Below are 57,671 nucleotides of genomic sequence, written 5' to 3' on the forward strand. Positions count from 1 at the left end.
GACCGCACGCGCACCGATAGCCCGTACTTCATGGCCCGCCATGCCGGCGAGGTGGGACTGGCGCTCTACATGGGGCTGTTCTACCTCTACACGGCCGTGGCAGCCGCGGTCTGCGCCTATCAGTGGGGCGGTTCCGCCCGCCGGGCACAGCGCTGGACGCTCAGGATCGGCCTGACGATGATGGCCGTCGCGATGGCGCTGGCCGTGCTGTACGCCTTCCTGCGCACCGCCTACTGTGCGTTCATCACGGTCCGCACGGTCTCCATGAGCTTCGTCGACCTCCAGGAGAACGTGACGGACTCCGTGCTGTACCTGGTGTTCCTGCTGTGGGCCCTGGGCGCGATCGCCCCGGCCACCCAGGCCGTCATCGACCGCAGGAGGGCGAAGCGAACGCTGAACGCGCTCTACCCGCTGTGGCGCGAACTTGCCCTGGCCGTCCCCTCGGTCATTCTCCGCGCACCCAGCGACCTGCTGCCGGGCCACCGCTTCGCGGCGCCCCTGAACCGGGCCCGTGACCTCATGAGGCTCTCCCCGCCGCCCTACCAGCTGCTGGAGCGCTACATCACGGAGATCAGCGACGTGCAGCGCACCTTGAGCCACTACGCGTCACCGGGCCTGTACACGCGGGCCAAGGCGCTCGCCGACGGTCAGGGGCACACCGAGGACGAGGCTCGCGCCGTCGCTGACGCCTACTGGATCAAGAGCGCGCTGGCGGCCATGGCGGCCGGTACGGCGGCCCACAGCGCCCCGGTCGACGTGCCTCCCGCCGACGACGACTTCGACATCCAGGTGGAGCGGTTCGTACGGACCCGGGCGGCTTACGGACGGACCGTCCCCGAAACCGCCCGGACCCTGCTCCAGACCGACGTGACCGTTTAGCCGACCTACCGACCGTCAGAGAAAGCGTGAACAGCACCGACATGACCGACAACAAAGCCCGCCCCACCGTGTCCGCGGGTCTGCTGTGCTTCAACGAACACGGGCACGCCCTGTTCGTGAACCCGACCTACAAGCCGTTCTGGAACCTGCCCGGCGGGCACGTCGAGCAGGGCGAGACCCCGGCGACCGCCGCGGTACGGGAGGGCCGGGAGGAACTCGGCATCGACGTGGAGCTCGGGCCGCTGCTCGCCACCGCCTGGATCACCGTCCCCGGCCGCGGCGAGCAGGTGCTGTTCGTCTTCGACGGCGGCGAGCTCAGCCCCGCACAGCAGGCGGCGATCACCGTCCAGGAGAGCGAACTCAGCGAGCACGCCTTCTTCCCCACGGACGACATCGATCCGGCGGTCGCCCCGCCGCACCTGCTCGGCCTCCTGCGGAGTGCTCTGCGCGCCCGCGCCGAGGGCGGCGTGGCGTACCTGGAGGTCAGTGTCTGACCGGTCGCCGGATCCTGGACGGGGTGGTGCCACGGGGCCGTGTCACCACCCCTCGTCCGTAGCGGGCCCGTTGGATCAGTCCAGATCCGTGTCGGTGCCCGCTCCCGGCAGTTTGCCGTCCTCGATGTCGTCCAGCAGATCGTTGAGGAACGACACCAGCCGGGTGTTCAGGGCGCCCCCGCCACCGCGGGTCGCCATGCTGCCGACCTCGCCGCACCGGAAAGAGGCGATCAGCTCCAGGTTCGCGGCGAGCTCGCGCACGGCTTCGTCGTCGGGCCGGAAGAACTGCGGCGGAGCGTGATAGGCCGCGGCGAGGCCGTCCAGGATCTGCGGTGACGCGTCCGTGCGGGCGCCGGTGCGCAGATCGTGCACGCTGCTGTCCGAGGCCACCACGCTGCCGGCCTGTGCGTTGATGATCTCGGCGATCTCCGCATCGGTGGGCGGTGTCTGCCCGCCCTGATACGTGTGCTCGACCATGAAGCTGATCTTCTCGGACAGGGTGCGCGGGTCGCGGCGGCGTTCGTCCGAAGGCTGCTGGGGGAGGGGAGCGTCGTTGCCGAAGGACCGTTCCTGTGCCGCCAGCAGCTCCTGGACGCTCACCCCGTACGCGGCGGCCAGGGCCTCGGCGAAGGCCGACTGGAGGCGGCGTACGCCCCGTTCGGCGTTGGCGACGGGCCCGGCGCTCTTCGTCCCCAGGATGTCCTTGGTCTGGTACTGGGAGTAGCCGGCATCGCACCGCAGGTCGGCGAGATCGGGCAGCCCCTCACGGGGGAACAGCTCGTCCAGATCCGCCCCGAGGGCGGTGGCCAGCGCCGGCAGCCGGTCCCCGTCCGGGCAGGACTGTTCGGTCTCCCAACTGGCCACGGTCGGGTCGGCTATGCCGAGGGCCTTCGCGACCTGACTCTGGGTCAGATCGGCAGCACGGCGCACCGCGCGGACGCGGCGGCCGTCGAAGTGACGAGAAGGCATTCAGCTGCTCTCCGGCTGCTGGTTGTCGTAGTGGGAAAACCTTAACCACTTGATCCGTTCATTGAATCAAGATAACTTCGATTCGACGAACTGAGCGAGGGGGCGACCTCTCGGCCGGGACTCGCCGGCGTGGTGCCGTCCGCCCTGAACGGGGCCGCATCCACGGCACAGCACACATAAGCTACCCACCTGGTGACGTACGGGGGTCGTCACCAGGTGGGTGTCCTGCCCCACGCCCGGCACCGAGGCCGCCCCAGCATCGCCGGGCCCGGGTTCCGCGGGGCGGCGCAACCGATAGTGCTCATGCCGTCCGGGCGTCGAAAGAGGCGAACATGTCCACCAGCGGCTGCGGGGCGCGGTCGTTGAAGATGACGTCCAGGCCTTCCGCGGACTGCTGAGCCGTCTCCTCGCTACGGGGGAAGAGGATCTCCTCGTAGGCGGCGAGTGCCGTCTCGGCGTCGTCCGGATGCGCGGCCAGGCAGCGCCCCAGATCCGCGCCGTCGATCATGGCGAGGTTGGCTCCTTCGCCGGCGAACGGTGACATCAGGTGCGCCGCGTCGCCGAGCAGGGTCACTCCCGGTACCCGCTTCCAGCGGTGGCCGATGGGCAGGGCGTGGATCAGCCGGGGAATCAGTGAGCCGTCCGCGTCGGCGACCAGCCGCCGCAACTCGGGCGCCCAGTCGGCGAAGTGTTCCAGCACGGCTGCTTTGGCGGCGACCGTGTCGGTGAAGTCGATGGTGGACAGCCAGTCCTCGGCTGCCCGCAGCGCGGTGTAGATGTGCAGGCTGCCGTCGGTCTCCCGGTGGCCGAGGAAGCCCTTGTCGTCGCCGAGCGCGAAGAACATGCCGCCGCCGATCAGTTGCGCGGCCTCGGGGTGGCGGGCGTCGGCGTCCAGGAGGTCCAGCTCGACGAAGGAGATCCCGGTGTACGCGGGGGTCGCGTCGGAGAGCAGGTGACGGGTGCGGGACCAGGCGCCGTCGGCGCCGATGAGAAGACCGGTGGTGAACAGGGTTCCGTCGGCGAGGGTGACCTCGTGCCGCCCGTCGCCCAGGGAGCGGGTCGAGGCGACCTTGGCGCCCCAGCGGACGGTGTCCGCCGGCAGGGAGCCGAGCAGCAGGTCGCGGAGGTCGCCGCGGTCGATCTCGGGCCGGCTGTTGGTGCCGTCGTCGGCCTCGTCACGGAGCAGGCCGGCGTTCTTGTCGAAGACGCGGGTGGCCTCGCCGCCCCGGTGGACCTTGGCGAGGAACGCGTCGTGCAGTCGCGCGGCGTGCAGTGCGGCCTGCCCGGTCTCCTCGTGGAGGTCGAGCATGCCGCCCTGGGCGCGGGTCCGGGAGGAGGCCTCGAGGTCGAAGACGGCCGTTTCGATGCCGTGGATGTGCAGGACGCGGGCGAGGGTGAGGCCGCCGAGACCGGCGCCGATGACGGCGATGGGGTGGTGGGGAGGGGTGCTCATGATCGGGCTCGATTCTCTTCGGGGGAGGGGTGAGGTCGAAGGAGCGGGCGGGTCAGGGCGCGGACCGCTCAGTGCTGAGGGTGCCGTTGATGACCGAGTGGAAGATCCAGGTGAGGCGCTGTTCCGGGGTTCCCGAGACGAGGTCGTCGGCAAGTGCGGCAATGCGCGGGTGCGTGCCGGGGGAGGCTCCGCGCAGTGCGGTGACGAGGGCGTTGTGTTCGTCCGCGCTGTCGACGGCATGGGCGCGGGTGGAGTGCTCGGCGGCGGTGGCGGTGGCTGTCTGGAGCAGCACGTCCACTCCCCAGGCGGCCTGCGGGCCGGGCACCCGCCCTTCGTGCAACAGGGTGAGGACGGCCTCGACCAGGGCCAGGTAGTTCGTTCCTGACGGCCGGGCGACCAGGGCGGAGTGGGCCAGCGCGGAGTTCTCGAGGAGCACGCGGGTGTAGGCGGTCAGCACCTGCGTCAGTCGGTCGCGCCAGTCGCCACCGCCTTCACCGGCGGCGGGCGAGAGGTCGACGGAGCCGAGCAGTTCGTCCAGGATCGCCGCGTGCAGCTCGGCCGTGTTGGCCACGTACACGTAGAGCGAGGCGGGGCCGGTGTCGAGCTCCTGGGCAAGCCGTCGCATCGTGACGCGCTGCAGCCCTTCGGCTTCCATCAGGCGGACCGCGGTCCCGACGATGCCTTCGTAGGTGAGGGCGGGCTTGGCGGGCCGCTCGCGGCGGCTGCGGGGTGCGGGGGTTCGCGGGGTCACCCCACCAAGATAACGAACATGTTCGTTACGAACAAGTTCGTTCTACGTCGGCCGGGTCCCGCACGGATGTCAGGGGCGGCGGTTGTGGGTGCCCGGGGTGTAGCCGAAGGAGCGGCGGAAGACGTCGATGAAGGCGCTGGCGGATGACCAGCCGCACCGGTGGGCGACGGTGGTCACCGGCACGTCGTCGGCCAGCATGCGCAGGGCGTGATAGAGGCGTAGCTGGGTGCGCCACTGCGGGAACGTCATGCCCAGTTCGCGTCGGAACAGGCGGCTGAGGGTGCGCTCGCCGGCTCCCGCTCCGGGCGCCAGGGCGGCCAGGGTGCGGGGGTCCGCGGGGTCGTGGTGCAGCAGGTCGCAGATGGTCGCCAGGCGCGGGTCGGTGGGGGTGGGCAGGTGGACGGGTTCCTGCGGCGAGGAGCGCAGTTGGTCAAGGAGGACCGCACGCAGGCGTGACCGCTCGGGACTGTCGTCGTCCGGGTCCCGGGTGTAGGCGAGGATCAGTTCGCGCAGCAGCGGGCCGACCGCGAGGACGGTGGGGGCGTCGAGGCCGAGGGGGTTGGTCCCGGCGGGCAGGCCCAGCAGATGCAGGGCGAGGTGGCCGTGGGCGCGGTGGGCGTGGACGCATCCGGCGGGAACCCAGATGGCCCGGGTGCCGGGGGCGAACCAGGTACCGGCGTCGGTGGTGACGGCCAGGACTCCGGAGCCCGCATAGATGATCTGGTGGTCGTCGTGACGGTGCGCGTCGATGCGCTGTCCAGGAGCCAGCGTCCGGGTACGGGTGGGCGCCTCGGGCGTGTGGCGGATATCCGTCATAGGTTGGCACTTTATCGGAAGCGCGCCAGGGCATGCCCTGGCGACGATGGCGACGTGTCAACGAAACGAACCGCCCTCACCGGGCCCATCACGCTGTTGTCCCTGGGGCATGCCTGCGTGGACGTCTACCAGGGCGCGGTGGCCGCCCTGGTGCCGTTCTTCGTCTCCGAGCGGTCCTACACCTACGCCGCCGCCTCCGGCATCGTGCTGGCGGTCTCCCTGCTCTCCTCGGTCGTGCAGCCGCTGTTCGGAGCCCTCACCGACAAATGGGCCATGCCGTGGTTGCTGCCGGTCAGCACGTTGGTGGGCGGCTCCGGAGTCGCTCTCGCGGGCGTCAGCGGCTCCTACGCCCTCACTCTCGCGGTGGTCGCGGTGTCCGGGATCGGCATCGCCGCCTACCACCCGGAATCCGCCCGCATGGCCCGGACCGCCAGCCGCGGAAGCCACACCGCGATGGGCTGGTTCTCCCTCGGCGGCAACCTCGGCTTCGCCACCGCGCCCCTGCTGGTCGCCGCCGTCATCGCCACCGGTGGCCTGCGGGCCTCCCCGCTGCTGGTCGTGCCGGCCCTCGCCGGTGCGGCGCTGTGCGCGGCCGCGCTGCGGGCCGTCACAGCCCTCCCCGCAGTGCCGGCGGCCACCCGCGCGAGCGGAGCCGACGGCGGGGACGGCGGGGACGACCCGGACGACTGTGACGGCCGGGACGACTGGGCATCCTTCATGAAGTTGACGGGGGCGATCGTGTGCCGCTCGATCGTCTTCGTCGGTCTCAGCGCGTTCATCTCCCTGTTCGTGCGCCAGCGCACCGGCGGGGGTGAGGTCTCCGGTACGGCCGCGCTGTTCGTGCTCTACCTCGGCGGGGCGGTGGGCACCGTCACCGGCGGGAAGCTCGCCACCCGCTATGGCCGTCTCCCGGTCGTCCGGTGGTCCTACGCTCTGGCCGTGCCGGCCGTGGCCGGCGTGGTCCTCGTACCCGGTCCGCTGCTCTACGGGTGCGTCGCCCTCACCTCGGCCGGCCTGTACGTACCCTTCTCCCTGCATGTCACCCTCGCCCAGGACTATCTGCCCCGGCGGGTGGGGACCGCCAGCGGCGTCACCCTGGGCCTGGCCGTCAGCATTGGGGGTGTCGCCAGCCCGCTCATCGGCGCCGTCGCCGACGCCACCTCCCTGCGGACCGCCCTCGCACCGCTGATCGCCCTGCCTGCCCTCGGCTGGTTCCTCCTGCGCACCCTGAACGAGCCCGAGATGCTCGATGCGGGTCCCATCGGCCAGCTGTCGCCACACATCCACCCGCCACACGTCCACCCGCCGCGCACGACGCGCGTGTGAAAACCGAATGGGAACCCGCCGGGTCGGCGCCCGCCGGCGTCAGCGGTTGGGGGCAGGCGTACGACGGTCAGGAAGAAGTCGTCGATCTGGCGGATGGCGGTGATGAACTGGTCGAGGTCGACCGGCTTGGTCACGTAGGCGTTGGCGTGCAGTTTGTAACTGCGCAGGATGTCCTCCTCGGCCGAGGACGTGGTCAGTACCACGACCGGAATATGACTCAGGTCGGGGTCCGCCTTGATGCGCTCCAGCACCTGGCGTCCGTCGTATTTGGGCAGGTTGAGGTCGAGCAGGATCAGATCGGGACGCGGCGCTTGGGTGTGCGGCTCGCGGCGGTAGAGGAAGTCAAGGGCTTCCAGCCCGTCGCGGACCACGTGCAACGTGTTGCCGATCTTGTTGTCCTCGAAGGCCTCCCGCGTCATGAGCTCATCGCCCGGGTCGTCTTCGACCAGGAGGACTTCGATGGGTTCAGGGCTGGGATGCATGATCGGCCTCCGGTCGGGGTTGGTGTGTGATCGTATCGGGGTGCTCGCCGGGGGCGGGCAGGGTGAAGGCGATACGGGTGCCGGTGGTGTGGGCGCTGTCGATCCAGATCCGGCCGCCGCTGTTCTCGACGATCTTCTTGCACAGGGACAGCCCTATGCCGGTTCCCTCGTACTCGCCGCGCCCGTGCAGACGTTGGAAGATCACGAAGACCTTGTCGGCGAATTCCGCGGGGATGCCGATGCCGTTGTCGGTGACCGTGAACCGGCGCATGGCCGGCTCGTCCGGATCCGTAGCCGCGGCGATGTGGACGGCGGGGGCCCGGTCCGGGTGGCGGAACTTGACGGCGTTGCCGATGAGGTTCTGCCACAGCATGGTCAGCAAGGTCGCGTCGCCGGTGACGGCGGGCAGCGCATCGGGCCTGTGGACAATGGCATCACTGTCCTCCAGCGCGGCGGCCACGTTGCGCAGGGCCCGGTCGACCGCTTCGTCCTGGTCCACTTCGGTCAGCGTCTCCTGCGTGCGCCCGACCCGCGAGAAGGTGAGCAGGTCGTTGATCAGGACCTGCATGCGTTTGGCGCCGTCGACCGCGAAGGCGATGTACTGGGTCCCGCGCGCGTCCAGATGCGCGCCGTAACGCTTCTCCAGCAGTTGGCAGAAGGACGCCACCTTGCGTAGCGGCTCCTGCAGATCGTGGGACGCGACGTAGGCGAACTGCTCCAGCTCGGCGTTGGACCGCCGCAGTTCGGCCGCCTGTTCGCCGAGCGTCGCCCGCTGTTGTCGCAGCTGGGTCTCCTGCCGACGAGAGGCGTCCAGCTCCTGGACCACCCGCACGCGCATGGCCTCGACCGCGTGGGCCATGGCCTGCAGATCGGCCGGCCCCTGATGGGGAATGCGGTGCGAGAGATCCCCGCCCGCGACACGCGTCGCTGCGACGCGCACAGCGGTCAGCGGACGTCCGACGGCGAGGTGCAGCAGCACCGCCAACGCGATGCCGGTCACGAGGAACAGCGCCAGAGTCGAGAGGAACACCGCATCGCGCTGGTCGCGGGTGCGCAGCAGCGTGGCGCGGCCCCGGTCCTGTTCATGGCCCAGGTAGGCGTCCTGGGCGGCCAGCAGCGTCCGCACACGGTCGAAGGATTCCTTGCCTGCCTCCCCTGGGGCCGTCGTGCCCAGGGGGGCGTTCAGGGCCGGTTCGGCGAATTGGACCCGCCACTGACGCGCCGCGCTCTCGACGGCGCTCAAGTCGGACATGGCCTGGGAGTCGGAGTTCAGGAGGCGGGTGAGCCGGTCGGCTGCCTGTACCTGCGCCGCGCGGCCCTGGGCATCCGGTTCCAGCAGACGCTTGTCACCGGTGAGCAGGTAGCCGCGCACCCCGGTCTCCTGGTCGAGCAGCGCGGTCTGCAGTTGTGCGGCCGCGGTGCGGGCGGGAGCGATCTGGTTGACGAGGTGGTCGGCGGCGGCACTCGTCCGTGACAGGAGCGCGGAGCCGATGATGCCGGCGAGCACCGTCAGGGCGGCCATGATGCCCAGGGCGATGAGGATCCACCCCTGCACACTCAACCGACGGGGCCGGTGCGGGCGTCCAGGCCGCTCGGGCAGCAGGGGCGGTCCGGACGCCGAAGAAGCCCGCTCTGCCGTCGCGTTGAGGGAGGCCCGTTGCGATGTCACGTGATGCCGCTCCATTTCAGGTGGAGGACGGCGACGTCGTCGGCCAGTCCTCCGCTGTCGGCAGCCAGTTCCTCGGCTGCGGATATCAGGGTGTCGAGGAACGCGGGGGCCGGGAGGTGCAGGTGCTTGCGGGCCAGCGCGAGCAGACCGGCCTCGCCCAGCCGCTGTGACCCCTGCCCGATGCGCCCTTCGATCAGACCGTCGGTGAACGCCACCACCGCACCGTCACGAGGGGCCGCCAGGTTCGTCACCGGCCAGCTGCCGCCGGACATGATGCCCAGCGCCGGACCACCGTCGACCTCCTCCAGCCGGATGTCCGCGAGCGAATGCACCAGCACGCCAGGATGACCGGCCCGCACGATTCTCAGCGAGCCGTCCTCGGGCGAGCGCCTCAGCGAGGTGACGGTGGCGAAGATCTCCGGGCCCGACCGCTCGGCGACCAGGATCTGCTCCAGCATTCCCAGCAGGGCGCCGTCCTGCAGCCCCGCCAGCACAAAAGCCCGCCAGGCCACGCGCAGACACACACCCAGGGCGGCCTCATCGGGCCCATGACCCGACACATCCCCCACCACAGCGTGAACGGTGCCGTCCGGAGTCTGCACCACGTCATAGAAGTCACCGCCCAGCAAGGACTGGGCCCGGCCCGGACGGTAGCGCGCACTGACCTGCACCCGATCGTCGCGCAACAGGGGAATCGGCAGCAGGCCGCGCTCCAGGCGGGCGTTCTCCTGGGCGCGCAGCTCACTGGCCTGCACCTCGGTCGCGGCAAGCTCGGTGTGCTTGCGCTGAATCGCGTAGCGGATCGCGCGCGTCAGCAGGTCGCCGTCCACCTGGCCCTTGACCAGGTAGTCCTGTGCTCCCGCCGCAACCGCCGCCAGACCGGTGCGCTCCTGTGCCAAGCCCGTCAGCACCACCACCGCCGCCCAGGGAGCCACCTGCAGAATCTGGCGCACGGCGTCCAGGCCGTCGGCGTCCGGGAGGTGCAGGTCCAGCAGGACGCACTGCGCCTCCGGGTTCGCGAGCTCCGCCCGACCCTGGGCGAGGGTGCGCACCCATGTCACCTCCGGGGTGATGTCACTGTCGGAGATCAGGTCCTGGACCAGAAAGGCGTCCCCGGGGTCGTCCTCGATCAACAGGATCCTCGGCTGCTCCTCGGCTCCCAGCGGCCGCGACGAGGGCGCGCCGACACGGGGGGATGTCTTCTCCCACACGGTGGTGACCTCGGGTTGCGGTGATCTCGCCACCGTGCCGAACGGCCCGTACGGAGGCAGGGAACGCGTACTCCCCACAGTTATCGTCTCCTTCGCACCACGAGCAACCAGCTCGCGGGCCGCGTGGTGCGTCCCGGCCGGACATTAGAACAAACAGTTGCTTTACGGCAACATTTGCGACGTCCTCCCGCGGACGCCGTCCTGCGGACCCTCCTGGCGGACGCCGGCGCCTCATCCGACGCTCCTGTGATCAACCGCCGCCCACGCGCCTGCCCTTCCTCGGCGACCCCATGCCTGCGGATGCCGACGACCGGCCAAGTCCGCGGGCGCCGGTGTGAGTGGGGTTCGGGCGGGTAGCCGTCTGTTCAGGAAGCACTGGACGCTTTCTGGCGATTGGCCCACCTTTGGGTTTTCGTGACGGCGAAGGGAAGGACGCGCACGATGAGCGACAACATCTGGGGTTACGGGGCGACTTCCGGCTACCAGGCGGAAGCCGACGTGACGGGGTACAAGGTCGAGGCGACCGATGGGCACATCGGCAAGGTCGACAAGCACTCCGACGAGGTCGGCGCCGCGTACCTGGTGGTCGACACCGGTGTGTGGATCTTCGGAAAGTCCGTACTGCTCCCGGCCGGCACCATCACGACGGTCGACCACGAGAACAGGACCGTGTTCGTCGCGCGCAGCAAGGACGAGATCAAGGACGCACCGGAGTTCGACAAGGACAAGCATCCCGGCGACGCCGGTTACCACCAGCAGGTCGGCGGTTACTACGGCTCGCCCCTCGACTGACGCACCGCGCACGCCCGTCGGCGGCCCACCGGATCTCCCCTTTCCGGTGGGCCGCCGCCGCGCGTGCCGATGCCCCTCGCATCATGGGGGCGGAACAGCGTTCTGCCATGTCAGGCGTGTGCATTGTGGCGCGTGGGGCAGTCGAGAAGCACGGTGGTCAAGAGCCCCGGCGTAGCACGATCGCCACGCGTCGTCACGGAGCGTCATGGCTCCCGTGGCGGTTCCGGATCAGTGCGCGGAGAGTTGACCACGAGTTGGTTTCGCTCTCGTGGTCGCCCTGAGCGGAGGATGTTCATGACCGTCGAAACGCCACTGCTGGCGCCGGGTCCCCCGCGCGGATGGTGACACTGCCGGGCGTGTACGTCCCCCAGTACGACACGCAGTTCCTGATGGCGGCGCTGGACCAGGAGGAGATGCGTCCCGGCAGCGACGTCCTGGACCTGGGGACCGGCAGTGGGGCGCTCGCGGTGCGGGCCGCACAGCTGGGTGGCCGGGTCACGGCTGTCGACATCGCCTGGCGTGCGGTGCTGACCGCACGGCTGAACGCCTTTCTCTGCCGGCAGCGCGTCATGGTCCGGCGGGAGGACCTCACGGCGTCCGTGGCCCGCCGCTCCTACGACATCGTGCTCAGCAACCCCCCGTACGTGCCCGCTCCCGGCGGGCTCCCGCCCCGGCACGGACAGGCGCGCGCCTGGGACGCGGGGGGCGACGGCCGGGCCCTCGTGGACCGCATCTGTGACGCGGCACCCGCTGTCGTGCGGCCCCAGGGCGTGCTGCTCCTGGTCCATTCGGATCTGTGCGGCACCGAGGCCACCTTGCGGCGCTTGTCGCGGGTGGGCATGCGCGCGACGGTGAGCGAGCGCGCGCTCGTGCCTTTCGGGCCGGTGGTGCGTTCCCGGTTGCCGTGGCTGCGTGAACGGGGACTGATAGGCGACGGCCAGGACAGGGAAGAGCTGGTGATCATCCGTGCCGAACACGCCTGAACGGCCTCGCCGCATCACGGTCGACCCGGAAGGGCCGCTCCTGGTCGAGGGGCCGGTGGAGGTCGTCGCGGACGACGGCAGCGTCTCCACGTCACATCGTTTCGTCGCGGCGATCTGTACCTGCCGACGGAGCAGGACCTACCCCTGGTGCGACACCAGCCACCGGCGCCGCGCCAAGCCGGACGAGAGAGCCGACCGAGCGAGTGCGGCCGACGCCGCCGCCGACGGGGCCGAGCGATGACCGGCTATCAGGAGTCGCGGAGTGTGCGACCGGCTCTGCCGGCGGGACGAGGTGACCTGTCCGATGCGGTGATCGCGGCGCTGGGCGGAGGGCGACCCCTGCCGGTCGGTCCGGGGACCGTGTCGGCGGATCCGTATGGCGACGATCTCCAACTCGCCCTCTACGTTCTGTACGAACTGCACTACCAGGGGTTCGAGGGCGTGGACGATGAGCGGGAATGGGACCCGCGACTCCTGGAGTTCCGGCGCTCGCTCGAAGAGCGGTTCCTCGGCTCCCTTCGCTCCCAGGTCCGTTCCGTGTCCAGTGCGGAGGAAGCGCTGGCCGCCCTCCTGGTCGAGCCGGTCGTCGCGGACGACGAGGATGCCGGGGTCAGCCACTATCTTCAGCGGGAGGGCTCGCTGGAGAACCTGCGGGAGTACGCGGCCCTGCGATCCCTGTACCACCTCAAGGAGGCCGATCCGCACGCCTGGGTGCTGCCCCGGTTGTACGGCCGTGCCAAGGCCGCGATGGCCGCCGTCGAGTTCGACGAGTTCGGCGCAGGCCGCGCGCGGAACCTCCATGCCCGGCTGTACGCCGATCTCATGGAGGATCTCGCACTGGACATCGGATACGGGCACTACCTCGACGCGGCCCCCGCCGAAGCCCTCGCGACGGTCAACCAGATGTCGCTGTTCGGCCTGCACCGAAGCCTGCGCGGAGCCCTGGTAGGGCACTTCGCCGCCGTCGAGGTGACCTCGTCACCGGGCTCCCGCCGCCTGGCACAGGCGCTGCGCCGAACGGGAGCGGGACCGGCCGCGGAACGGTTCTACGACGAGCACGTCGAAGCCGACGCCGTCCACGAACAGATCGTGCGCCGCGACGTGATCGGCGGTCTGCTGGCCGACGAACCCCGGCTCGAAGCCGACATCGCCTTCGGTGTCGAGAGCACGACCTTCCTGGAGGACCGCCTCGGCGCCCATCTCCTGCACGCCTGGCGCGGCAACCGCAGTGCCCTGCGAACGCCGCTGAACAGCGTCCTGCCCACGCCATGACGTCCCGGTCCCATCAGACGGCACCAGGAACGTGGCGGGCCCCCGCGGCGCCCTCGGCATCGGCCCGTGAGAACTCGAAAACGTCTCATGGGCCGTCGTGTCACATTTCTTCGTCCTCCGGTGTCTTAGGAGCGCAGGCATGAAACAGCCGACGCTGCCGACCAGGAGGCCGGCGCCCGGCTGACGGCCGAGGAGGGCGCTGGCATGGGCAAGCGGACACCTGCCGGGGGACGCACCGTGACGAGATGGCTCGCTGCGGTATCCCCGACCGGGGCGACGCGGCGGTGGTCGAGGCGGCGCACACCCGCGGACCCCTGGTCGACACTGTTCGGCAAGATCGCCGCCTACACCTTCGTCGTGCTGGTCGTCACCGGCATCCTGTTGGCGCTGTTCTACCGGCCGGACATGGCGCGCAGTCGCTATGAAGGTCCCTACCGCCCGCTGAACGGGGTGGTCGTGAGCCACGCCTACGCGTCGACCGTTCGCCTCAGTCTCGAAGTGCGCGGCGGCCTCCTGCTGCGGCAGGTGCACCACTGGGCCACGCTGATATTCGTCGCCGCGATCTGCCTCAAGCTGGTGCGGATGTTCTTCACCGGCGCGTTCCGCAGGCCACGCCTGCCGCTCTGGTCGATCTGGGTCATGCTGCTCGTGCTGGCCATGGCAACCGGGCTGACCGGCACGATCCTGCCGGACGACATGCTGTCCGGCGGCAGCCTCGGGCTCGTCCAGGGGATACTCCAGTCGATCCCGCTGATCGGAACCCGTCTGACCTTCTGGCTGTTCGGCGGTGAGTTCCCGGGCGAGGCGATCATCCCCCGCTTCTACTGGCTGCACGCGGTGGTGCTGCCGGTCGCGATCACCGGCCTGTTCGTGCTGCGGCACCGGCTCGTGCGGCGGCACGGCCACCCCCGGCTGCCGGCGACGGCCACCCGCAGTCCTCGGTGGCTGGGGCCGCTCCCGGTGACCGCAGGACCGGCGCTGTTCTTCGGAACCTGCGGGGTGTTGGTGCTGATCGGCGCGTTCGCGCAGATCAACCCGATCTGGCTGCTCGGACCCTATCGTCCGGGAGAGATCACGGCGGGGGCGGTTCCGGACTGGTACATGGGCTTCCTGGACGGCGCGGTGCGGCTCATGCCGGGCTGGGAGTTCGAGGTGGCGGGCCACACCCTGACCCTCGCGGTGCTGGTGCCTGCGCTGATCGTCCCCGGTGCGTTCTTCACCTTCCTGGCGGCGTACCCGCTGATCGAACGTCGACTGACGGGTGACAGGGAGCTGCACGACGAGCTGGACCGCCCCCGCGACGCGGCGACCCGCACGGCGTTCGGAGCGGGGGCCCTCGCCTTCTACGGACTCCTGTGGGCTGCCGCTGCCAACGACCAGATCGCCGTCCACTTCCACCTGTCCCTCAACGACGTCACCCAGTTCTTCCGAGTGGCCGTTCTGATCGGACCGGTGCTCGCGTTCGTTCTCACCCGCTGGTTCTGCCTCGGACTGCTGGAGCGCGCAGGCGACGAGGCCGCACACGGCCGCGAGACCGGACGGATCGTCAGAACCCCGGAGGGTGGCTACATCGAGATCATGGAACCCGTCCAGGGCCGGCGGAAGCCCGCATCCATCGACCCGCCCGGCTCAAGTGACCTACGTCCGACGGGATCCCGTCCACGGGGCCGCACAGCTCAGTCGACGGTTTCGTTCGAGTAGACGAGCAGCGCCCACAGCACGAGGACGTCCAGCGCGATCGCGACCAGCGCCCATACCGGGTAGTACGGCAGGAAGATGAACTGCAGCGCCATGGTCGTGGCCGCGATGAGTACGCCGGCGCCCTTGGCCCACGACATCCCCATCAGCAGGCACAGCCCGACTACGACGAGAGCCGCGCCGAAGAGAAGGTGGATCCAGCCCCAGGCGGTGACATTGAACCCGTAGGCGTAGTTGACGACGGCCGTGTCGAATCGTCCAGCCGGCTCTTCTCCCATGGTCAACCGCTCGGTCCAACCGTGCCACCGGAGCTTCGTGCACCCTCCGGTTACGCCCCTGACCGTGTGTTTCCCGTGCCGGACTGCGCGAGGAGGCGCTGGTGCCAGCGGGTGCGGGCGCTGCGAGCGTCCTGGCTGACGGCTGCTCGCGGTGCCAATCCGTCGAATCCGTGATAAGCGCCTGGCCGTACATGCAGTACGGCCTGGCCGCCGGCCTGCCAGACGAAAGGCGGAGCGGCGTTCGGGGCGCTGCCGGACCCTGACGGCGTGCGGTGGACACTCATGACCCGGGCTCGGGCCGGACGGCGGGACGCTGCCCGGCATCCCCGGCTCGGCTGCGGATCATCGACATCAGCAGCCCGTGGGTCTCGGCGTCGGCGGCCACCACAAGTCCGCGGCCCGCCCGGCCGATCGGGGCGCCGTCGATCCCGGTGACCACACAACCGGCGGCCCGGCACAGAGCGATGCCGGCGGCGAAGTGCACGCTCCCCGACAGGTCGCCGCCATCGGTGACGTACGCGGCACGCTTGCCGGCCGCGACCCAGGCCAGCGCCAGCGTCGTGGACACGACGCGCGGCCGGAACCGCTCGACGAACCCGGCGTGGGCCAGCAGGTCCACGGCCCGGAAGCCGGGCGCGCCCGGGAACGGCGGATCCAGGTTGACGTCCACCAATTGAGTGGCGGATGTGGGCGTCAGCCGCACATCGGCCCCGTCGTGCCGCACCCTGGCCGTCGCACCGTCGGTGAAGAAGACCTCGCCACTGAACGGATCGGCCACCGCCGCCGCACCGTCGCGCAGCGCCACGTTGACGGCCACCACCATGGTGCCGACGGCGTAGTTCAGCGTCCCGCACAAGGGATCCACCAACCACTGGCGCGCAGCGTCGGCGGCACCCTGCTGCCCGCCCTCCTCGCCCAGCACCGCGTCATCCGGTCGAGCGGACCGGATGACACCGAGAATCGCCTTCTCGGCCTCGATGTCGGCGGCGGTGGCGAAGTCCCCGCCGCCCTTGTCGACGCGGGAGAGCCGCCGGCCGTACAGGTCACGCACCACGTCCGCGCCGGCGCGCGCCGCGGCTATCGCGACTTCGGCGTCGTCAAGGCTCGCGTAGGAGTTGATCATGCCCTGCAGAATACCGGCGGCCCTGTCACCGGCGCGGCGAAGGGGAATCAGTCGGGTCGGGCCGGATCCGCATCCCCTTCCGCCGCCTCGGCGATGCGTTTGATGTTCGCCAGCCGGTGGTCCCAGTCGGCCGCGAGCGCGGACATCCACCGCGCGGTCGCGTTGAGCGCGGCGGGCCGCACCGCGTACCGCACCTCGCGTCCGACCCGGCCGCCGGAGACCAGCCCGGCGGCGTCCAGGACGGCGAGGTGCTTGACCACGGCCTGTCGCGAGACGGGAAGGCGCTCGGCGAGCGTCGTCGCGGTGGCCTCTCCCCGCGCGGCGAGCAGATCGAGCAGCTGCCGCCGTGTCGGGTCGGCCAGCGCGCCGAGGACGCTGTCGACGACCTCGGCGGCGCCGGGAGGTCCTTCTGTCATGCGGAGGGCTCTTCGGCGCGCTTCTTGAGGGCGTCGAGTTCCAGGGGCCAGCCCTGGCTGTGGTCCTTGTGGTTCGCGCTGCGCAGGTCCTCGGACCCGGCGAGCGTCGCGAACCCGCTCTCGACGACGCGCAGCCGCGTCCGGTCGCCTTCCGAGGTCAGGGTGAACTCCACGAGAGTGCTGTTCTCCTCGCGCAGTTCCTCGCCGGGGAACGCGCTGGTCCAGCGGTACGCCAGGTACGTCGGCGGCTGGACCTTCTCCACCCGTACCGGGAAGTCGCCGTGCTCGGAGTTCTTCGCCACCATCGACTCGCCTTCCTTGGCCACGGTGCCGGGCAGGCTCGCCTTGTCGGCCACCCAGAAACCGGGTTGCGCCACCAGCGACCAGACGCGCTCCAGTGGTGCCGAGATCAGGGTTTCGCGCTCGATCCGGTCCTCGCTCATGAGGTGACTCCGTTCATCGCTTCATCGCTGCCATTGACTTGCAACTCCAGGGTTGCACGACATCGCATGAGGCGCAACCCAGCGATTGCACGTCGGCTCGACGTCGTCGCGAACCGGGTGCACCCAGGCACTCAACGGCCGGTCGGCGGGAGCCCGGTCATGGGCCGGGGCCACCGCCGCTCCGGTACGGGTCCAGGGCCGAGCGGCGTTCGTTGTACGGCAGCCGGGAGAGCTTGGTGACCAGCGCCCACATGGTGCGCTCCGCCTCCAGATCGGAGGGCAGCGCCAGCCCGAGCGACTCCGCGAGCGGTTTGCGGCCGACGTTGACCAGAGCGCGTACGGCTGCGGCCCATTCGTCGACGGCGACCACGGTGGAGCGGTACCACAGCGGGATCAGGCAGCCGAGCACGATGGCGGTGACCAGCAGCAGCGGAGTGTCGGCGCGGGCCGAACCGAGCGCCGCCGCCGCGGCGGCGGCGACCACGGCGTGGCCGGCCAGCAGCGCGATGAAGAAGTCGGCGTTGGTGCGGGCGAGGTCGGCCTGTCGGCGGACCTGTTCGGGGGCGGTGCCGGTGAGCTCGTTCCACAGCACCTGGGTGTCGAGCCGGAACCGGTCGTAGCCGTACTCCTCGAAACGGCGGATGGCGTTGCCGAGCCGGGTGGGGGCGATCTGTCCGTCGTCGATCGGATAGCGTGCCAGGCTCTCGCTCAGCAGCGCCCGCTGGACGCCACTGCGGCGGCGGTCCTTGCGCGCGGCTCGCGTGATGCGGGGGTTGGCGCGCAGCAGGGCGAGATCCGCGGTGGCGATGACGGGCAGCACACCGTCGTGCTGTTCCGCGCGGCGTTCCAGCCGCATCAGCTTGAGCCGGTCCCGCAGATCCCCTTTGTCCTGGCGGCGGCGGGCACAGCCGTAGTCGTAGGCGGCGCCCGGCCACAGCAGATAGCCCTCCAGAATGCGGTACAGCTGGTTCTGCAGAGCGCTGAGGACGAGTCCGAGCAGCACAGAGGTGGCGAGCAGCAGGAGCGTCGCGCCGGCCTGGGTGGTGGGCCACAGACGGGCGACGGGGCCGGCGCTGTGCAGGCTGGGCGCGACGGCGAAGAAGAAGACGCTCAGGTTGAGCGCGGTCGGCAGGATCCACCCCACCAGCAGCGTCCATGCCCCGCCGAGAACCCCTTTGGCGATGTCACCCACGGGCGATCGATCGTCTCATTCGTCGTCTTCGTCCTCATCGTCGCCGACGGGTGGGCCGGGCGGCGTGTGCCCGACGGTTTCGGGGACGGTACCGCGATGATCGAGGGATCCGCCGGCCGGGACGAAAACGGCCCCGGCCAGGGCGGCCTCGATCACACCCACCTGGGCCCACGCCTTGATGACGGCGTCGCGCTCGCTGCCCCGGCCGTACCGGGCGAGGGCCGCTGACACCGTCAGGTCGGCGAACGCGGCGAAGTCCGCGTCGGACGAGAGCTCCCCACCGGTGAGCACGTCGTACCAGATCTGCCCGGCGCGCTCCCACGCGTACCCGCCGAGGGCCTCGGCGACCAGGTGGAAGGCGTGGTTGGGGATGCCGGAGTTGATGTGCACGCCGCCGTTGTCGCGGCCGGTCGTCACGAAGCCGTCCATGCTGCCCGGCTGCGGGTCCCTGCCGAGCCGCGGGTCGTCGTACGCGGTGCCGGGCGCCTTCATCGAGCGCAGGGCGACACCGTGGACGGTGGGCCCGAGCAGGCCGGCGCCGATCAGCCAGTCCGCCTGGTCCGCTGTCTGCCCCAGCGCGTACTGCTTGACGAGCGAGCCGAACACGTCGGACACCGACTCGTTGAGCGCACCCGGCTGGCCGAAGTACGACAGATTCGCGCTGTACTGGGTCACGCCATGCGTCAGTTCATGGCCGATCACGTCCAGCGGCAGGGTGAAGTCCAGGAAGACATCGCCGTCGCCGTCGCCGATCACCATCCGTTCGCCGTTCCAGAAGGCGTTGTTGTACCCCTGGCGGTAGTGCACGGTCGCATTCAGCGGCAGGCCCTGATCGTTGATCGAATGCCGCTGGTACGCCTGCAGATACAGCTCGAAGGTGGCGCCGAGACCGTCGTAAGCGCGGTTGGCGGTCATGTCCTTGCCGGGCTTCGCACCTTCGGCGCGGACCTCCCGCCCGGGCAGGTTCCTGCGGTGCCTGGCGTCGTACACCGTCCGCACCGGCCGGTCGGAGTCGGCCGCACCGGCGACGAACGGTGCGCCTCTGACCGTGGCTATGCGGCGGCGGGTGCGTTCGACCGCGTCCGCCTGCAAGGTGCGGCGGGCGAGGTCGCCGAGCGCGCGGTCCTCGGACCGGGCCATCGCATCGAGGATGTGCGGTGGGACGAACGAACAGAAGACGGGGGTGATGTGCGGTGTCCCGCCTGGCGGCGGCCCCTGCTCGCGGGCCAGGTCCGACGGGGCATCGGCACTCGGTTCCGGTCCCTCGGACGACATCCCGCGACCCCCTCGCATCCCCGCTGCCACAGACGGTAGCGCTCCGTAGGGTGCGCGCACAGTCTCCCGGGGAATCCGGGGATCCCCGGCAATCCCCTCCGGGCGCCAACACCCGTGAAAGGATGGGAACTTCGGCAGGGAGCGGCACTGCGGTGATGGGCAACGGCGCCCGACGGAGGCACAGCAATGGCAGACGGTATCGCGGACGGTTCCCGTGACGCGGACGGTTCCGGCGGCGCGGAGCGGACGGAACTGCGCATCAGCGTCACCGGTACCCACAACCGGCACCTCGACCTCGAAGCGCTCCAGGAGTGGCTGGACACGTCGTCCTCCCTCAAGGAGGCCCGTGACCGGGGCGAGTTCACCGTCGTGCGAAGAGCCTCCCGTGATCAGCGTGACTCCATGGCGGGCGAGATCCTGCAGGACATCATCCTGGTCGTGGTCGGCGAGGCCGTGCGCCCGGTCACCGAGAGCGCCTGGCGGTCCGTGCTGACCTGGGTGCGCAACCGCCGCCGGCTCGCGGACCGTCGGGAGGAGCCCCGCGTCACCCTGGACGGAGGCGACCTCGGCCCCGGCCGGGAGATCCGCCTGGACAGCGACCAGAATCCTGATACCTCCGGTGCGACCGACGAGGTGGAGGAGGCGTAGCCGCTGTGCCGCCGTACGATCCGCGCGGCCGGGGGAACGACGCTGGGGCCGGCGGAAAACGGCACCGCGCCGTACTGCTGGGCGTCGACACCTACGAGCACCTGCCTCCGCTGCTTCCCGTCGCGCGCAGTGTGCAGTTGATGCGGCAGGCGCTCACGGCCGGAGCCACCGGGGTACTGGCTCCGGATGATCTCATCGTGCCCGAGGGGCAGTTGGGCCATACCGCGTTCCGGGCCGCGCTCTCGGAGGCCAGGGATCAGGCCGAGGGGCTGCTGCTGGTCTACTTCGCGGGGCACGGCCTGGTCCGCAGCAACGGTACGGACCTGCACCTGATGGTCAGCGGCTCGCGCGTCACCCAGAACCGCGAGCACCCCTTCGTGGACGCCATCTCGTGGCAGCACGACGTCATGGGCTCGCTCATCCACGCCAAGGCCGACTGGGTCGTCGTCATCCTGGACTGCTGCTACGCGGGCAACGCCCTGCGTGACTTCACCCCGGACGGCGAACAGAACTTCGCGGTGCTCACCGCCGCCGAGGCCGGGGTGGAGATTCCCGAAGGCAGTCCGGCGGACGGCACGCCCTTCACCCGTGAACTGCACCGGCTGCTGACCGACGGCATTCCCGGGCAGCCGAAGGTCACCTTCACCGGCCTGGTGGCCGCCGTCCGGGAGGCCATGGAACCGGTCCGCGCGGTGGACGAACACCGCTGGCTCCCGGACGAGCGCCGCCGCGGTGACGATGTGGTGCTCTCCCACGCCTCGCCCGCGAACGTCCCGGTGACGGTGCCCCCGGCCACGCCGCCGCCGATTCGGCAACCGCCGCCGGCCCCGGCGCCTGCCCGGTCCGGCGGTCGGTTACGGCACCGGCTGAAGAACCGCGCGTTCACCCGTACCGCGGCCGTCGTCCTCACCGCTCTCGCCCTGGCCGCCGCGGGTGGTGTCTACGCCCTCACCTCCGGTCAGGCCGCTGTCTGCGCACCTCCGACGGAACTGCGACTGCTCGCCGACCCGGACGCGCTGCCCACCGTCCAGAAGGCCGTCGACGCGTACCTCCAGCGGCCCGGGGGCTGCCGGGCGGTCGGCATCACCGTGTACGCGGGGAAGGGCACGGACGCCGTCACGGCCTTCCGCAACTCCGCGGTCTGGCAGTCCCCGCCCGCCACGTGTCCGGCCACCGGCGATTGCCTGCGCCCGCAGCGTGACCTGGGGGCGCAGCCCGACATCTGGATTCCGGGTGCGAGCAGCAGCTGGGAGCGGGCGAAGGAGACGGGCCAACAGGCTGCCACCCTCGACCGGCTCGGCCCGGTCGCCTACTCCCCGCTGGTGCTCGCCGTCCCCGGGACCGTCTCGCTGCCGGCCGCCGACCAGACCGGCACCCCGCTCAGCGTGATCATCGGACATCTGCGCGCGCCCCAGTCCCAGGCGGCGCTGCTGCGGCCCGACCCCGAGTACACCGACGCCGCACTGCTCGGCACGGTCGCGCTGTACACATCGCTCGGCGGCTCGGGACAGTCCCCGGCGGAGATCGAGCAGGGCATGGTGCAGGCGCTGAGCCCGTCCCCCTCGACCGCCCACGACCTGATGTGCGCCTTGGCGCGGGGGGCGAACAACGCCCTGGAGGACCGGGCCGCCGTGCTGGTCCCCGAGCAGACCATGGCCCGGTTCAACCTCGGACCGGCCGACCCCGGACACCCCACGTGCACCTCCGCCACACTGTCGAAGCGGATCGCCACCTATCCCTCCGACCTGCCCATGGCCGATCTGCCGTTCATCCACGTCACGTGGAAGGGCGCCGACCGGCACGCCGACGAGCGGGCCCAGGCGGTACAGGACCTCTACACCTGGCTGACCGGGCCCGACGCCCAGAAGCTCTTCACCGGCGACGGCTACCGCGGGGTGAGTGAGGGGCATCCCGCCACCCCCGGCCCCGGATCGCTGCTCACCGACCCCGCCAACTCCCGTGCCGTCCATACCGACCTCGTGCCGTCGACGGCGCCGGACGTCTCCAGCACCGCGCTCGACACGACCTTGCAGAGCTACCGCCAGGCGCTGGGCCCCGGCCGTGTCCTGTATCTGCTCGACAGCTCCTCGTCCATGGACGGTTTCTGGACCGGGCCGGGCCGTGCCAAGGACCTGCTCACACGATCGCTGCGCTCGCTGGGGACGAAGGACGAGTACGGGATCTGGTCCGTCGTGGAGGACGGCAGCGCGCACCATCGCGAACTGCTGGCGTTCGGCACCCACGACCGGAAGGCCGCCGAAGCGAAGGTGGCGGGAGCCACGACCGTCCGCCAGGACGCCAGACCGGACCTCGCGCTGCACGAGGCACTGGCCGAACTGCGCGGCCGGGCGAAGAACGGCGACCGGCCCCAGCTGATCGTCTTCATCACGGACGACGAGGACTCGACGGGCATCCCGCCCGCCGCGTTGACGTCGCTGGTCCAGGACGCGGCGGCCGGAGCGCGCAGCCGCGTCGTCACCGTCTCGCTGCACAGCGGCGGTTGCACCGCGGTCGCGCTCAACCAGCGGATCACGGCGGCCACCGGCGGCCGCTGCCTGGACCCTGCTGTCGAACTGGCGACGGAGCTGCCGGCCGAGGTCGCTAAGACCGGGACAGGAGACGCCGAATGAGCCGGACCGGGCGGCGCGTCCTCGCCGCACTCCTTCCGCTGCTCGTCTGCGTGGCCGCCGCCTGTTCGTCCGGAGGACCGCCCGGACCGCCTCCCGACGACGACGCGGTGGGGGCGGGCGGGCCGATCGTCGTCGCCTCAGGTCTGGACGTGACCGGATCCGGCGGTGTGCGCCAGCACCTCATAGAGGAGTGGAACCGGCAGCACGCGGGATCCGCCGACCTGCAGGCCGAACTGGTCGAACTGCCGGGCGCCGCCGACCAGCAGCGCAGCCAGCTGCTCGGCGCGCTGCAGTCCGGCAGCGCCCACTACGACGTGGTGAACCTGGACATCACCTGGATACCGGAATTCGCCGCGGCCGGTCTGATCCGCGCCGTCCCCGCGACCCAGGCCGAAGACCCGGACCTCATCGGGCAGGTCGCCAAGACCGCCGACTGGAAGGGCCGTACCTACGCCAAACCCTTCAACAGCGACGTCGGACTTCTCTTCTACCGGCCCGACTACCTGCGGCAGGCCGGGGTGGACCTGTCCCCGCCGGCCCTGTCGACGTGGCAGTGGTCCACCCTCGGCGCGATCATCGAGGAGCTCGACGGCGCTCCGCCCTCCGGTCCCCGCAAGAGCGGGTACCTCGGCGGCTGGACCACCCAGCTCGCCGCGTACGAGGGGCTGACCGTCAACGTCATCGAGGCGTTCGAGTCGGTGGGTGTCCACCTCACCGACGAGGAGGGTCACTACACGGCGGACCCGCGGCAGCTCAAGGCCGGTCTCGTCGAACTCGGCGCCCGCGCTGAGCACGTGCTTCCCGCGGCCAGGTCCTCGGACGAGAGCGCCAGCCTCACCCAGTTCGGCGCCGGCCAGACGGCCTTCCTGCGCTTCTGGCCGTACGGCTACGGCTCACTGGCCGCGCTGCTGCCGCCCACCGCGTACAGCGTGACGCGCCTGCCCGGCAGTGCGGTCCTGGGCGGCCAGAACCTTGCCGTCACAGCCGACTCGCCGCGCGCGGCACACGCCCGCGCACTGATCGACTTCCTCACCTCCCCGGAAAGCGAACGCTGCCTGCTCGACGCCGGGTTCGCCGCCACCCGCGTCTCCGCCTACGACGGCAGCGCGCGCCCTTGCTGGCCGAAGGTCGCCGAGACGCTGCACCGCGCGGCGACGGCGGGCGAGGACCCGGCGCGCACCCCTTCGCCGCAGGACAGAGCCGCGTACCGGGTGACTCTGCTCCAGGCGCTGCAGGGCGCGGTCCAACGGCCCCGGACCCCGTACTACGGCGCGTTCACCCAGATCCTCCAGTCCTCCGTCCACGCCTGGCTCACCGCGGACCGCCCGGACGTCGATGCGACCGCCGCCCAGCTCGACGCCGCGCTGAGGGCCGCGCTGTCAGGCCACTGACGGCTTCGTGCCGGGGCGGACTGCTCGGTGGCTTACTCGGCGGCCGACTTGGATTCGACGCGGCCGAGCGGGTCGGGGCCGGCGGTCAGTTCGTCGCAGGCCGCCTTCCAGGCGGAGTCCCCGGGGTAGAGCACGGTGCGGAGGTAGGCCCAGGTGAGGAGTTGTACCACGGCCACCCGCTCGGGGTTCTCGTCCGTGGTCTCGGCGACGTCGTATCCGGAGATTCCGCCGAGCCCGTGTTCCGCGCCGAACAGGGTGAGCAGGGTCTTGGGGCCGGGGGAGAGGACGTACGGATCGGTGTGCCAGTCAGGGCCCAGGACCGTCAGGTGGGCAGAGGCGTCGTGGTCGCCGGCGACCACGAGCGTGGGCGTCGTCATCCCGGAGAAGTCCGTGGTCAGGAGGAAGGGGAGATTCTCGGCCATGGCCGCGACGAGGGCATCGCCGCCCCGGCCGGGCGCGGCAAGCAGTACACCGGCCTTGATCCGGGGGTCGGCCAGCTTCGCCTCCGTCCCGTCCTCCGGATCGGTGAGCCGGGCGCCCAGCAGCAGGCTCGCGGTGTGGCCGCCCATCGAGTGCCCGGCCACGGCGACCCTGCTGTGGTCCAGGCGCCCGCGGAGCTGCGGGACGGCGGCCTCGATCGCGTCGAGCCGGTCGAGGACGAGCCGCATGTCCTCGGCGCGCGATCGCCAGAACATCGGTGCGCCGGGGGTGGCGGGATCCAGGGTCAGCGCCCTGGAGCTCAGATGGGTGGGCTGGATCACGACGAAGCCGTGCGCCGCCCAGAAGTTGACGAGGGGGGCGTAGCCGTTCAGTGAGGAGAGGTGGTTCGAGTGGCCCTGGCCGTGGGAGAGGAGGATGACCGGCAGGTCGCTCCCGGTCACGGGTGCGGAGACCCGCACTTCCAGGTCCACGGCACGGCCGGGAGCCGGCAGCAGCACGGGGCTGACCGAGAGGACCGGAGTGGGTGAGCCGAGGGTGTCGGTGGGGTGAGCCGATGCATTCATGATGCGGAGGTCCCTTCGATGGCCTCTGCCGTCGATCGCTTCGGATGGCGGCGGGGGAGGCGGTCGGGAGCGTCCGGTTTCAGCTAGACTGAAAGCGGAGCGACGTTCCGATTAATATACGGAGCGCTGTTCCGCTTTGTCAACGGCGGCCGGAAGGAGAGCGTGATGCCCACGAAAAGCCCCTCAGAGGAGGTGCCCGCCGGCCCGTCCGGGGAGGTGCCGGCCCGAGGCAAGCGGGCCGACGCGCAGCGCAACCGGCAGACGCTGCTCACCGCCGCCGCCGCGGTGTTCGTCACCTCCGGCGTCGATGCGCCGATCCGTGAGATCGCCGCCAGGGCGGGCGTCGGGATGGGGACGATCTACCGCCACTTCCCGACCCGGGCGGATCTCGTCGTCGCCGTCTACCGCCACCAGGTCGAGGCATGCGCCGAGGCCGGCCCGAGCCTGCTGGCCGGTGCCGACTCCCCGCTCGTTGCACTCCGTCAGTGGGTCGACCTCTTCGTCGACTTCCTCGTCACCAAGCACGGACTCGCCAACGCTCTGCAGTCGGACAGCAGCGGCTTCGACGCGCTGCACAGCTACTTCCTCGACCGCCTGGTGCCCGTCTGCGCGCAGTTGCTCGACGCCGCGGCCGGCGCCGGCCAGATCAGGACCGGTACGCAGGCCTACGAGTTGATGCGCGGCATCGGCAACCTCTGCATCGGACGGGACAGCGACTCCCGCTACGACCCCCGCCGACTGGTGGAACTGCTCCTTGACGGACTGCAGCGACCGCAGTCGTCCTGAGGTGCCCCACACCAGGAGTGGCCGGACTGTCCGCACCGGCCGGCGGCAGCCGTCCGCCGGGTGGTCCGGCGGCAGCCGTCTGCTGTGTGGTCCGGCGGATCCGCCACGAGCGGGCTCCGCACCTCTAGAGTCGGTCCTGTGACCACATCGGCACCGTGGAACGCACACCGGCCCTCGGGCGGCCCGTCCCGCAGGCCCGCGGGCGACTCCGGCCTGGGCGGCACGGCATCAGGTGACCCCGGGTGATCAGTGATCGCATGGGGAACGTGTTGCGCCGGCTGCGCGACGACGACGGGCCCGGCGGGATCGCGCATGCCATGACGGCGGGTGCGGTCGCGCTGGGTGTGGACGGCCTCGCGGTGTCCCTGCTGATGGAGGACTCCGGTATCGAACTGGTGGCCTGCTCGGACGAGAGCGCACAGGTCTTCGAGGATCTGCAGTTCACCCTCGGGGAAGGTCCCGGCCCCGATACCGTGCGCGGCGGCATCATGGTGTGGGTGCCGGATCTGGCCGGTGTGCGCCCCGACCGCTGGCCGGCCCTGGCCATGGAGACGGCAGGCCTGGCAGCACGGGCGGTGTTCTGCTTCCCCATCGGCCTGGGCGCCATCCGTGTCGGGGTGCTGACCGCGGTGCGCCGCACTCCGGGCCCCCTGAGCCCCGGGCAGGCCGACGACGCCCTGGTCCTGGCCCGCGCCCTGACCGCCCGCTGTCTGGGCGGCGGCGAACCCCGCCGGCAGGACCCCGACGGCCGGGCTTCCCAGGATTCGTCCCACGAACTGCAGCAGGCCGTCGTGCACCAGGCCACCGGCATGATCAGCGTCCAGCTCGGTCTGTCCCTGCCGCAAGCTCTGCTGCGACTGCGGGGTCATGCTTATGGCAGTGGCAGCACCATCACCGACATTTCCCGAGAGATCGTGGCCCGGCGGTTGCGCCTGGACCCCAACACCGACGGCACTGAGCCTGCCGTCGCAGACAAGGACTGATCGCCATGCCCCGCGAACAGCAACTTTCCCGGGTGTTCGTCGAGATCGCCGATTCCCTGATCGATGATTTCGACGTCATCGACTTCCTGCAGCAGCTGTCCGTGCGGTGCATGGAACTCCTCGACGTGGCCGCCGTCGGAATCCTTCTCGCGGACGAACACGGCATCCTGCGGGTCCTCGCCGCTTCCGACGAGCGCACCCGGCTGCTGGAGTTCTTCGCCACGCAGCACGACCAGGGCCCGTGCGTGGAGTGCTTCCAGAGCGGGCAGCCCCGCACCAACATCGACCTCACCGATTCCCGGAGCACCGACGACTGGCCGCAGTTCGCCACCCAGGCCCAGGAGATCGGCTTCGTCGCCACGAACGCGCTGCCGCTGCGGCTGCGCGGGCGCATCATCGGTGCCCTGAGCCTGTTCCAGACCGATCCGAGCCCTCTGGGCTACCAGGACGTCTCCCTTGCCCAGGCCATGGCGGACATCGCGACGATCGCGATCCTGCAGCAGCGCACCTTGGCCCAGAGCGAGACCGAACGCGGCCAACTCCAATACGCGCTGACCAGCCGTATCGTCCTGGAGCAGGTCAAGGGCATCCTTGCCGAGCGCTGGCAGCTGTCCGTCGACGACGCCTTCGCCGCGTTCCGCCACTACGCCCGCGACCACAATCTGAAGCTCGCCGCCCTGGCCCGCGACATCACCGACGGCACCTTCGACACCGACACCATCCCCCATGGCGCCGCCGGCACCACGCCGTGAAGCGCGATCACGCCGTGACGCCGGGGCCGGGGCCGAACCGTCACGTCGTGGTGACGGGGGCGCGCAGCGTCGCGTTCGCGACGGTCCGCAGGTGGCGCAGTGCCTGGCGGTACGAGTCCACGGCGCCGCACTGGAGGTAGTCGATGCCGTGCCGCACACAGAACTCCCGTACCAGCGGCTGCACCCGGGCGAGGTTGGGCCTGGGCATGCTGGGAAACAGGTGGTGCTCGATCTGGTAGTTCAGCCCGCCGAGGACCCAGTCGGTGACCCGGCCGCCGCGGATGTTGCGCGAGGTCAGGACCTGTCGGCGAAGGTAGTCCGAACTGCCCGACTCCGGCATCGGCATGCCTTTGTGGTTCGGAGCGAACGCGCACCCCAGATAGAGCCCGAACAGACCCTGCTGCACGACCACGAACACCAAGGCCTTGACGGGCGGCAGAACGAGCAGGACCACGGCCAGGAATCCCGCGGCGTGGAGCAGCAGCAACCCCAACTCCAGGTTGCTGTGCCGGGTCCGCCGCCGCAGCAGCGCTCCCACGCTCAGGGCGTGCAGATTGGCGCTCTCCAGCAGGAGCAGCGGGAAGAACAGCCACACCTGCCAGCGGGCCAGCAGCCTCGCTGGACCCCGCAGTACGCGGGCCTCCTGCGGGGTGAACACGATGGCGCCCGCGGCGACGTCGGGGTCGCGTCCGGGTTCGTTCGGATGCGCGTGGTGGAGATTGTGCTTGCTCACCCACCAGCCGTAACTGAATCCGATGAGCAGGTTGGCGTGCACGAGCCCGACGACCGCGTTCGCCGGTCGGCGGCGAAAGATCTGCTGGTGCCCGGCATCGTGGGCGACAAAGCCGAGCTGGGCGAAGACCGCGGCCAGGTACGCCGCGGTGCCCAGCTGCCACCATGAGTCGCCGATGAGCACGAACGCGGCGATCCCGGCGGCGAGCAGCGCCGCCGTCACACCGATTTTGACGTAGTAGTACGCGGCCCGACGCTCCAGCAGTCCGGCGCCCCGTACTTGCCTCATGAGTTCCGCGTAGTCGCTTCCCTGGGATCGGATCGCGGGCGCGACCCCGAGCTCGGTCATGACTCTCTCCTCGCCACGGACGACATCAGCGAGACGGATCGCAAGACCGGCAGGGTCTGGACTGACCGAGCATTCAGGCAGGCTGACTGACAGGTCCTCCCAGTATGCGCGCCCGCCCGGTCGGTGAACCGGGCGACTCTGTCACAACGCCGCGGATTTCCCGGCGGGAGGCTTACCGCCTTCGCGCCCGCCGCGGCACCGGAAGGTCACCCCTCATGCGGGCGGCCGCGCACCGCACCATTGACGATCATGAGGTGATGGGCGGACCACGGGCCGTGGCAGGTGTCGCACACGGTCTTGCGCCACCCTCGCGGTGCGTCTTCACGGGTCCGGACGCGGCCGGGAGCGCCGCAGAACTCACAGGTGCGCATCGACTCGGCTTCCGCGGCAGCGATCAGAGCGCGCAGGGCATCGCTGTCATCGCCCACCGACTCCACATGAACGTGCAGGCCGCCGAACGTCTCCCCGAGGTCAACGAGACGGTATCCGGGGGCCAGCGCGCGGAGTTGCCGGTGCAGACGGTCCAGCGACTCCTGCCAGCCAGGCCCCACCGTGTCGGCCCGTTCAGGGATCTGTACCGGCCGCGGAACGGGCGCCGTGCTGTGGTCGGGCATCGCACCATCGTCGCGCACTCGGCCCCCTCGCGGAACGGTGCGCGCAGTGCGCCGGCGTCGACAAGGACCGGCTCCGGGTGGCGGGTGGAAGGCGAAGCCCGGGCCGCCGGGAGGACGCGTCACGGGATCAGGGCGTTAGACGTGCCTGATCCCGTGCGGGCTGGCGTCCTGGTCGCGGCGGCCCGGGGGTCGTGGGGGAGCGGTCAGTTGTTGTCGCCGGCCCCGTAGCCCTTGTTGTCATCGGTGTCGTGGTGACCGCTGATGTTCGCGCAGGTGTTGCCGAACACCGGGTTGAGGATCCCGATGACGTCGACGGTGTTGCCGCACACGTTGACCGGCACGTGGACGGGCACCTGGAGGAGGTTGCCGGACAGGACGCCGGGCGAGCCGACCGCTGCGCCGTGGGCTCCGGCGTCGGCGGCGGCCATACCGGCACCGGCGGCCAGGACGGCTCCTGCGGCGGCGGTGATGGCGGCTGCCTGGGCAATACGGGACATCGAAGTCTCCTTGGAGGGGTTGAGTCCGCCGTAGGGATCACGGCGTTGACCCCACCAACGGGACTGCTCCGCGGCAGGTCACGGGTGTTCCACCAAACGGACGCGCCGACGGCCGACCGGCAGTCCGCACCGCGCGCCGGGGACGCCGGCCGGAGGGGCCGTCCGGGTGAATGCGGTTCCGCGGTGGGGGTGCCGTCCGTGTCCCGGAGCCGTACGCCGTCGTTGCCCGGGTGCGACATCGAGGTCCGGTCGGGCCTGGCGGATCGCCTTTCTTCTGCCAGGTCCGACCGCATCAACTCGCGGCACGGGCCGTGTCTTCACGCTCCGGCGGTGCCTGCCTTCGACCCGCGGCCATGATCCGGCCGGGTGCGGGGCTCCGAATGGCGGAATGTGCACCTATCGGCTGAGATGGGACCAACAGTGTGTCGTCTGTGACACACGGTGACCTTCGGGAAAGAGCCCGGCCTCGAAGGTTCGGCAAAGAAAGTCGCGTCATGACATCTGATCTGAGCTCCATTCAGCACGACCACAGCCACATAGGTCCGGGGGATGAGCCCAGGCTCACCCTTCTCCGGGCGGTCGCCACCGCCCGCCCCCTGGACGAGGTCGCCTCCCTGGTGGCCCTGCTCAACCAGACCGGTGAGTCGCCGCGCCCGGGGGACGAGGCGTTGCGCATGGCCGCGGTGTCCCGCCCCGTGGACGAGGTCCTCCAGCTGGTCACCCTGCTGAAGAAACCTCCTCACACGATCGCCGACGCCGATACGGCGTTGCTCGCGGCGGCGATGGGCCGGCCCATCGAGGAAGTCGCCGAACTGGTGGCCGTCTTCGGCCCGGACAAGGACAACAGACCCGGCGAGGAGAACGTCCCGGGGGAGGAGAACGTCCCGGGGGAGGACGGCGGCCCCGCCAGGGATGACGGCCCGGGTGAGGGCGAGCCGCCGCGGACGGGGACCGCCGTCGGCGCATCGGCGACCGCCAACCTGAGGGCCGCAGGTGCCGCAAGTGCCGAAAGCGCCGCCGTCCCGCGCGGCGTGCAGGCCGGCAGCCGGGGAGCCCCGGTGGCCACCGTCGGGTCCTCCGGAGACGTTTCGCCGGAGCGTTCGGTGTCGTCGTCCCTGCGATCCCCGCTGCGCTGGCCCGCCGCCGTGGCGCTGCTGATGATCGGCGCGGTCCACCTGCCGACCGACATGGCCGGCCTCCGCTCGGGTGGACCGGCAGCGGTCGCGTCCACGGTCATCGCCGTCTTCTGCCTGGCGCTGGCGTACCTGCTGGCCGTGCGGGACACGGTGTGGATCTGGGCGGGCGGCGCGGCGGCCGCCGTCGGCACCGTGGCGGTGCACTCCGTCGCCGCGGGAAGCAACTCCGTGCATCTGCTCAGGGACAGCCTGGGCAACCTGTTCGGCGGCGCGGCCGCCCTCGCGGTGGCCTGTGGGGTCATCGCGGCCGTTCTCGCGGGAGCGGTGCTGATGCGCCGGCAGAAGCCGCGAACGGTCGCCGACGATTCCTGACGGTGTTCCGGCTCCAGCCGGCCGGCTCCGTGCCTCAGCAAGGCCCCAGGGCCCCGAAACCTGTGCGGTTTCGGGGCCCTGGGGGTACTGCCTGACGTGAGGGTCAGTCGTTGGCGACGCCGTTGCCGGACAGCACCGGGATCTGGTCCAGGACGTGCGACACCGGCTCGTCGCCCTTGATCTGCGAGGAGTTCTCGGCGCACTGCTGGTTCTGCGGGGAGGACAGGACGTTGATGTCCTGCACCGTGATCGGGACGGCGCCGACGAGGGAACCGACGTTCGCCTTGAGGGGCAGACCGACGCACGGCTTGTTCAGCGTTCCCTGGACGAGGCCGACCTGCGGGCTCAGGGTGCCGCCGGTGTGGGTGTTGCCGTACGACTGCTCGGCACCGTTGCCGTTGGTGGTGGAGGCGCCGCCGTCGTTGCCGATGGCCATGGCCGGGGAGACGAACGCAGCGGAGACGCCGACGACGGAGACGGCCACCGCGGCCGTGCCGAGAAACTTCTTGAGCATTTGCGATCCTTTGGAGGTGGTGCGGGCGGCACAGGGAAGAACATGCTGCTCAACTACTGATCGCGGGTGTGGTTCCGTCGTTTCACCCGAACGGTGGCGCCGCCATCTGATGGCCAGGTCACCCAAGTCCTGACGAGATCACGCGGGGGCACCTTGCAGGCGGATTCCGAGGCGTGTACGCCCGGCCGGCCGCCCTGGTTCCGGGCCGCGGATGTCGTGCCGTGCGAGCGCCCCCATCGTTTGAGCACCGGCCGGCCGAGGAGAATCCCGATGGTCACCAGGGCAAGTCCGCAGAGCTGTTTGACGGTGAGTGCCTCCCCGGCGATCACGGTGCCGAGCAGTACGCCCGTCACCGGGTTCAGGAGGCCCACCAGGCCCACCGTGGCGGCGGGCAGGTGGCGCAGGCCGGCGAACCAGGCGGCGAAGGCCAGTGCGGTCGCCACGACGGTGACGTAGCCGAAGCCGAGGACGGCCGCCCCGTCGAGGTGCGGCGGCGCTCCCTCGACGGCTGCGGCGAGCGGGAACAGCAGCAGGCCGCCGGCGATGAGCTGCCAGGACGTCGAGGCGAGCACCTCGACCTCGGCGCTCCAGCGCTTGGCGAGGATGTAGCCGCAGGAAGACATGAGCATGGCGGCGATGGAGGCACCGACGCCGAGAAGATCGATCGAGGTGGCTCCGGTGAACAGCATGAGGTAGACGCCGCCGATTCCGACCCCCGCGCCGATCAGGTGTGCGGGACGTGGCCGCTCGGCGATCAGTCCCCAGGCGATGAGCATCATGACCATCGGCGAGGTCGCCATGACGGAGGAGGCGACGCTGGTGGGGAGTCGCTGCGCCGCGATGTAGATCAGGGCGAAGAACCCGCCCATGTTGAGGGTGCCGAGGACCAGGGACTTCCACCACCACGACCCGTGCGGTCGTACCCGGCAGGCCGCCAGGAGGAGCAGTCCGGCCGGCAGCGCCCGGAAAACCGCGCCGTACAGGGGCTCGCCGGCGGGCAGGAATGCGCGGGTGACGTAGTAGTTCGTACCCCACGCGACCGGCGCTATCGCCGTGATCAGGGTCCACCGCAGATTACCTTCCATGGAAGCCATTATATCTTCCTTGGAAGGTATAATGAAGTCATGTCACCACCGCTCGACCACGTCGCCCGCATCCAGGCCGAGTGGGCCCGCGAACGTCCCGACGTCGATGTGGCCCCCCAGGCGGTGATCGGGCGACTGCATCGCCTCGCCGCGCTGCTCACCGAGGAGCTGTGCACCGTCTATCGGCGCTACGGGCTGAGCGAGGGGGAGTTCGACGTCCTCGCCGCACTGCGCCGCGCGGGAGGTCCGTGCGAACGGGCCCCTGGGGAACTGGCCGCGCACACCATGGTGACCACGGGCGCGATGACCAAGCGGATCGACCGCCTCGAACGTGAAGGGCTGGTCACCCGCCGCCGCGCCGCGAGTGACGGCCGTGGGCGCGTGGTCGCTCTCACCCCCGCGGGGCGGGAGCTGATCGACGCCGCGTTCACCGAGCACATGGGCAATGAGCGACGCCTCATGGACCGCCTCACCCCGCAGGAGGCGGCAGGCCTGGAGGAGCTCCTCACCGCGTGGCTCTCCCGTGTCGAGCCACCGCTCAGCTCGTGAAGATCCAAACGAGCTCCGGGCAGCGTCTGCCCAGGTGTTGCCCATCCGCCTAAGGTATTGATCATGTTCAAGTCAGGGGTGGGTTCGAAAGCCCCGTCGGTGAGGATGGGAACGGTGGCGCAGGCGTCCCGTTCAGCCGCGATGCGCACGTCGCCGGCGAAGTCGCCCTTCCTTCGCTGGATCGGCGCGGAGCCACACTAATGACAGCGATCATTGGTTATAGAATCGCCTCGTGAACAGTGAGGATGAAGTGTTCGAGGCGGTGGGTGTCCTGGCGGACCCGGTGCGCCGTGGTCTGTATCGGCACGTGGCGGCGACACCGGGCGCGGTCGGCCGCGACGCGGCGGCCGCGGCGGCCGGCATCTCCCGCTCGCTCGCCGCGTTCCACCTGGACAAACTGGTCGAGGCCGGTCTGTTGGCCGTCACCTATCAGCGCCTGTCGGGGCGCAGCGGACCGGGGGCGGGGCGGCCGGCGAAGTTGTACCTGCGGGCGCCGGGCGAGCGGGCGGTGTCGCTGCCGCCCCGCTCCTACGATGCCGTCGGGCGGCTGCTCGCGAACGTCGTCGACAGTGCGGGACTCGACCGGGAACTGCAGTCGGCGGCCCGGGCGGCCGGCGCTGCCGAGGGTGCGGAACTGGGCGGCGAAGCCGATCCGGTCGATCCGGTCGCGGCACTGCGGGCACGTGGCTATGAGCCGTACGGGGACGGGGCGACGGTCCGGCTGAACAACTGCCCGTTCCACTCGCTGGCCGACGAGTTCCCGGCGCTCGTCTGCGGGATGAACCTGGCCTTCATCGAGGGCCTGCTTCCCGGGTGCGCTGGGGGCGGGGACTGGACGGCGGCCATGGACCCGCCCCCTGAGGGGTGTTGTGTCACTCTTTCTAAAACTAATGATGCTTGACGATAGAAGCCGGGTCCGGTCATGCTGACACCATGACCACCTTTCACCTGGCCCAGGTCAACATCGGACGCATCCTCGGCCCGCTCGACGGCCCCGTACTGGCCGACTTCGTCGCTCAGTTGCCCGAGATCAACGCCCTGGCGGACGGGGCTCCCGGTTTTGTCTGGCGCATGGTCGACGACGACGGCGAGGACTCGACGAGCCTGCGGCCCGACGGGGAGGACGACCTGCTCCTGATCAACTGCTCGGTCTGGGAATCGGTCCGAGCGCTGAGGGAGTTCACGTACCGCAGTGAGCATCTGAAGGTGCTCAGCCGCCGGCGGGAGTGGTTCGCGAGGATGTCGGAGCATCATCAGGCGCTGTGGTGGGTGCCTGTCGGTCATCGCCCGACGACCGCCGAGGCCATGGAACGCATTGCCCTGCTGCGTGAACACGGCGACGGGCCCCTCGCGTTCACGTTCCGCAACCCCCAACCCGCTCCGGTCTCAGCGGTCCTGCCCGCTTAGGCCCGCGAACGGCTCGGTCCCGGCACGACCCCGCCGCGGATTCGCGTACGGGTCGCTTCGGGTAGGCGCGATGTCGATGGCTCGCAGCCCTGGCGGTCACCCAACTCGGGGACGGCGGCGCGCGTCCTGGACCGGCGGCCGGGCCCACGGTCACTCGCCCGAGGTCACAGCCTTGAGTTCGTCGAGCGACTCCCGTAGGTAGTGCGCCAGGGTGCGTTGGCCGCTGTCGGCCACCCAGCGCTCGAAGCCGACCTTGAAGACGGCGATGCCCGCCTCCGCGGTGAGGCTCGCGGCCGGGTCCTTGACGCCGCGTCGGCGCAGGGTGTCGGCGAGCGCGGCGGACAGCGATGCGAGCTTGATCAACTCGCGCTCGCGCAGCTCCGCGTTGGCCATGATGACGGCTTGGCGCTGCTGGGCGAACTCATGGCGCTCCAGGAAGAAGGCGGCGACGGTCTCGAGCGTCGAAGCCATCGCGTCGATCGGCGCGGCCGTGGCGGGGGTGTCGGCCAGGGTGTCGACGAAGGCCTGCTCCAGTGTGTGCGCACCCCCGAACAGCACCTCGCGCTTGTCGGCGTAGTGCCGGAAGAACGTCCGCTCGGTGAGTCCGGCGCGTTCGGCGATCTGCGCGGCGGTGGTCTGCTCGAACCCGTGCTCGCTGTAGAGCTCCAGCGCCGCCTGTTCCAGTCGTCCGCGTGCGTTCGGTTCCCATCGGCCCATATCGGAGATCTTACGTGATGACAGTGACTGACATCGAGTGCTACGGTTGATGTCAGTCGCTGACATCGGCTCGATCGCCGCACATTCCGTGTCCCGGTACCGCGCGGCGAGGACGGTCGACCTACCCGGAGGTTCTCCTCATGCGTGTGTTCATCACCGGCGCGTCCGGCTGGATCGGTTCAGCCGTGGTTCCGGAACTCCTCGGCGCGGGCCACCAGGTCGTCGGGCTCGCCCGCTCGGACGCCTCGGCCGCCGCCCTCACCGCGGCCGGCGCCGAGGTGCGGCGCGGCACGCTCGACGATCTCGACACCCTGCGCAGTGCGGCCGCCGACTCCGACGGCGTGATCCACCTGGCCTTCAAGCACGACATCGCGTTCAGCGGCGGCTTCGAGGCCGCCGCCGACGCGGACCGGCGGGCCATCGACACCTTCGGCGAGGCGCTCGCCGGATCCGACCGCCCGTTCCTCATCGCCTCCGGGACGCTCGGGCTGGCGCCGGGTCAGGTGGCCACCGAGCAGGACGGGCAGCCGTCCGCCCCGCTCGGCGCCCACTGGACCGGCGGCCTGGCCAAGCGGTTGGCCAACGCGCACGCGACGGCCGCCCTCGCGGAGCGCGGCGTCCGCTCGTCGATCGTCCGGCTTCCCCCGACCGTGCACGGCGACGGGGACCACGGCTTCCTCGCCACCGTGGTCGCCATCGCCCGTGAGAAGGGCGTCTCCGGCTACATCGGCGACGGCGCCAACCGCTGGCCCGCCGTGCACCGATCCGATGCCGCCCACCTCTTCCGTCTGGCGCTGGAGAGCGCTCCGGTCGGCTCCACGCTGCACGCGGTCGCGGACGAGGGCGTGCTGATCCGTTCGGTCGCCGAGGTCATCGGACGGCACCTCGCCGTGCCCGTGGCGTCGATCAATCCCGATGACGCGGCAGGGCACTTCACCTGGCTGGCCCCTTTCCTCGGCATGGACAGCCCCACCTCCAGCGCGCACACCCGCGAACTGCTGGGGTGGCAGCCGACGCAGCCCGGGCTCATAGACGACCTCGACAAGGGCCACTACTTCGCCACCCCCTCCTCCTGACCATCCCCGCCCCGACCTCGGGCCGTCGTCATCGGGAGCGGTTCGGGCCGGTCAGTCGGCGGCCAGACGTGCCAGGAGGGAGCCGCGGATCTCGCCGGCGCGGATGGCGGTGGTGGACAGCAGGGTCGATGCCAGGCCGTGGGTGTGTTCCGTTCCGCCCTGGAGGTAGATGCCCGCGGTGACTTCCGGTGCGACCTCGACGCGGTGGTCGCGCCCGACCCGGACCGCGTCCCCGTCGTCGCGCAGACAGATCTTCGCCGAGTCGCCGAGCAGCGTGCCGATGTCCTGGGAGCGGTAGCCGGTGGCGTGGACGAGGATGTCCGATTCGAGGATCTGGTGTTCGCCGGTGGGCAGGAACTCCACCGAGATGTCGAGCCGGTCGTCCTGGACGCTCACGTCCCGGATGCGGGAGACGTTCAGGAAGCGCAGTCGCTCGCGGCCCTGCACCTTCTCGCGGTACGAGGTCGCGTACAGGGCCTCGATGAGATCCATGTCGACGACGGAGTAGTTGGTGGAGCGGTGGTAGTCGAAGAGGGACTGCTTCACCTCGGAGGGGGAGTCGAAGTAGACGTCCACCGCCTCGGGGTCGAAGATCCGGTTGGCGAACGGGCTGTCGTCGGCGGGTGTGTACCCGTATTTGGCGAAGACCGCGCAGACCTCGGCCTCGGGGAAGGTGCGGTGCAGGTAGTCGACCGCCTCGGCGGCGCTCTGTCCCGCGCCGAGCACGACGACCCGGCGCACGGGAGCGCCGGAGGCGTTGAGTTCGGCGACCCGTGGGATGAGCTGGCTGTTGTGCCAGACGCGGTCCGACAGGTCGGTGCCGGGCGGCAGATGGGGTTCCAGTCCCACCGCGACACTGATGTTGCGCGCCCGGTGGGTCACCGTGGACGACGGGCCGGCGGCCGGGTCCCGGCAGGTCACGTCCAGGTAGGCGACCTCGCCGCTCTCGTCGCGCACCGGTTCGACCGACACCACCTCGGAGGAGTAGTCGACCAGGTGGGCGACCCGGGCCGCGGCCCATTCGAAGTAGTCGTGGAACTCGACGCGGAGCGGGAAGAGCGTCTTCTGGTTCAGGAAGTCCACCAGTCTGCCCTGCTCGCGCAGATAGCAGAGGAAGCTGAAGTCACTGGTGGGGTTGCGCATCGTGACCAGGTCCTTCAGGAAGGACACCTGCATGGTCGCATCGTCGATGAGCATGCCCCGATGCCACCCGAAGCGTGGCTGCCGTTCCAGGAAGAGGGCATTCAGCCTCTGGTCCTCGGGGAGTTGTGTGTTGTGCTCCTCAACGGCTATGGCAAGTGCCAGATTTGACGGGCCGAAGCCGATCCCGAGGACATCGTGGATGATGTCCGGCATACTGCGCGGTGCTGTCACCGATGCATCGCCTCCCTCAACGGCGCTCATATTAGATAAGGTAAGGCTTACCTTGCAATAACGTCGTCGGAGGGAAGACCGCCATGCGGGTCGTCATGTTCGGCTATCAGACCTGGGGCCATCGCACGCTGCAGGCTCTGCTGGACTCCGACCACGAGGTCGTCCTCGTCGTCACCCACCCCAAGAGCGAGCACGCGTACGAGAAGATCTGGGACGATTCGGTCGCGGAGCTGGCCCAGAAGCACGACGTCCCGGCGCTGCTGCGCAACCGGCCGGACGACCCCGAACTGCTGGACGCCATCAGGGACGCGGCGCCCGACATCATCGTGGCCAACAACTGGCGCACCTGGCTGCCGCCGGAGATCTACGACCTGCCGCCGCACGGCACGCTCAACGTCCACGACTCGCTGCTGCCCTCCTACGCGGGTTTCTCCCCGATCATCTGGGCGCTGATCAACGGCGAGGAGCGGGTCGGCGTCACCGCGCACCGGATGAGCGCCGAACTGGACGCGGGCGACATCCTCACGCAGCACGCGGTGCCCGTCGGCCCCGCCGACACCGCGACCGACCTGTTCCACCGCACCGTCGACCTGATCGGCCCGATCGTGCGCGAGTCGCTGGACCTGATCGCCTCGGGGGAGGCCCGCTGGCAGCCGCAGGACCGTGCGCGGGCCAGCTTCTTCCACAAGCGGTCGGTCGAGGACGGCCGCATCGACTGGACCTGGCCCGCCGAGGACCTGGAGCGGTTGGTCCGCGCGCAGTCCGACCCGTATCCCAGCGCCTTCGCCTACCACCGCGGCGAGCGGATCAGCATCGTGTCCGCGTCGGTCTCGCAGGCGCGGTACGGGGGTACGCCCGGACGGATCTTCATCAAGGAGGGCGACGGGGTCGTCATCGTGGCCGGGGCGGACGCCCGGAGCGGGCGCCGGCACGGGCTCGCGGTGCGGCGGGTGCGCACGGAGGACGGCACCGAGCACGCGGCGCACGACTACTTCCGGACGATGGGCGGCTACCTCACCTCCCGGCCCTGAACTTCCGGTTCTGACGCGGCCCGCCCGGGTATCCCTGCCGGGCGGGCCCGTCAGCTCCTGGTCGTCACGTCCGGGCCGTCAGCTCCCGGCCGGCCGGTCCGCGCCGGCCGGGGCCGTGTAGTGGTGCCGGCCCATCGGGATGACCAGCGGAGTGCCGCTGACCGGGTCGGTGGTGACCTGGCAGCGCAGGTCGAAGACGTCCTCGACCGTCGCGGCCGTGATCACGTCGGCGGGCGGGCCCTCGGCGACGATGCGGCCGGACTTCATGGCGATGACATGGTCGGCGTACCGGCAGGCGTGATTGAGGTCGTGCAGCACCATGACCACCGTGCGCCCCTCGCGCCGGTTCAGGTCGGTGATCAGGTCGAGGACGTCGATCTGGTGCGCCACGTCGAGATACGTGGTGGGTTCGTCCAGCAGCAGCACGGGGGTGCCCTGGGCAACGGCCATGGCGATCCAGGCACGTTGCCGCTGTCCGCCGGACAGCTCGTCCACCGCGCGGTCCGCGAGGTCGGTGAGGTCGGTGGCGGCCAGCGCCTCGTGCACGGCCAGTTCGTCGGCCTTGGACCACTGCCGCCACCAGGTCTGGTGCGGTGAACGGCCCCGCCCGACCAGGTCGATGACGGTCAGCCCCTCCGGGGCCACCGGGGTCTGCGGCAGGATCCCGAGCCGCTGGGCCAGTTCCCGGGTGGAGATGGACGCGAGGGCCCGGCCGTCGAGCTGTACGGTGCCCTGCCGGGGGGTCAGCAGCCGGGCGAGGGCGCGCAGCAGGGTGGACTTGCCGCAGGCGTTGGCGCCGACGATGGCGGTGATCAGGCCGGGCGGGACGGCCAGGTTCAGGTCCTCGACCACCAGCCGGTTGTCGTACGCCAGGTGCAGGCCGTCGGCCCGCAGGTCCGGTCCCGCGGCCGGCGTGCCGGGATCGGAGGCCGTGTCGGTGCGGGTGCCGGGGTCGGTGGTCGTCATGCGTTCAGCCTCCTGAGCCCGCGCGGTTGGCACGGATGAGCAGCCAGAGCAGTACCGGCGCGCCGATGACGCCGGTGACGATCCCCACCGGCAGTTCGGTGCCGGGGATCGCTTCACGCGCGATGAGGTCGGAGCCGAGAACGACCAGCGCGCCGGTCAGCGCGGAGGTGACCGGCGGTGGGTACGCGCGGCCGGCCAGCCGCTGGGCGATCTGCGGGGCCGCCAGTGCGACGAAGGCGACGGGGCCGGCCGCCGCCGTGCCGAAGGCGATCAGGCCGACGCCGATGAGCATCAGGGTCAGCCGGACCGGTCCCACGGGCGTGCCCAGGCCGGCGGCCACGTCGTCGCCGAGTTGGAGGGTGCCCAGCCAGCGGCTCATGCCGAGGGCGAGCGGCACCAGCACCGCCATGGCGGTGGCGAGCATCGTGACCTGGCTCCATGTACGGCCGTTGAGGTTGCCCACCAGCCAGCCGAGCGCGGCCTGCGCCTCGAAGCGCTGGCCCCGTGCGAGGAGGTAGTCGGTGGCGCTGGTGCACATCCAGGACACCCCGATGCCGACCAGGATGATGCGGTAGCCGGTGGCGCCGTTCTTCCAGGCCAGCGCGTAGACGGTCAGGGCGGTGGCCAGTGCGCCGAGCAGGCCGAGCGCCTGGGTGCCCAGGCCGCCGTCCCAGCCGAGCACGATGCCAGCCACCACGGCGGTGCCGGCGCCTTCGGTGAGGCCGATCATGTCCGGGCTGGCCAGCGGGTTGCGGGTCATGGTCTGGTACAGCGCGCCGGAGAGGCCGAAGGCGATGCCGACGAGCAGTCCGGTCAACGCGCGCGGCAGCCGCAACTCCTGTACGACCAGGACCGTTCCGGGATCGCCCGACCCGGCCAGGGCCTTGACCACGCCGGTGAAGCCGACGGGGTAGTCGCCGATCGCGATGTCCCAGCAGAACAGCAGGAACACCACGACCGTCAGCCCGGTGCAGACCGCCAGCAGCCGGGGTCGCAGGATCCCGGAGACGGGCGGCGTCGCGAGCCGGAAGGTTCGCCGGTCGCGTACGGCAGGCGCAGCGGGCAGGACGGTCATCGCTCACACCTCCGCGAGCTTGCGCCGGCGCACCAGCGCGATGAAGAACGGGCCGCCGATGAAGGCGACCAGGACGCCGGCCTGGATCTCGACGGGCCGCGCCACCACCCGCCCGATGATGTCGGCGCCGAGCAGCAGGCAGGGCGCGAGGGCCGCCGACAGCGGCAGCAGCCAGCGGTGGTCCGGGCCGAGTCCCGCGTACTGGGCGAGGATCCGGGCCACGTGCGGTACGACCAGTCCCAGGAAGACGACCGGGCCGACGACGGCGACGGACGCGCCGGTCAGCAGCATCACGGCGATCACGCCCTGGAGCCGGACGAGGCCCAGTCGCCGTCCCAGCGAGGCCGCCACGTCGTCCCCGAGGGCCAGGCTGTTGAGCGCGGGCGCGGTGGCCAGCGCGAGCAGCGCGCCGACGGCGAGGAACGGCAGGATGCTCAACACCACCCCGCTGTCCCGGTCGGCGAGGGAGCCGGCGGACCAGAAGCGGTAGCGGTCCAGGGCGTCGGGGTCGGTCAGGACGATGGCGTTGGTGAGCGAGAAGAGCAGGAACGTCACGGCGACGCCGGCCAGCGCCAGCTTGACCGGTGTGGCGCCCGACCGTCCCGATCTGCCCAGCAGGAAGACCAGCACGCTGGTGGCGAGCGCACCCGCGAAGGCGAACCACACGTAGCCGTAGAGCGATCCGACGCCGAAGACCGCGACCGACACGACGATGCCGAACGAGGCGCCGGCGCTGACGCCCAGCACCCCGGGGTCGGCGAGGGGGTTGCGGGTCAGCGCCTGCATGAGCGCGCCGGACAGACCGAGGGCGGCGCCGACCGACAGGCCCAGGACGGTGCGCGGGACGCGGACCGTCCAGACGACGTTGTCGACGAGACGGCTGGAGGGATGCCCCAACAGCGCCCGGACGACCTGGTCCAGCGGGATGCTCAGCGCGCCCAGCGCGATCGACAGCAGGCTCAACAGGATGAGCGCGGCGGCGAGCAGGGCGACGAGCAGGGCGGGGCGCAGTCCTCTGCGCCGGGTCACCGGCCCGGTGTCCACGGTCAACGTCCTTAGGTTAGGCACGCCTTAACAGTAGCGTCCCGGTTTCCGGAGGATGCCGGGAGGGAGGGCTATCTAGTTAGGTAATCCTTACCTTAATATGGCGACCGGTCGCGGCTCGCTCGAGTCGTTTCCGCACATCATGGGGAGGCACGGGCACCGGTGTCGGGTACATGGGGCAACGCAAGCGCGGATCATGGAGAACTGTCGGCGACGGCAGCGGAGTACTGGCGCGGGCGGCTCGTCCCGCTTCCCCAGGAGACCGTGCTACCGGTCGATCTCCCCTATCCGGTGCGTCCCGCCGACGGACCCGTCCTGACCCGAACCCGTCTGCTCGCCACCGCCGCGCCCGGCGTCACGGCGCTCGCCGCGTATGTCGCGCTGCTGCACCACTACGCGGGCGGCGCCGATGACATCACGGTCGGCCACCACGGGCTGCCGCTGCGGATCGCCGTCCACGGCGACCTGCCGTTCGGCGAGCTGTGCGGCCGGGTCGCGGACGCCTGCGCGGCGGCGGACGCCCACCGGGTGCCGCTGGCCGCACTGGTCGCGGCGCTGGCTCCCGAACCCACCCGCGGTGGCGGCCGGTTCTGCAACACCAGCTTCGGCGCCGGCGCCTGGGAGAGCTGCGGCGGCCCGCTGGACCTCGCGCTGGAGGTGACGGCGGACGACCTGCGCGTCACGTACCGGCCCGCGCTCTTCGACGCAGCGACGGTCGACCGCATGCTCGGCCACTACGCGACGCTTCTGGCCGACGCGATGGCGCGGCCCGGGGCGCCGGTCGGCGCGCTGACCCTGCTGGACGACGAGGAGCGGCACCGCGTCCTGGTGGAGTGGAACGCCACCGGGCACGACGTGCCCGCCGCGACCTGGCCGCGGATGTTCGCCGCGCGGGTCCGCGAACGGCCCGACGCCGTCGCCCTGGTCTTCGAGGACGTGCGGCTGACGTACGCCGAACTCGACGAGCGCGCCAACCGGCTGGCCCACGCGCTGATCGCGCGCGGTGCCGGCCCCGAGCGGGTGGTGGCCCTCGCCGTGCCGCGCTCGGCCGACCTGATCGTCGCCGAGGTCGCCGTACTCAAGGCGGGCGCGGCTTATCTGCCCGTCGACACCGACTACCCGGCCGACCGCATCGCCTACATGCTCGCCGACGCCGACCCGGTGTGCCTCGTCACGACCGCCGGTGCCGCCGCCGATCTCCCGCCGGACACGGCCGGGTTGCTCGTGCTGGACGAGCCCGCGACCGTGGCCGAGCTGGACGGCCGCCCGGCCGGGGATCCGGACCTGCGGGGCCGGCTGTCCCCGGGTAACGCCGCCTATGTGATCTACACCTCCGGTTCGACCGGCCGCCCCAAGGGCGTTGTGCTGTCCCACGCCGGTGTCGCGGGGCTCGTCGCCACCCAGGTCGAACGGTTCGGCATCGGGCCGCACAGCCGGGTGCTGCAGTTCGCCTCGCCCAGCTTCGACGTCGCGTTCTGGGACCTGTGCCTGGGCCTGCTCTCCGGCGGCCGGCTCGTGGTCGTGCCCGCCGAGCGCCGGGTGCCCGGCGCACCGCTGGCCGACTACGCCAACGACAACGGGATCACCTTCATGATCCTGCCGCCGGCCCTGCTCGCCGCCCTGCCCGACGATGTCCTGCTGCCGCCCGCCGCCACCCTGCTGGCCGGCACCGAGCGCGTCTCGCCCGAACTCGTCGGGCGGTTCGCGCGCGGCCGCATGATGTTCAACGCGTACGGGCCGACCGAGGCCACCACCAACTCCACGCTCGGCCGCTGCGACCCCGACACCCCGGCCGGCAGCATCGTGCCCATCGGCGTCCCCGACCCCGGCACCCGCGCCTACGTCCTGGACGGCCGGCTGCGCCCGGTGCCCGCCGGGGTCCCGGGCGAGCTGTACCTCGGCGGCGCCGGGCTCGCCCGCGGCTACCTCGGCCGGCCCGCGCTGACCGCCGAGCGGTTCGTCGCGGACCCCTTCGGGGCACCCGGCGAACGGCTCTACCGCACGGGCGACCTCGTGCGCTGGAAGGCGGACGGACGGCTGGAGTTCCTGGGCCGGGCCGACGACCAGGTCAAGATCCGCGGCTTCCGCGTCGAGCCCGGTGAGATCGAGTCCGTCCTGCGCTCCCATCCGGCCGTCGACCAGGCCGCCGTCGTCGTCCGCGAGGACCGCCCCGGCGACCGGCGGCTGGCCGCGTACGTCGTCCCGGCGCTGGACCGCGAGGCCGAGGTCGCGGAGTGGAAGGACCTGCACGAACTGCTGTACTCCGCCGCCGGCTCCGAGGGGTTCACGGAGAACTTCGCGGGCTGGAACAGCATGTACGACGGGCTGCCGATCCCGCTCGCCGACATGCGCGAATGGCGCCGCGCCACCGTGGACCGCATCGCCGGTCTGCGCCCGCGCCGTGTCCTGGAGATCGGCGTCGGCAGCGGCCTGCTGCTCTCCCGCCTCGCGCCGGACTGCGAAAGCTACTGGGGCACCGACGTCTCCGAGGAGGCGATCCGCGCCCTGCGGACCCAGATCGCCGCCGAGCCCTCCCTCGACGGCCGTGTCGAACTGCTGGCCCGGCCGGCCCACGACACCGCCGGACTGCCCGAGGGATTCTTCGACACCGTCGTCATCAACTCCGTCGCCCAGTACTTCCCGGGTGCCGGCTACCTGACGGACGTACTGCGCCGGGCCGAGGCCCTGCTGGCGCCCGGCGGCGTGCTGTTCCTGGGCGACGTACGCAACCTGCGGCTGCTGCGCACGCTCCGCGCGGCGGTCGAGAGCGGCCGTACGGCCGCCGAGGGCGATGACAAGGACGCACTGCGCGCCGCGGTGGACCGCTCCGTCGCGTGGGAGGGCGAGCTGCTGCTCGACCCCGACCACTTCGCCGCGCTGGACGGCTTCACCGCCGAGGTCCACGTCAAGCGCGGCACGCACCACAACGAGCTGACGCGCTACCGGTACGACGTGCTGCTGCGGCCGGCGGGCGACGGTACTCCCATGGCCGCCGGGGACGGGCCGGCCACCGCAGAGCAGACCTGGTCCGAGCTGGGCACGCTCGACGCGCTCGGGGCGCGGCTCGCCGCGGCCGGCCGGCCCGCCCGGCTGCGGGTCACCGCGCTGCCCAACGCCCGGCTGGCGGAGGACCTGTCCGCGCTGGGCGCGCTCGGCGACAGCAGCCGCCACAGCATGAGCACCACGGCGACCGGGGTGGATCCCGAGGCGCTGCACGAACTGGCCGCGCGCCACGGTTACCGCTGCGCCGTGACCTGGAACGGCTCCGCCTCCGACGGCGGCCTGGACGCGGTGTTCGCCCTGGGCGACGTCCCCTTCGGGACGCTGTACCGGCCCGGCACGGGCCGGCCGCACGCGAACCGTCCGGCGCCGTTCCGCGATGTCGCCGCACTGATGCGGACACTGCGCGCGCACGCCGCGGAGTCGCTGCCCGAGTACATGGTGCCCGCCGTGCTCGTGCCGGTGGACCGGCTGCCGGTCACGCCCAGCGGCAAACTCGACGCCGCCGCGCTGCCCGTGCCCGACTACACCGCCCTCAGCTCCGGCCGGGCCCCGCGCGACGCCCGCGAGGAACTGCTGTGCGGGCTCTACGCACAGGCGCTGGGCCTGCGGTCGCTCTCCGCGGACGACGACTTCTTCGCCCTCGGCGGCGACAGCATCAGCGCCATCCAGTTCCTCGTCCTCGCCCGCCGGGCGGGCCTGGCCCTCACCCCCCGCGACGTGTTCCGGCACCGTACCGTCGCGGCGCTGGCGCAGGTCGTGGACACCGCCGTGGACAGCGCACCGGCGGTTGACGGCGCCGACGACGGGCCGCTGGTGCGGCTGACCGACGCCGAAAGCGCCGACCTCGCGGACCTGTCCGGCGGGCACCCGGTCACCGTCGAGGACCTGCTGCCGCTCAGCCCGCTGCAGGAGGGGTTCCTCTTCCACGCGCTGGTGGACGGCTCCGGCCATGACGCCTACGTCGTCCAGCAGGTCATCGAGCTGGCCGGGCCGGTCGACGCGGACGCCCTGCGCCGGGCCGCCCAGCGGCTGCTGGAACGCCATGCCCCGCTGCGCGCCTGCTTCCGGCAGCTCGCCGGCGGCCGGCCGGTCCAGATCATCGCCGGGGAGCTGGAGCTGCCCTGGCGCGAGGTGGACCTGTCCGCCCAGGACACCGGCGCGCGGCCGGCGCTGGCCGACGCCGTCGCCGCCGACGAACGCTCCCGCCGTTTCGACCTGGCCCGGCCGCCGCTGATGCGCTGCACGCTGGTGCGGCTGGGGGAGGAGCGCAGCCGGCTCCTGCTGACGTTCCATCACATCATCGCGGACGGCTGGTCGTTGCCGGTGCTGCACCGCGAGCTGATGGCGGGTTACGGCGACGCGCCGACGCCGCTTCCCGAGGTCGCGCCGTACCGCGGCCATCTGCGCCGGCTCGCCGCCGCCGACCGGGACGCCGCCCGCGAGGCCTGGCGCGGGGCGCTCGCCGGACTCGACGAGCCGACCCGGCTGGTCGAGGTCCCGGCCGACGGTGGCCCGATCGAACCGGCGCAGATCCGCGTCGAGCTGTCCGAGCGGGCGACGGCCCGGCTGGCGGCCCGCGCGCGGGAGCACGGGGTGACGCTCGGTACCGTTGTCCAGGGTGCGTGGGGTCTGCTGCTGGGTAAGTTGATGAACCGGCAGGACATCGTCTTCGGGACGACGGTCTCCGGGCGCGACGCCGCCGTGGACGGCATCGAGTCGATGGTCGGCCTGTTCATCAACACGCTCCCCACCCGCTTCCGCTGGGCGCCGGCCGACACCCTGGCGCAGCTGCTGCAGCGCCTGCAGGACGAGCAGAGCGCCCTGCTGGACCACCAGCACCTGGGCCTCGCCGAGTTGCAGCGCCTGGCGGGACTCTCCGGCGCGGGTGAACTCTTCGACACTCTCGTCGTCTTCGAGAACTACCCGGCCGAACCGGGGCTGGCCGACCCGTCAGGTACCGTCCGGATCACCGGGCACTCCTTCCACGACGCCGTGCACTATCCGCTGGCCCTGATCGTCAAGCCCGGCCGCCGGCTCGACCTGCGGCTCAAGCACCATGCCCGGCGCCTGGACGCGGCCGCCGTCCAGGCGGTCGCCGACCGGCTCACGCTCCTGCTGACCGCCTTCGCCGACGAGCCCGGCCGCACGGTGGCCGCCCTCGACCTGCTGTCGCCGCAGGAGTCGGCCGCCGCGCACCTGGACGGTGCGGCACGTCCGGTGCCGGAGACCACCCTGAGCGCCCTCTTCGAGGAACGGGCGGCGCGCACTCCGGACGCCACCGCTGTCGTGGACGGCGCGCGGACCCTGTCCTACGCGGAGCTCGACGCCCGCGCGGACGCCCTCGCCCGCCGGCTGCGGGCCCGTGGAGCGGGCCCGGAGCGCTTCGTGGCCGTCGCCGTGCCGCGCTCGGCGGAGCTGATGGTCGCTCTGCTCGGCGTCCTCAAGTCCGGTGCGGCCTACCTGCCGGTCGACCTGGACTACCCGGCCGACCGGGTGGCCGCCATGCTCGCCGACTCGGGCACGGCCACCGTCGTCAGCACCACCGCGGACGCGTCACGCCTGCCCGTCGCGGAAGGGCTCGACGTCCTGCTGCTGGACGCGCCGTACGAGGAGGCCGCCGAGGAGGCCGCCACCGCCGTCAGGCCGCGGTCCGCAGGACCGGACGACCCAGCGTATCTGATCTACACCTCCGGCTCCACCGGCCGCCCCAAGGGCGTCGTGGTCACCCACCGGGCCATCGTCAACCGTCTCGCCTGGATGCAGGGCGAGTACGGGCTGACGCCGGACGACCGGGTGCTCCAGAAGACACCGTCCAGCTTCGACGTGAGCGTCTGGGAGTTCTTCTGGCCGCTGTGCGAGGGCGCGGCGGTCGTCCTGGCGAAGCCGGACGGACATCGCGACCCGGCGTATCTGGCGGGCCTGATCCGCGAACAGGCCGGCACCACGATGCACTTCGTGCCGTCGATGCTGGAGGCGTTCCTGCGGGCCGGCGAGGTGACCGCCGACCCGGCCTGGGCCGCGAGCCTGCGCCGGGCGTTCAGCAGCGGCGAGGCGCTGCCGGGGTCGGCCGCCGCCCGCTGGCGGGCGCTGACCGGTGTGCCGCTGCACAACCTGTACGGCCCGACCGAGGCGGCTGTGGACGTCACCCACCACGTGTACGACGGTGAGCCCGGCGCTACCGTTCCCATCGGCCGTCCGGTGTGGAACACCGGGCTGCGGGTGCTGGACGGTTGCCTGCGTGCGGTGCCGGCCGGGGTGCCCGGCGAGCTGTATCTGACGGGCGTTCAGCTGGCCCGTGGGTATCACGCCCGGCCGGCGCTGACCGCCGAACGTTTTGTGGCCGACCCGTACGGCGCCCCCGGCACGCGGATGTACCGCACCGGTGACCTGGTGCGGTATCGCGCGGACGGGGCGGTGGAGTACCTGGGCCGCACCGACCGGCAGGTCAAGCTGCGCGGCAACCGCATCGAGCCGGGCGAGGTCGAGGCCGCGCTGGTGGCGGAACCGTCCGTCGCCCAGGCGGCGGTGACCGTCCGCGAGCAACGGCTGGTCGCGTACGTCGTGCCCGCCGCGGACGGCGAGCGGCCGGAGCCGGCCGCGCTGCGCGCGGCGCTGGCGGACGTCCTGCCCGCACCGCTGGTACCGGACGCCTTCGTGGTCCTGGACGCACTGCTGCTGACGCCGAGCGGCAAGCTGGACCGGGCCGCGCTGCCCGCGCCCGAGGTGGAGCGGGCCGCCGCGCGTGCGCCGCGCACCGGGCCGGAACAGCAGCTCACCGAGATCTTCGGCGCCGTGCTGGGCCTCGACGAGGCGGGCCCCGACGACGACTTCTTCCTGCTCGGCGGTGACAGCATCAGCTCGATCAGCGTCTCCAGCCGGGCGCGCGCGGCGGGTCTGGAGCTGGACCCGCGCGATGTGTTCGAGCACCGGACTCCCGCGGCTCTCGCCGCGGCCGCCGCCGCTGGCGTCCCGGCCGGGACGCGGACCGGGCCGGCCGCCCCCTCCTTCGTGCTCAGCGACGAGGAGACGGCGCACGTCCGGAGGCTCGCCGGAACCGGCGCCGTGGCGGACGTCTGGCCGCTGGCCCCGCTCCAGGAAGGCCTGTTCTTCCACTCCACGTACGACGACGGCGCACTGGACGTCTACACCGTCCACGAGTCCTTCGACCTCGCCGAACCGGTGGACGCCGACCGGCTGCGCCGCGCCGCCCGGGTGCTGCTGGCCCGCAACCCCAGCCTGCGGGCCGGGTTCACCAGCGACGGGCTGCGCCAGCCGGTCCAGTTCATCGTCCAGGACCCGCCGATCCCGCTGGAGGAGGCGGACCTGTCGGGGCTGCCCGCCGCCGAACAGGACGTGCGGATCACGGAGTTGATGGAGGCCGAGCGGACCCGCCGGTTCGACCTGGCGACGCCTCCGCTGCTGCGGATGCTGCTGGTGCGCCGGGGTGCCGGGCGCGGCGACCGGCTGGTCATCGGCCGCCATCTGATCCTGTGGGACGGCTGGTCCGCCTGGCTGTTCCTCGACGAGCTCTTCGCGCTGTACGCGTCGGACGGCGACGCCGCCGGGCTGCCCCGTCCCGGCTCCTACCGTGACTACCTGAGCTGGCTGGACGCCCAGGACGACACCGCCGCCACGGCCGCCTGGCGGGGCGCCCTGGCCGGGCTCGACGAGCCCACCCTGCTCGTGCCGGCCGCCGCCGACCGCGCCCTGGAGCCGGTCGTGCCGCAGCACCTGGACACCCGGCTGCCCGAGGAGCTGACCGGCCGGCTGCGCGCCACCGCGCGCGGCCACGGCCTGACCCTGAACACACTGCTCAATGCCGCCTGGGGCCTGACCCTGGCCGCCGCGACCGGCCGCACCGACGTCGTGTTCGGCACCACCGTGGCCGGCCGGCCCAGCCAGGTGCCGGACGTCGAGAACGTCATCGGCATGTTCCTCAACACCGTGCCCGCCCGCATCGCCTACGACCCGGCGGAACCGGTGCTGGGCCTGCTGCGCCGCATCCAGGGCGAGCGGCTGGCCCTGATGCCGTACGAGTACCTGGGGCTGGGCGTGCTGCAGGCCGAGACCGGCCACCGCCGGTTGTTCGACACGCTGTTCGTGCTGCGCAACAACGACACCGAGGAACGTCTCGAACGGCTGCGGGAGCGGCACGGCGCCACCGCCGTCGCCAACGTCGACGCCACCCACTACCCGGTGAACCTGATCGTCACCCCGGGCCGGCGGATCACCGTCACCCTCGCCCACCGGCCCGACGTCGTCGACGGTGCCACGGCCCGCACGCTGCTCGACCGGTTCACGCTGCTGCTGGAGCGGCTGGCCGGGGACCTGACCGCGCCGGTCGGCGGGCTGGATCCGCTGCTGCCCGGCGAGCGGGCCGCGCTGGAGAGCGAGTGGGCCGGCAGCCGGGTGCCCGACCCGCAGGAGACCGTCGCCGACCTGCTCGCCGCCCAGGCCGCCCGCACCCCGGACACGACCGCCCTGGTCTTCGGCGACCGGAGCATGACGTACGCCGAACTCGATGCCGCGGTGAACCGGACGGCCCGGCTGCTGCTGGACCGCGGTGCGGGCCCCGAGCGGATCGTGGCCCTCGGGCTGCCGCGCTCCATCGACATGGTGGTCGCGCTGTTCGCCGTGCTCCGCACCGGCGCCGCCTACCTGCCACTGGAACTGGACCACCCCGCCGACCGCCTCGCGCTGATGCTCGTGGACGCCGGCCCGCTGCTGCTGCTCACCACCCGCGCGGTCTCCGCGACTCTGTCCGGCGACCTGCCGCGCGTCCTGCTGGACGACCCGGCCACCGCCGACGCGCTGGCCGCGCTGTCCGGAGCGAGCGTCACCGAGCGCTTCAGCCTGGAACACCCGGCCTACGTCATCTACACCTCGGGCTCCACCGGCCGTCCCAAGGGGGTCGTCACCCCCTACCGCGGCCTGACCAACATGCAGCTCAACCACCAGAAGGAGATCTTCGAACCGGCCATCGCCGCGGCCGGCGGACGCCGGCTGCGGATCGCGCACACGGTCTCCTTCGCCTTCGACATGTCCTGGGAGGAGCTGCTCTGGCTCGTCGAGGGCCATGAAGTGCACGTGTGCGACGAGGAGTTGCGGCGGGACGCGCAGGCGCTGGTGGCGTACTGCGAGGACCACCGGATCGACGTCGTCAACGTCACCCCGACCTACGCCCGGCTGCTCATCGAGGAGGGGCTGCTGGAGGGCCATGTCCCGCCGCTGGTGCTGCTCGGCGGCGAGGCCGTCCCGCAGACCGTCTGGTCGCGGCTGCGCGACACCGAAGGCACCTACGGCTACAACCTGTACGGCCCCACCGAATACACCATCAACACTCTCGGCGGCGGCACCCACGACAGCGCCACCCCGACCGTCGGCCGCCCCATCCGCGGCACCCGCGCCCACATCCTCGACGCCTGGCTGCGCCCGGTGCCCGACGGCGTGCCCGGCGAGCTGTACATCGCGGGCATCGGGCTGGCCCGCGGCTACCTGGAGCGGCCGGGCCTGACCGCGGAGCGGTTCGTGGCCGACCCCTTCGGGCTGCCCGGCGAACGGATGTACCGCACCGGGGACCTGGTGCGCCGCCGCTCGGGGTCCCGGCAGGAGTCCGAGGGAGGGAACCTGGACTTCCTCGGCCGGACCGACGACCAGGTCAAGATCCGCGGCTACCGCGTCGAGCTGGGCGAGATCGAGACCGAGCTCAGCCGCCACCCCCAGGTCGCCCAGGCGGCGGTGACCGTACGGGACGACCGGCTCGTCGGCTATGTCGTGCCCGCGCGGCTCAGCGACGAGGAACGGGAGTCGGCGGAGCGCGCGCAGGTCGGCGAGTGGCAGGAGATCTACTCCGACGAGTACGAGGAGATCAGCACCGCGGTCTTCACGGAGGAGTACGCCGGCTGGGACAGCTCCTACGACGGACAGCCGCTGCCCTTCGACCACATGCACGAGTGGCGCGAGGCCACCGTCGCGCGGATCCGCGAACTGCGACCGCGCCGCATCCTGGAGATCGGCGTCGGCTCCGGGCTGCTGCTCTCGCGGCTGGCCCCGGACGCCGAGGCGTACTGGGCCACCGACTTCGCCGCGCCCGTCATCCGCAAGATCGGCGAGGAACTGCGCCGCGACCCGGAACTGGCCGCGAAGGTGGAACTGCGCTGCCGCCCCGCCGACGACCTGCGGGACCTGCCCGCCGGATTCTTCGACACGATCGTCGTCAACTCCGTCGTCCAGTACTTCCCCAGCGCCGACTACCTCACGGCCGTCATCCACGGCGCCATGGACCTGCTGGCACCCGGCGGCGCGCTGTTCGTCGGAGACGTGCGCAACCTGCGGCGCGCCCGCGTGTTCCACACCGAGATCCAGCACGCCCGCGGCACCGGCGCGGCCGGGCTCGAACGGGCCGTCGAGCGCGGGCTGCGGCTGGAGAAGGAACTCCTGCTGGACCCGGACTACTTCACGACGCTCGGCTACGGGGTGGACCTCCGCACCAAACGCGGCCGGCACCACAACGAGCTGACCCGGCACCGCTACGACGCCGTGCTGTACCGGGACGCCGCGGACGTGTCCTTGGGTGACGAGCCCGCCGCCCGCTGGGAGCCGGCCCTCGACCTGGCGGCCCTGCTGCGCTCCGGCCGCCCCGAGCGGCTGCGGGTGACCGGTGTGCCCGACGGCCGGCTCGGCCCGGACGCCGTGGACCCCGAGACGCTGCACGACCTGGCCGCCGAACTGGGCTATCGCGTCCTGACCACCTGGTCCGGCGACGCGGGCGGCTACGACGCCGTCTTCCTCGCCACGGGTGAGATCCGGGTGACCGCCGGGCTCTACGTCCCCGGCGGCGGCACCGCGCCGTACGCCAACAACCCCACCGCCGCACGGGACGCGAGCGGCCTGGTCCGGCGGCTGCGGGAGCACCTGAAGCGGCAGCTGCCCGACTACATGGTCCCGGCCGCGTTCGTCACCCTCGACCACCTGCCGATGAACGACAACGGCAAGCTGGACGTCCGGGCGCTGCCCGACGCGGAGCCGGCCGTCGCGCTGGGCGGCGGCCGTGGTCCGCGCACCCCGCAGGAGCAGGTGCTGTGCCGGCTGTTCGCCGAGGTGCTCGCACTGCCCGGGGTCGGCGCCGAGGACAACTTCTTCGACCTGGGCGGCCACTCGCTGCTCGCCACCCGGCTGGTCAGCCGGGCCAGGACCGAACTGGGTGCGGAACTGGCCATCCGGGACCTCTTCGAGGCCCCGACGCCCGCGCTGCTCGCGGGCCGAGCGGACACGGGCCGGCCGGTCCGCCCGGCGGTCACCGCGGTCGCGGAGCGGCCCGAGCGGATTCCGCTGTCGGCCGCGCAGCGGCGGCTGTGGCTGGTCGAGCGGATCACCGGAGGCGGCGTCGCCTACAACTTTCCGCTGGTCTTCCGGCTGCGCGGGGAACTGGACACCGCCGCACTGCGGGCGGCGCTGCGCGACGTGGCCGGGCGGCACGAGGCGCTGCGGACCGTCTTCGCGGAGCACGAGGGCGAGCCCTATCAGCGGGTGCTGCCGGCCGGCGAAGCCGCGCCGGCGTTCGCCGAGACCGACTGCCGGCCGGACGAGCTGCCCGCGCTCATCGAGACGGCACAGCGCCGCCCCTTCGACCTGTCACGGGAACTGCCGCTGCGGGCCGAGGTGTTCCATGTCGCGCCCCAGGACCATGTAGTGGCCGTCGTGCTGCACCACATCACCACCGACGAGTGGTCCGACCGGCCGTTCCTGGCCGACCTGAACACCGCCTACCGGGCGCGGGCGGCGGGCGGGGCGCCCGGGTGGACGCCGCTGCCGGTGCAGTACGCCGACTACACGCTGTGGCAGGAGCGCCTGCTCGACCGGACCGGTGAGGCCCAACTCGCCTACTGGACCGAGGCGCTGCGCGACCTGCCGGAGGAGCTGGCGCTGCCGCTCGACCGGCCGCGCCCCGCCGAGCCGACCGGGCGCGGCGGCACCGTCCGCCGTGAGGTGCCGGCCGGCACCGGACGGGCGCTGCGCGAGCTGTCCGGGCAGAGCGGCACCAGCATGTTCATGCTGCTGCAGGCGGCCACCGCAGCGCTGCTGCACCGGATGGGCGCCGGCGACGACATCCCGCTGGGCGCGCCGATCGCGGGCCGCACCGACAGCGGTCTCGACGACATGGTCGGCTTCTTCGTCAACACGCTGGTGCTGCGCACCGACCTGTCCGGCGACGGTCTGACGTTCCGGGACCTGCTGGGCCGGGTCAGGGAGTCGGCGCTGGCCGCCTTCGAGCACCAGGACCTGCCCTTCGACCGGGTCGTGGAAGCGGTCAACCCGGGCCGCGTGGCGGGCCGCAACCCGCTGTTCCAGGTGATGCTCGGCTACCACTACCGCCCGGACGGCGACGCGGACCTGCTGGGCCTGCCGACCGAGTGGTACGAGATGGACACCGGGACGGCGAAGTTCGATCTCGACTTCACCTTCGTCGACGCGGGCGAGGTGGACGGCCGGATCACGCTGCTGCTGGAGTACGCCGCCGAGCGGGCCGACCCGGGCACCGCCGACCTGCTGGCAGAGCGGCTGGTGCTGCTGCTCCGGCAGGCGGCCGCCAACCCCGACCGGCCGCTCGCCGACCTCGACGTGCTGACGCCCGCCGAGCGTGCGGCCGCCGCCGGTGTCTGGAACGACACCGCCCACCCCGTCGAGACCCGGGCCGTGCCCCAGCTGTTCGCGGACGTCGTCCGGGCACATCCCGGCCGGACCGCGCTGGTCACCGCCGCCGGCTCGCTGACCTTCACCGAACTGGCCGCCCGGATCGGGGCCGTCGCAGCGCTGCTGCGCCGGCACGGCGCCACGGACGGCACCGTGGTGGGACTGGCGCTGCCCCGGCACGAGATGGTGCCCGCCATCCTCGGCGTGCTCGCCGCCGGCGCCGCCTACCTGCCGCTGGACCCGGACCAGCCCGCCCACCGGCTGGAGTTCCTGCTCGGTGACGCGCGACCCCGGTGCGTGCTGACCACCGCCGCACCGGCGGAGCGGCTGCCCGTCGTCCCCGGCGTGGCGACGCTGCTGCTGGACGGCCCGCTGCCCGCCGCCCCGTACACCGCGTCGCGGACGTACGCTCCGGACGCGGCCGCGTACACGATCTACACGTCGGGCTCCACCGGCACCCCCAAGGGCGTCGTCGGCACCCACCGCGGGCTGGGCAACCTGTTCGCCGCGCAACTGCGCGACCTGATCGAACCGGCCGTGCGGGACACCGGACGGGACGTGCTGCGGGCGGTGCACGCGGCCTCGTTCAACTTCGACGGCTCCTGGGAACCGCTGCTGTGGCTGCTGGCCGGCCACGAGGTGCACGTGCTCGACGAGGCCACCGTCCTGGACCCGGCCGCCCTGCTCGCCCAACTCGCCGAACGGCGGATCGACTTCGTCGACCTCACCCCGACCTATCTGCGCGAACTGCTGCACCACGGCTTCCTCGCCCCGGGCAGCGTCATACCCGCGGTGCTCGCCGTCGGTGGCGAGGCCACCCCGGACGCCCTGTGGCGGCAGCTGACCGCGCTGCCCGGCACGGCCGTCCACGACCTGTACGGGCCCACCGAGTGCGCGGTCGACGCGTACGGCTGGCACAGCGCCGGCGCCGGGTCCGAGCAGTGGGCCGCCCCCCTCGACAACATCCGCGCCCATGTACTGGACGACCGGCTGCGGCCGGTCCCCGTCAACGTGCCCGGCGAGCTGTACCTCGCGGGCGAGGGGCTGGCCCGCGGTTACCTCAACCGCCCGGCCCTGACGGCCGGCCGCTTCGTGGCCGGCCCGTACGACGGGCCCGGCGAGCGGATGTACCGCACCGGCGACCTGGTGCGCCGCGCCCCGGACGGCACCCTCGCCTTCCTGGGCCGGGCCGACGACCAGGTCAAGCTGCGCGGCTTCCGGATCGAGCCGGGCGAGATCGAGTCCGTCGTCAGCGCGCACCCGGACGTCTCCGCGGCGGCCGTCGTCGTCCGCGAAGACGTGCCCGGCGTACGGCGGCTCGTCGCGTACGTGGTGCCCGCGCCCGGCCGCGAGCCCGGCCGGTCGGCGCTGCGCGCCCACGTCGAGGCGTCGCTTCCCGAGCACATGGTGCCCGCCGCCTTCGTCACCCTGGACGCGCTGCCGCGCACGATCAACGGCAAGCTCGACCACGCAGCGCTGCCCGCCCCCGACCTGTCGGCCGCGGCCGGCGGGCGGCTGCCGCGCAACCCCCGTGAGGAACTGCTCTGCGAGCAGTTCGCGGCGGTGCTGGGCGTCGACCGGGTCGGCGTCGACGACGACTTCTTCGCGCTGGGCGGCCACTCGCTGCTGGCGATGCGCCTGGTCAGCCGGATCCGCAGGGTGCTGGACGCCGAGGTGTCGCTGCGCGCGGTCTTCGACGCGCCCACCGTGGCCCGGCTCACCGCCCGCCTCGACACGTCCCGCGGCACCGCCCGCCCGGCGCTGACCGCGGGGCGGGCCTGCCCAACGCGGCTGCCGCTGTCCTTCGCCCAGCAGCGGCTGTGGCTGCTGCACCAGGTGGACGGCCCGGACCCGGCCTACAACATCCCCGCCGCCTGGCGGCTGACCGGTCCGCTCGACCGGGCCGCACTGGAGGCGGCCGTCAACGACGTCGTCGCCCGGCACGCCCCGCTGCGTACGGTCTTCCCCGCCGAGGACGGCGTGCCCTACCAGCGGGTGCTGGATCCCGCGCAGGCGCGCGTCGTCATCGCGAGCGAGCCGTACGAGCGACTCGCGCGGGCCGCCGCGCACCACTTCGACCTGGAGCACGAACTCCCCGTGCGGGTCACGCTGTTCGAGACCGGTCCCGACGAGCACGTGCTGCTGTTCCTGCTGCACCACATCGCCACGGACGAGTGGTCCGACCGGCCGCTGCTCGCCGACCTGAGCGCCGCCTACGCCGCGCGCACCGCGGGCCGCGCCCCCGACCGGGCACCGCTGCCGGTCGGCTACGGCGACTACACGACCTGGCAGCGCGAGCTGCTGGACGACACCGGCGAGAGCCTGCTCGGGTACTGGACCGAGGCACTGCGCTCGCTGCCCGCGGAACTCGCGCTGCCCACCGACCGGCCACGGCCCGCGGAGTCCAGCCACCGCGGCGGCACCGTCGGCTTCACCGTGCCGCCCGAGCTGGAGCGCGGACTGCGGGAACTGGCCCGACGCGAGGGCGCCAGCATGTTCATGGTCGCCCAGGCGGCCGTGGCGGCACTGCTGCACCGGCTCGGCGCGGGCGACGACATCCCGCTCGGCGCACCGGTCTCCGGGCGCGGCGACGAGGCGCTCGAGGAGCTCGTCGGCTTCTTCGTCAACTCCCTCGTCCTGCGCACCGACCTCTCGGGCGATCCGGAGTTCACCGCACTGCTGCGCCGGGTCCGGGAGACCGACCTGGCCGCGTACGAACAC

44 protein-coding genes and 1 pseudogene (2 of these 45 cut by a window edge) are annotated in these 57,671 nt (G+C 71.7%); 21 read left to right on the forward strand and 24 right to left on the reverse strand.

The window, feature by feature from the left end; all coding sequences use genetic code 11:
• On the forward strand, positions 1-879 hold the 3' portion of the coding sequence (locus tag LNW73_RS34040) for an MAB_1171c family putative transporter (protein ID WP_250992673.1). 393 nt of this gene lie to the left of the window's left edge; only the last 879 of its 1,272 coding nucleotides appear in the window; its start codon lies beyond the left edge, outside the window; its stop codon occupies positions 877-879.
• A gap of 41 nt (positions 880-920) precedes the next feature.
• Complete coding sequence (locus LNW73_RS34045; RefSeq protein ID WP_250992674.1) at positions 921-1,373, forward strand: NUDIX domain-containing protein; 453 nt, start codon at positions 921-923, stop codon at positions 1,371-1,373.
• Positions 1,374-1,448: 75 nt separating this feature from the next.
• Here the strand turns inward: LNW73_RS34045 and LNW73_RS34050 are convergent, their stop codons facing one another.
• The 4 genes from LNW73_RS34050 to LNW73_RS34065 all read right to left on the reverse strand — a co-directional run bounded on the left by LNW73_RS34050 (position 1,449) and on the right by LNW73_RS34065 (position 5,362).
• Positions 1,449-2,342, reverse strand: coding sequence for a helix-turn-helix transcriptional regulator (locus tag LNW73_RS34050; RefSeq protein ID WP_250992675.1), 894 nt, complete (start codon positions 2,340-2,342; stop codon positions 1,449-1,451).
• Positions 2,343-2,643: 301 nt separating this feature from the next.
• Positions 2,644-3,795, reverse strand: coding sequence for an FAD-dependent oxidoreductase (locus LNW73_RS34055; protein ID WP_250992676.1), 1,152 nt, complete (start codon positions 3,793-3,795; stop codon positions 2,644-2,646).
• A 52-nt stretch (positions 3,796-3,847) separates the two neighbouring features.
• On the reverse strand, positions 3,848-4,546 hold the full coding sequence (locus LNW73_RS34060) for a TetR/AcrR family transcriptional regulator (protein WP_250973826.1): 699 nt from the start codon (positions 4,544-4,546) through the stop codon (positions 3,848-3,850).
• Positions 4,547-4,615: 69 nt separating this feature from the next.
• A complete protein-coding gene (locus LNW73_RS34065) occupies positions 4,616-5,362 on the reverse strand; it encodes an AraC family transcriptional regulator (protein WP_250992677.1) in 747 nt (248 codons plus the stop codon).
• A 54-nt stretch (positions 5,363-5,416) separates the two neighbouring features.
• Here LNW73_RS34065 and LNW73_RS34070 point away from each other — a divergent pair, with 54 nt between their 5' ends.
• Positions 5,417-6,688, forward strand: coding sequence for an MFS transporter (locus LNW73_RS34070; RefSeq protein WP_250992678.1), 1,272 nt, complete (start codon positions 5,417-5,419; stop codon positions 6,686-6,688).
• Between the two features lie 41 nt (positions 6,689-6,729).
• On the opposite strand, the pseudogene LNW73_RS34075 reads toward LNW73_RS34070, so the two are convergent.
• The 3 genes and pseudogenes from LNW73_RS34075 to LNW73_RS34085 form a co-directional block, all read right to left on the reverse strand.
• Positions 6,730-7,170 (reverse strand): annotated as a pseudogene (locus LNW73_RS34075) (response regulator); the annotation flags it as partial.
• On the reverse strand, positions 7,154-8,839 hold the full coding sequence (locus LNW73_RS34080; RefSeq protein ID WP_308407768.1) for a sensor histidine kinase: 1,686 nt from the start codon (positions 8,837-8,839) through the stop codon (positions 7,154-7,156). The gene LNW73_RS34080 and the pseudogene LNW73_RS34075, both read right to left, overlap by 17 nt.
• Positions 8,836-10,134, reverse strand: a complete 1,299-nt coding sequence (locus tag LNW73_RS34085; RefSeq protein ID WP_374118295.1) for a PP2C family protein-serine/threonine phosphatase — start codon at positions 10,132-10,134, stop codon at positions 8,836-8,838. The genes LNW73_RS34080 and LNW73_RS34085 overlap by 4 nt, the downstream gene beginning before the upstream one ends.
• Positions 10,135-10,491: 357 nt before the next feature.
• Between LNW73_RS34085 and LNW73_RS34090 the strand changes: the two genes are divergently transcribed.
• From LNW73_RS34090 to qcrB, 5 genes are all read left to right on the forward strand, one after another.
• A complete protein-coding gene (locus LNW73_RS34090; RefSeq protein WP_250992679.1) occupies positions 10,492-10,842 on the forward strand; it encodes a PRC-barrel domain containing protein in 351 nt (116 codons plus the stop codon).
• Positions 10,843-11,180: 338 nt separating this feature from the next.
• Complete coding sequence (locus LNW73_RS34095; protein ID WP_250992680.1) at positions 11,181-11,825, forward strand: HemK2/MTQ2 family protein methyltransferase; 645 nt, start codon at positions 11,181-11,183, stop codon at positions 11,823-11,825.
• Entirely contained in the window at positions 11,809-12,066 is a 258-nt protein-coding gene (locus LNW73_RS34100; protein WP_250992681.1) for a CDGSH iron-sulfur domain-containing protein, read from the forward strand. The genes LNW73_RS34095 and LNW73_RS34100 overlap by 17 nt, the downstream gene beginning before the upstream one ends.
• Positions 12,063-13,097 carry an iron-containing redox enzyme family protein gene (locus tag LNW73_RS34105; RefSeq protein WP_250992682.1) on the forward strand — a complete coding sequence of 345 codons (1,035 nt, stop codon included), beginning with the start codon at positions 12,063-12,065 and terminating at the stop codon, positions 13,095-13,097. Before LNW73_RS34100 ends, LNW73_RS34105 begins: the two co-directional genes overlap by 4 nt.
• 237 nt (positions 13,098-13,334) lie before the next feature.
• On the forward strand, positions 13,335-14,798 hold the full coding sequence (gene qcrB, locus LNW73_RS34110) for a cytochrome bc1 complex cytochrome b subunit (protein ID WP_250992683.1): 1,464 nt from the start codon (positions 13,335-13,337) through the stop codon (positions 14,796-14,798).
• Here qcrB and LNW73_RS34115 read toward each other — a convergent pair.
• The 6 genes from LNW73_RS34115 to LNW73_RS34140 form a co-directional block, all read right to left on the reverse strand.
• A complete protein-coding gene (locus LNW73_RS34115) occupies positions 14,774-15,073 on the reverse strand; it encodes a DUF7144 family membrane protein (protein WP_250992684.1) in 300 nt (99 codons plus the stop codon). The genes qcrB and LNW73_RS34115 overlap by 25 nt on opposite strands.
• Before the next feature lie 280 nt (positions 15,074-15,353).
• The gene (locus LNW73_RS34120; RefSeq protein WP_250992685.1) at positions 15,354-16,196 is read right to left on the reverse strand and encodes an inositol monophosphatase family protein; all 843 of its coding nucleotides are present in this window, start codon (positions 16,194-16,196) and stop codon (positions 15,354-15,356) included.
• Between the two features lie 47 nt (positions 16,197-16,243).
• On the reverse strand, positions 16,244-16,612 hold the full coding sequence (locus tag LNW73_RS34125; RefSeq protein ID WP_250992686.1) for an ArsR/SmtB family transcription factor: 369 nt from the start codon (positions 16,610-16,612) through the stop codon (positions 16,244-16,246).
• Complete coding sequence (locus LNW73_RS34130; RefSeq protein WP_250992687.1) at positions 16,609-17,055, reverse strand: SRPBCC domain-containing protein; 447 nt, start codon at positions 17,053-17,055, stop codon at positions 16,609-16,611. Before LNW73_RS34130 ends, LNW73_RS34125 begins: the two co-directional genes overlap by 4 nt.
• 157 nt (positions 17,056-17,212) lie before the next feature.
• On the reverse strand, positions 17,213-18,247 hold the full coding sequence (locus LNW73_RS34135; RefSeq protein WP_250992688.1) for a hypothetical protein: 1,035 nt from the start codon (positions 18,245-18,247) through the stop codon (positions 17,213-17,215).
• A gap of 15 nt (positions 18,248-18,262) precedes the next feature.
• A complete protein-coding gene (locus tag LNW73_RS34140) occupies positions 18,263-19,387 on the reverse strand; it encodes a M4 family metallopeptidase (protein ID WP_250993125.1) in 1,125 nt (374 codons plus the stop codon).
• Between the two features lie 321 nt (positions 19,388-19,708).
• Here LNW73_RS34140 and LNW73_RS34145 point away from each other — a divergent pair, with 321 nt between their 5' ends.
• Genes LNW73_RS34145 through LNW73_RS34155 form a run of 3 tightly spaced genes read left to right on the forward strand, consistent with a single transcriptional unit; the run spans position 19,709 to position 24,191 of the window.
• Positions 19,709-20,170 carry a hypothetical protein gene (locus LNW73_RS34145; RefSeq protein ID WP_250973811.1) on the forward strand — a complete coding sequence of 154 codons (462 nt, stop codon included), beginning with the start codon at positions 19,709-19,711 and terminating at the stop codon, positions 20,168-20,170.
• 5 nt (positions 20,171-20,175) lie between these two features.
• Complete coding sequence (locus LNW73_RS34150) at positions 20,176-22,800, forward strand: substrate-binding domain-containing protein (protein ID WP_250992689.1); 2,625 nt, start codon at positions 20,176-20,178, stop codon at positions 22,798-22,800.
• Positions 22,797-24,191 carry an extracellular solute-binding protein gene (locus LNW73_RS34155; protein ID WP_250992690.1) on the forward strand — a complete coding sequence of 465 codons (1,395 nt, stop codon included), beginning with the start codon at positions 22,797-22,799 and terminating at the stop codon, positions 24,189-24,191. Before LNW73_RS34150 ends, LNW73_RS34155 begins: the two co-directional genes overlap by 4 nt.
• A 32-nt stretch (positions 24,192-24,223) precedes the next feature.
• Here the strand turns inward: LNW73_RS34155 and LNW73_RS34160 are convergent, their stop codons facing one another.
• On the reverse strand, positions 24,224-25,195 hold the full coding sequence (locus tag LNW73_RS34160) for an alpha/beta hydrolase family protein (protein ID WP_250992691.1): 972 nt from the start codon (positions 25,193-25,195) through the stop codon (positions 24,224-24,226).
• Positions 25,196-25,360: 165 nt separating this feature from the next.
• Between LNW73_RS34160 and LNW73_RS34165 the strand changes: the two genes are divergently transcribed.
• The 3 genes from LNW73_RS34165 (at position 25,361) to LNW73_RS34175 (ending at position 27,716) form a co-directional block, all read left to right on the forward strand.
• Positions 25,361-25,981 (forward strand): TetR/AcrR family transcriptional regulator, encoded by a 621-nt coding sequence (locus LNW73_RS34165; protein ID WP_250992692.1) that lies wholly within the window; start codon positions 25,361-25,363, stop codon positions 25,979-25,981.
• Positions 25,982-26,238: 257 nt separating this feature from the next.
• Positions 26,239-26,964 (forward strand): GAF and ANTAR domain-containing protein, encoded by a 726-nt coding sequence (locus tag LNW73_RS34170; protein ID WP_250992693.1) that lies wholly within the window; start codon positions 26,239-26,241, stop codon positions 26,962-26,964.
• Positions 26,965-26,969: 5 nt separating this feature from the next.
• Positions 26,970-27,716 (forward strand): GAF and ANTAR domain-containing protein, encoded by a 747-nt coding sequence (locus tag LNW73_RS34175; protein WP_250992694.1) that lies wholly within the window; start codon positions 26,970-26,972, stop codon positions 27,714-27,716.
• Between the two features lie 40 nt (positions 27,717-27,756).
• Here the strand turns inward: LNW73_RS34175 and LNW73_RS34180 are convergent, their stop codons facing one another.
• The 3 genes from LNW73_RS34180 to LNW73_RS34190 all read right to left on the reverse strand — a co-directional run bounded on the left by LNW73_RS34180 (position 27,757) and on the right by LNW73_RS34190 (position 29,908).
• The gene (locus LNW73_RS34180) at positions 27,757-28,797 is read right to left on the reverse strand and encodes a fatty acid desaturase family protein (RefSeq protein WP_250992695.1); all 1,041 of its coding nucleotides are present in this window, start codon (positions 28,795-28,797) and stop codon (positions 27,757-27,759) included.
• A gap of 206 nt (positions 28,798-29,003) precedes the next feature.
• Positions 29,004-29,411 carry a hypothetical protein gene (locus tag LNW73_RS34185; protein WP_250992696.1) on the reverse strand — a complete coding sequence of 136 codons (408 nt, stop codon included), beginning with the start codon at positions 29,409-29,411 and terminating at the stop codon, positions 29,004-29,006.
• A gap of 203 nt (positions 29,412-29,614) precedes the next feature.
• A complete protein-coding gene (locus tag LNW73_RS34190; RefSeq protein ID WP_250992697.1) occupies positions 29,615-29,908 on the reverse strand; it encodes a chaplin in 294 nt (97 codons plus the stop codon).
• A gap of 494 nt (positions 29,909-30,402) precedes the next feature.
• Between LNW73_RS34190 and LNW73_RS34195 the strand changes: the two genes are divergently transcribed.
• Positions 30,403-31,416 carry a hypothetical protein gene (locus tag LNW73_RS34195; protein WP_250992698.1) on the forward strand — a complete coding sequence of 338 codons (1,014 nt, stop codon included), beginning with the start codon at positions 30,403-30,405 and terminating at the stop codon, positions 31,414-31,416.
• A 103-nt stretch (positions 31,417-31,519) separates the two neighbouring features.
• Here the strand turns inward: LNW73_RS34195 and LNW73_RS34200 are convergent, their stop codons facing one another.
• Together LNW73_RS34200 and LNW73_RS34205 are read right to left on the reverse strand one after the other, a co-directional pair.
• Positions 31,520-31,930, reverse strand: coding sequence for a rodlin (locus tag LNW73_RS34200; protein ID WP_250973800.1), 411 nt, complete (start codon positions 31,928-31,930; stop codon positions 31,520-31,522).
• Between the two features lie 53 nt (positions 31,931-31,983).
• Entirely contained in the window at positions 31,984-33,015 is a 1,032-nt protein-coding gene (locus LNW73_RS34205) for a DMT family transporter (RefSeq protein WP_250992699.1), read from the reverse strand.
• A 39-nt stretch (positions 33,016-33,054) separates the two neighbouring features.
• On the opposite strand from LNW73_RS34205, the gene LNW73_RS34210 reads away from it, so the two are divergent.
• The 3 genes from LNW73_RS34210 to LNW73_RS34220 all read left to right on the forward strand — a co-directional run bounded on the left by LNW73_RS34210 (position 33,055) and on the right by LNW73_RS34220 (position 34,971).
• Complete coding sequence (locus tag LNW73_RS34210; RefSeq protein ID WP_250992700.1) at positions 33,055-33,564, forward strand: MarR family winged helix-turn-helix transcriptional regulator; 510 nt, start codon at positions 33,055-33,057, stop codon at positions 33,562-33,564.
• 232 nt (positions 33,565-33,796) lie between these two features.
• Positions 33,797-34,465 carry a helix-turn-helix transcriptional regulator gene (locus tag LNW73_RS34215; protein ID WP_250992701.1) on the forward strand — a complete coding sequence of 223 codons (669 nt, stop codon included), beginning with the start codon at positions 33,797-33,799 and terminating at the stop codon, positions 34,463-34,465.
• 32 nt (positions 34,466-34,497) lie between these two features.
• Positions 34,498-34,971, forward strand: coding sequence for a DUF3291 domain-containing protein (locus LNW73_RS34220; protein ID WP_250992702.1), 474 nt, complete (start codon positions 34,498-34,500; stop codon positions 34,969-34,971).
• Between the two features lie 150 nt (positions 34,972-35,121).
• Here the strand turns inward: LNW73_RS34220 and LNW73_RS34225 are convergent, their stop codons facing one another.
• Complete coding sequence (locus LNW73_RS34225) at positions 35,122-35,688, reverse strand: TetR/AcrR family transcriptional regulator (protein ID WP_250992703.1); 567 nt, start codon at positions 35,686-35,688, stop codon at positions 35,122-35,124.
• A 140-nt stretch (positions 35,689-35,828) separates the two neighbouring features.
• Between LNW73_RS34225 and LNW73_RS34230 the strand changes: the two genes are divergently transcribed.
• A complete protein-coding gene (locus LNW73_RS34230; protein WP_250992704.1) occupies positions 35,829-36,764 on the forward strand; it encodes an SDR family oxidoreductase in 936 nt (311 codons plus the stop codon).
• A gap of 51 nt (positions 36,765-36,815) precedes the next feature.
• Here LNW73_RS34230 and LNW73_RS34235 read toward each other — a convergent pair whose 3' ends face one another.
• Positions 36,816-38,120: a lysine N(6)-hydroxylase/L-ornithine N(5)-oxygenase family protein gene (locus LNW73_RS34235; RefSeq protein ID WP_374118296.1), complete on the reverse strand. Its 1,305-nt coding sequence runs from the start codon at positions 38,118-38,120 to the stop codon at positions 36,816-36,818.
• A gap of 101 nt (positions 38,121-38,221) precedes the next feature.
• On the opposite strand from LNW73_RS34235, the gene LNW73_RS34240 reads away from it, so the two are divergent.
• Positions 38,222-39,169: a methionyl-tRNA formyltransferase gene (locus tag LNW73_RS34240; RefSeq protein ID WP_250973793.1), complete on the forward strand. Its 948-nt coding sequence runs from the start codon at positions 38,222-38,224 to the stop codon at positions 39,167-39,169.
• A 78-nt stretch (positions 39,170-39,247) separates the two neighbouring features.
• On the opposite strand, the gene LNW73_RS34245 is transcribed toward LNW73_RS34240, so the two are convergent.
• Genes LNW73_RS34245 through LNW73_RS34255 form a run of 3 tightly spaced genes read right to left on the reverse strand, consistent with a single transcriptional unit; the run spans position 39,248 to position 42,209 of the window.
• Positions 39,248-40,135, reverse strand: coding sequence for an ABC transporter ATP-binding protein (locus LNW73_RS34245; protein WP_250992706.1), 888 nt, complete (start codon positions 40,133-40,135; stop codon positions 39,248-39,250).
• Positions 40,136-40,139: 4 nt separating this feature from the next.
• Positions 40,140-41,210 carry a FecCD family ABC transporter permease gene (locus tag LNW73_RS34250; protein WP_250992707.1) on the reverse strand — a complete coding sequence of 357 codons (1,071 nt, stop codon included), beginning with the start codon at positions 41,208-41,210 and terminating at the stop codon, positions 40,140-40,142.
• 3 nt (positions 41,211-41,213) lie between these two features.
• Positions 41,214-42,209, reverse strand: a complete 996-nt coding sequence (locus LNW73_RS34255; protein WP_250993126.1) for a FecCD family ABC transporter permease — start codon at positions 42,207-42,209, stop codon at positions 41,214-41,216.
• A gap of 309 nt (positions 42,210-42,518) precedes the next feature.
• On the opposite strand from LNW73_RS34255, the gene LNW73_RS34260 reads away from it, so the two are divergent.
• A protein-coding gene (locus LNW73_RS34260) for a non-ribosomal peptide synthase/polyketide synthase (protein ID WP_250992708.1) crosses the window boundary here: on the forward strand, positions 42,519-57,671 show its 5' portion. Its footprint extends 6,768 nt past the window's final position; only the first 15,153 of its 21,921 coding nucleotides appear in the window; it begins with the start codon at positions 42,519-42,521; its stop codon lies beyond the right edge, outside the window.

Source organism: Streptomyces sp. RKAG337, assembly GCF_023701715.1.
GTDB lineage: Bacteria > Actinomycetota > Actinomycetes > Streptomycetales > Streptomycetaceae > Actinacidiphila.

Excerpts from the sequence above, each read along its gene's own strand:
- LNW73_RS34045 (WP_250992674.1), top strand. The coding sequence starts at position 921 with ATGACCGACAACAAAGCCCGCCCCACCGTGTCCGCGGGTCTGCTGTGC.
- LNW73_RS34050 (WP_250992675.1), bottom strand. The coding sequence starts at position 2,342 with ATGCCTTCTCGTCACTTCGACGGCCGCCGCGTCCGCGCGGTGCGCCGT.
- LNW73_RS34055 (WP_250992676.1), bottom strand. The coding sequence starts at position 3,795 with ATGAGCACCCCTCCCCACCACCCCATCGCCGTCATCGGCGCCGGTCTC.
- LNW73_RS34065 (WP_250992677.1), bottom strand. The coding sequence starts at position 5,362 with ATGACGGATATCCGCCACACGCCCGAGGCGCCCACCCGTACCCGGACG.
- LNW73_RS34090 (WP_250992679.1), top strand. The coding sequence starts at position 10,492 with ATGAGCGACAACATCTGGGGTTACGGGGCGACTTCCGGCTACCAGGCG.
- LNW73_RS34095 (WP_250992680.1), top strand. The coding sequence starts at position 11,181 with ATGGTGACACTGCCGGGCGTGTACGTCCCCCAGTACGACACGCAGTTC.
- LNW73_RS34105 (WP_250992682.1), top strand. The coding sequence starts at position 12,063 with ATGACCGGCTATCAGGAGTCGCGGAGTGTGCGACCGGCTCTGCCGGCG.
- LNW73_RS34115 (WP_250992684.1), bottom strand. The coding sequence starts at position 15,073 with ATGGGAGAAGAGCCGGCTGGACGATTCGACACGGCCGTCGTCAACTAC.
- LNW73_RS34120 (WP_250992685.1), bottom strand. The coding sequence starts at position 16,196 with ATGATCAACTCCTACGCGAGCCTTGACGACGCCGAAGTCGCGATAGCC.
- LNW73_RS34125 (WP_250992686.1), bottom strand. The coding sequence starts at position 16,612 with ATGACAGAAGGACCTCCCGGCGCCGCCGAGGTCGTCGACAGCGTCCTC.
- LNW73_RS34130 (WP_250992687.1), bottom strand. The coding sequence starts at position 17,055 with ATGAGCGAGGACCGGATCGAGCGCGAAACCCTGATCTCGGCACCACTG.
- LNW73_RS34140 (WP_250993125.1), bottom strand. The coding sequence starts at position 19,387 with ATGGCCCGGTCCGAGGACCGCGCGCTCGGCGACCTCGCCCGCCGCACC.
- LNW73_RS34145 (WP_250973811.1), top strand. The coding sequence starts at position 19,709 with ATGGCAGACGGTATCGCGGACGGTTCCCGTGACGCGGACGGTTCCGGC.
- LNW73_RS34155 (WP_250992690.1), top strand. The coding sequence starts at position 22,797 with ATGAGCCGGACCGGGCGGCGCGTCCTCGCCGCACTCCTTCCGCTGCTC.
- LNW73_RS34160 (WP_250992691.1), bottom strand. The coding sequence starts at position 25,195 with ATGAATGCATCGGCTCACCCCACCGACACCCTCGGCTCACCCACTCCG.
- LNW73_RS34165 (WP_250992692.1), top strand. The coding sequence starts at position 25,361 with ATGCCCACGAAAAGCCCCTCAGAGGAGGTGCCCGCCGGCCCGTCCGGG.
- LNW73_RS34170 (WP_250992693.1), top strand. The coding sequence starts at position 26,239 with ATGGGGAACGTGTTGCGCCGGCTGCGCGACGACGACGGGCCCGGCGGG.
- LNW73_RS34175 (WP_250992694.1), top strand. The coding sequence starts at position 26,970 with ATGCCCCGCGAACAGCAACTTTCCCGGGTGTTCGTCGAGATCGCCGAT.
- LNW73_RS34180 (WP_250992695.1), bottom strand. The coding sequence starts at position 28,797 with ATGACCGAGCTCGGGGTCGCGCCCGCGATCCGATCCCAGGGAAGCGAC.
- LNW73_RS34185 (WP_250992696.1), bottom strand. The coding sequence starts at position 29,411 with ATGCCCGACCACAGCACGGCGCCCGTTCCGCGGCCGGTACAGATCCCT.
- LNW73_RS34190 (WP_250992697.1), bottom strand. The coding sequence starts at position 29,908 with ATGTCCCGTATTGCCCAGGCAGCCGCCATCACCGCCGCCGCAGGAGCC.
- LNW73_RS34195 (WP_250992698.1), top strand. The coding sequence starts at position 30,403 with ATGACATCTGATCTGAGCTCCATTCAGCACGACCACAGCCACATAGGT.
- LNW73_RS34200 (WP_250973800.1), bottom strand. The coding sequence starts at position 31,930 with ATGCTCAAGAAGTTTCTCGGCACGGCCGCGGTGGCCGTCTCCGTCGTC.
- LNW73_RS34205 (WP_250992699.1), bottom strand. The coding sequence starts at position 33,015 with ATGGAAGGTAATCTGCGGTGGACCCTGATCACGGCGATAGCGCCGGTC.
- LNW73_RS34210 (WP_250992700.1), top strand. The coding sequence starts at position 33,055 with ATGTCACCACCGCTCGACCACGTCGCCCGCATCCAGGCCGAGTGGGCC.
- LNW73_RS34220 (WP_250992702.1), top strand. The coding sequence starts at position 34,498 with ATGACCACCTTTCACCTGGCCCAGGTCAACATCGGACGCATCCTCGGC.
- LNW73_RS34225 (WP_250992703.1), bottom strand. The coding sequence starts at position 35,688 with ATGGGCCGATGGGAACCGAACGCACGCGGACGACTGGAACAGGCGGCG.
- LNW73_RS34230 (WP_250992704.1), top strand. The coding sequence starts at position 35,829 with ATGCGTGTGTTCATCACCGGCGCGTCCGGCTGGATCGGTTCAGCCGTG.
- LNW73_RS34235 (WP_374118296.1), bottom strand. The coding sequence starts at position 38,120 with ATGCCGGACATCATCCACGATGTCCTCGGGATCGGCTTCGGCCCGTCA.
- LNW73_RS34240 (WP_250973793.1), top strand. The coding sequence starts at position 38,222 with ATGCGGGTCGTCATGTTCGGCTATCAGACCTGGGGCCATCGCACGCTG.
- LNW73_RS34245 (WP_250992706.1), bottom strand. The coding sequence starts at position 40,135 with ATGACGACCACCGACCCCGGCACCCGCACCGACACGGCCTCCGATCCC.
- LNW73_RS34250 (WP_250992707.1), bottom strand. The coding sequence starts at position 41,210 with ATGACCGTCCTGCCCGCTGCGCCTGCCGTACGCGACCGGCGAACCTTC.